This is a genomic window from Brevibacillus gelatini, from assembly GCF_050920745.1.
Taxonomy (GTDB): domain Bacteria; phylum Bacillota; class Bacilli; order Brevibacillales; family Brevibacillaceae; genus Brevibacillus; species Brevibacillus gelatini.
Genome location: NZ_CP154342.1, coordinates 495,001 through 551,743, shown reverse-complemented (window position 1 = coordinate 551,743; position 56,743 = coordinate 495,001). Strand labels below are relative to the sequence as shown.

Annotated in this window: 51 protein-coding genes, 15 tRNA genes, 1 rRNA gene and 2 riboswitches (2 of these 69 running past the window's edge); of the genes, 7 read left to right on the top strand and 60 right to left on the bottom strand. The window is 54.1% G+C overall.

The window, feature by feature from the left end:
- From purD to purC, 10 genes are all read right to left on the bottom strand, one after another.
- On the bottom strand, positions 1–414 hold the 5' end (the start) of the coding sequence (gene purD / locus AAFJ72_RS03020; protein ID WP_432775994.1) for a phosphoribosylamine--glycine ligase. Its footprint begins 864 nt before the window's first position; the window shows 414 of its 1,278 coding nt (coding positions 1–414); its start codon is at positions 412–414; its stop codon lies off the left edge, out of view.
- Positions 415–429: 15 nt separating this feature from the next.
- Positions 430–1,980, bottom strand: coding sequence for a bifunctional phosphoribosylaminoimidazolecarboxamide formyltransferase/IMP cyclohydrolase (gene purH / locus AAFJ72_RS03015; RefSeq protein ID WP_432775993.1), 1,551 nt, complete (start codon positions 1,978–1,980; stop codon positions 430–432).
- Between the two features lie 188 nt (positions 1,981–2,168).
- Positions 2,169–2,537 carry a hypothetical protein gene (locus AAFJ72_RS03010; protein WP_432775992.1) on the bottom strand — a complete coding sequence of 123 codons (369 nt, stop codon included), beginning with the start codon at positions 2,535–2,537 and terminating at the stop codon, positions 2,169–2,171.
- Between the two features lie 147 nt (positions 2,538–2,684).
- Positions 2,685–3,296: a phosphoribosylglycinamide formyltransferase gene (purN, locus tag AAFJ72_RS03005; protein ID WP_432775991.1), complete on the bottom strand. Its 612-nt coding sequence runs from the start codon at positions 3,294–3,296 to the stop codon at positions 2,685–2,687.
- Positions 3,290–4,330, bottom strand: a complete 1,041-nt coding sequence (gene purM / locus AAFJ72_RS03000) for a phosphoribosylformylglycinamidine cyclo-ligase (RefSeq protein ID WP_122904464.1) — start codon at positions 4,328–4,330, stop codon at positions 3,290–3,292. Before purM ends, purN begins: the two co-directional genes overlap by 7 nt.
- Before the next feature lie 31 nt (positions 4,331–4,361).
- Positions 4,362–5,780, bottom strand: a complete 1,419-nt coding sequence (purF, locus tag AAFJ72_RS02995) for an amidophosphoribosyltransferase (protein WP_432775990.1) — start codon at positions 5,778–5,780, stop codon at positions 4,362–4,364.
- Positions 5,765–8,008: a phosphoribosylformylglycinamidine synthase subunit PurL gene (purL, locus tag AAFJ72_RS02990; protein WP_432775989.1), complete on the bottom strand. Its 2,244-nt coding sequence runs from the start codon at positions 8,006–8,008 to the stop codon at positions 5,765–5,767. Before purL ends, purF begins: the two co-directional genes overlap by 16 nt.
- Positions 7,989–8,681, bottom strand: coding sequence for a phosphoribosylformylglycinamidine synthase subunit PurQ (gene purQ / locus AAFJ72_RS02985; RefSeq protein WP_122904467.1), 693 nt, complete (start codon positions 8,679–8,681; stop codon positions 7,989–7,991). The genes purL and purQ overlap by 20 nt, the downstream gene beginning before the upstream one ends.
- Before the next feature lie 4 nt (positions 8,682–8,685).
- The gene (gene purS / locus AAFJ72_RS02980) at positions 8,686–8,934 is read right to left on the bottom strand and encodes a phosphoribosylformylglycinamidine synthase subunit PurS (protein ID WP_122904468.1); all 249 of its coding nucleotides are present in this window, start codon (positions 8,932–8,934) and stop codon (positions 8,686–8,688) included.
- On the bottom strand, positions 8,927–9,646 hold the full coding sequence (gene purC / locus AAFJ72_RS02975) for a phosphoribosylaminoimidazolesuccinocarboxamide synthase (RefSeq protein ID WP_122904469.1): 720 nt from the start codon (positions 9,644–9,646) through the stop codon (positions 8,927–8,929). The genes purS and purC overlap by 8 nt, the downstream gene beginning before the upstream one ends.
- A 372-nt stretch (positions 9,647–10,018) precedes the next feature.
- Here purC and AAFJ72_RS02970 point away from each other — a divergent pair, with 372 nt between their 5' ends.
- The 5 genes from AAFJ72_RS02970 to AAFJ72_RS02950 all read left to right on the top strand — a co-directional run bounded on the left by AAFJ72_RS02970 (position 10,019) and on the right by AAFJ72_RS02950 (position 14,786).
- Positions 10,019–11,218, top strand: coding sequence for an iron-containing alcohol dehydrogenase (locus tag AAFJ72_RS02970; RefSeq protein ID WP_432775988.1), 1,200 nt, complete (start codon positions 10,019–10,021; stop codon positions 11,216–11,218).
- A gap of 84 nt (positions 11,219–11,302) precedes the next feature.
- Positions 11,303–12,418, top strand: a complete 1,116-nt coding sequence (locus AAFJ72_RS02965) for an aminopeptidase (RefSeq protein WP_122904471.1) — start codon at positions 11,303–11,305, stop codon at positions 12,416–12,418.
- A gap of 206 nt (positions 12,419–12,624) precedes the next feature.
- Positions 12,625–13,083 (top strand): AraC family transcriptional regulator, encoded by a 459-nt coding sequence (locus tag AAFJ72_RS02960; RefSeq protein ID WP_026558325.1) that lies wholly within the window; start codon positions 12,625–12,627, stop codon positions 13,081–13,083.
- A gap of 168 nt (positions 13,084–13,251) precedes the next feature.
- Positions 13,252–14,199, top strand: a complete 948-nt coding sequence (locus AAFJ72_RS02955; RefSeq protein WP_122904473.1) for a helix-turn-helix transcriptional regulator — start codon at positions 13,252–13,254, stop codon at positions 14,197–14,199.
- Positions 14,200–14,264: 65 nt separating this feature from the next.
- Complete coding sequence (locus tag AAFJ72_RS02950; protein ID WP_122904474.1) at positions 14,265–14,786, top strand: DinB family protein; 522 nt, start codon at positions 14,265–14,267, stop codon at positions 14,784–14,786.
- 251 nt (positions 14,787–15,037) lie between these two features.
- On the opposite strand, the gene AAFJ72_RS02945 is transcribed toward AAFJ72_RS02950, so the two are convergent.
- Positions 15,038–15,370 (bottom strand): hypothetical protein, encoded by a 333-nt coding sequence (locus AAFJ72_RS02945; protein ID WP_122904475.1) that lies wholly within the window; start codon positions 15,368–15,370, stop codon positions 15,038–15,040.
- A 291-nt stretch (positions 15,371–15,661) separates the two neighbouring features.
- Here AAFJ72_RS02945 and AAFJ72_RS02940 point away from each other — a divergent pair, with 291 nt between their 5' ends.
- Positions 15,662–16,255 (top strand): hypothetical protein, encoded by a 594-nt coding sequence (locus AAFJ72_RS02940; RefSeq protein ID WP_432775987.1) that lies wholly within the window; start codon positions 15,662–15,664, stop codon positions 16,253–16,255.
- Between the two features lie 98 nt (positions 16,256–16,353).
- On the opposite strand, the gene AAFJ72_RS02935 is transcribed toward AAFJ72_RS02940, so the two are convergent.
- The 17 genes from AAFJ72_RS02935 to AAFJ72_RS02855 form a co-directional block, all read right to left on the bottom strand.
- Entirely contained in the window at positions 16,354–17,667 is a 1,314-nt protein-coding gene (locus tag AAFJ72_RS02935) for a VWA domain-containing protein (protein WP_432775986.1), read from the bottom strand.
- A gap of 55 nt (positions 17,668–17,722) precedes the next feature.
- The gene (locus tag AAFJ72_RS02930) at positions 17,723–18,394 is read right to left on the bottom strand and encodes a pilus assembly protein TadG-related protein (RefSeq protein ID WP_432775985.1); all 672 of its coding nucleotides are present in this window, start codon (positions 18,392–18,394) and stop codon (positions 17,723–17,725) included.
- Positions 18,395–18,886 (bottom strand): TadE/TadG family type IV pilus assembly protein, encoded by a 492-nt coding sequence (locus tag AAFJ72_RS02925; RefSeq protein ID WP_432775984.1) that lies wholly within the window; start codon positions 18,884–18,886, stop codon positions 18,395–18,397.
- Entirely contained in the window at positions 18,873–19,073 is a 201-nt protein-coding gene (locus AAFJ72_RS02920) for a hypothetical protein (RefSeq protein ID WP_122904479.1), read from the bottom strand. The genes AAFJ72_RS02925 and AAFJ72_RS02920 overlap by 14 nt, the downstream gene beginning before the upstream one ends.
- A 40-nt stretch (positions 19,074–19,113) precedes the next feature.
- Positions 19,114–19,314: a hypothetical protein gene (locus AAFJ72_RS02915; RefSeq protein WP_122904480.1), complete on the bottom strand. Its 201-nt coding sequence runs from the start codon at positions 19,312–19,314 to the stop codon at positions 19,114–19,116.
- On the bottom strand, positions 19,311–20,030 hold the full coding sequence (locus AAFJ72_RS02910) for a hypothetical protein (protein ID WP_122904481.1): 720 nt from the start codon (positions 20,028–20,030) through the stop codon (positions 19,311–19,313). The genes AAFJ72_RS02915 and AAFJ72_RS02910 overlap by 4 nt, the downstream gene beginning before the upstream one ends.
- A gap of 54 nt (positions 20,031–20,084) precedes the next feature.
- Positions 20,085–21,119 carry a hypothetical protein gene (locus tag AAFJ72_RS02905; protein ID WP_432775983.1) on the bottom strand — a complete coding sequence of 345 codons (1,035 nt, stop codon included), beginning with the start codon at positions 21,117–21,119 and terminating at the stop codon, positions 20,085–20,087.
- A 50-nt stretch (positions 21,120–21,169) separates the two neighbouring features.
- Positions 21,170–22,576 (bottom strand): VWA domain-containing protein, encoded by a 1,407-nt coding sequence (locus tag AAFJ72_RS02900; RefSeq protein ID WP_432775982.1) that lies wholly within the window; start codon positions 22,574–22,576, stop codon positions 21,170–21,172.
- 121 nt (positions 22,577–22,697) lie between these two features.
- Positions 22,698–22,922, bottom strand: a complete 225-nt coding sequence (locus AAFJ72_RS02895; RefSeq protein ID WP_026558333.1) for a hypothetical protein — start codon at positions 22,920–22,922, stop codon at positions 22,698–22,700.
- A 98-nt stretch (positions 22,923–23,020) separates the two neighbouring features.
- Positions 23,021–23,956: a type II secretion system F family protein gene (locus AAFJ72_RS02890; protein WP_432775981.1), complete on the bottom strand. Its 936-nt coding sequence runs from the start codon at positions 23,954–23,956 to the stop codon at positions 23,021–23,023.
- Between the two features lie 4 nt (positions 23,957–23,960).
- Positions 23,961–24,887: a type II secretion system F family protein gene (locus tag AAFJ72_RS02885; protein WP_432775980.1), complete on the bottom strand. Its 927-nt coding sequence runs from the start codon at positions 24,885–24,887 to the stop codon at positions 23,961–23,963.
- Positions 24,865–26,253, bottom strand: a complete 1,389-nt coding sequence (locus AAFJ72_RS02880) for a CpaF family protein (protein WP_432775979.1) — start codon at positions 26,251–26,253, stop codon at positions 24,865–24,867. Before AAFJ72_RS02880 ends, AAFJ72_RS02885 begins: the two co-directional genes overlap by 23 nt.
- A 12-nt stretch (positions 26,254–26,265) precedes the next feature.
- Positions 26,266–27,423 carry an AAA family ATPase gene (locus AAFJ72_RS02875; RefSeq protein ID WP_432775978.1) on the bottom strand — a complete coding sequence of 386 codons (1,158 nt, stop codon included), beginning with the start codon at positions 27,421–27,423 and terminating at the stop codon, positions 26,266–26,268.
- A 3-nt stretch (positions 27,424–27,426) separates the two neighbouring features.
- A complete protein-coding gene (locus AAFJ72_RS02870) occupies positions 27,427–28,272 on the bottom strand; it encodes a flp pilus assembly protein CpaB (protein WP_432775977.1) in 846 nt (281 codons plus the stop codon).
- Positions 28,273–28,374: 102 nt separating this feature from the next.
- On the bottom strand, positions 28,375–28,848 hold the full coding sequence (locus AAFJ72_RS02865) for a prepilin peptidase (RefSeq protein WP_432775976.1): 474 nt from the start codon (positions 28,846–28,848) through the stop codon (positions 28,375–28,377).
- Between the two features lie 252 nt (positions 28,849–29,100).
- A complete protein-coding gene (locus tag AAFJ72_RS02860) occupies positions 29,101–30,009 on the bottom strand; it encodes a histidine kinase (RefSeq protein WP_432775975.1) in 909 nt (302 codons plus the stop codon).
- Entirely contained in the window at positions 30,006–32,222 is a 2,217-nt protein-coding gene (locus AAFJ72_RS02855) for an ATP-binding protein (protein ID WP_432775974.1), read from the bottom strand. Before AAFJ72_RS02855 ends, AAFJ72_RS02860 begins: the two co-directional genes overlap by 4 nt.
- A gap of 156 nt (positions 32,223–32,378) precedes the next feature.
- Here AAFJ72_RS02855 and AAFJ72_RS02850 point away from each other — a divergent pair, with 156 nt between their 5' ends.
- Positions 32,379–33,527 carry a response regulator gene (locus AAFJ72_RS02850; protein ID WP_432775973.1) on the top strand — a complete coding sequence of 383 codons (1,149 nt, stop codon included), beginning with the start codon at positions 32,379–32,381 and terminating at the stop codon, positions 33,525–33,527.
- Positions 33,528–33,726: 199 nt separating this feature from the next.
- Here the strand turns inward: AAFJ72_RS02850 and AAFJ72_RS02845 are convergent, their stop codons facing one another.
- The 32 genes from AAFJ72_RS02845 to AAFJ72_RS02690 form a co-directional block, all read right to left on the bottom strand.
- Positions 33,727–34,086 carry a response regulator gene (locus AAFJ72_RS02845; RefSeq protein ID WP_432775972.1) on the bottom strand — a complete coding sequence of 120 codons (360 nt, stop codon included), beginning with the start codon at positions 34,084–34,086 and terminating at the stop codon, positions 33,727–33,729.
- A 271-nt stretch (positions 34,087–34,357) separates the two neighbouring features.
- Complete coding sequence (locus AAFJ72_RS02840; protein ID WP_122904493.1) at positions 34,358–34,828, bottom strand: nucleoside deaminase; 471 nt, start codon at positions 34,826–34,828, stop codon at positions 34,358–34,360.
- An 81-nt stretch (positions 34,829–34,909) separates the two neighbouring features.
- Entirely contained in the window at positions 34,910–36,799 is a 1,890-nt protein-coding gene (locus tag AAFJ72_RS02835; RefSeq protein WP_122904494.1) for an FtsX-like permease family protein, read from the bottom strand.
- A complete protein-coding gene (locus tag AAFJ72_RS02830) occupies positions 36,774–37,544 on the bottom strand; it encodes an ABC transporter ATP-binding protein (RefSeq protein WP_122904495.1) in 771 nt (256 codons plus the stop codon). The genes AAFJ72_RS02835 and AAFJ72_RS02830 overlap by 26 nt, the downstream gene beginning before the upstream one ends.
- A gap of 69 nt (positions 37,545–37,613) precedes the next feature.
- Entirely contained in the window at positions 37,614–38,630 is a 1,017-nt protein-coding gene (locus AAFJ72_RS02825; RefSeq protein ID WP_122904496.1) for a sensor histidine kinase, read from the bottom strand.
- Positions 38,627–39,325 (bottom strand): response regulator transcription factor, encoded by a 699-nt coding sequence (locus tag AAFJ72_RS02820; RefSeq protein ID WP_122904497.1) that lies wholly within the window; start codon positions 39,323–39,325, stop codon positions 38,627–38,629. The genes AAFJ72_RS02825 and AAFJ72_RS02820 overlap by 4 nt, the downstream gene beginning before the upstream one ends.
- Positions 39,326–39,468: 143 nt before the next feature.
- On the bottom strand, positions 39,469–39,984 hold the full coding sequence (locus tag AAFJ72_RS02815; protein ID WP_432775970.1) for a sigma-70 family RNA polymerase sigma factor: 516 nt from the start codon (positions 39,982–39,984) through the stop codon (positions 39,469–39,471).
- A 234-nt stretch (positions 39,985–40,218) separates the two neighbouring features.
- Positions 40,219–41,514 (bottom strand): adenylosuccinate lyase, encoded by a 1,296-nt coding sequence (gene purB, locus AAFJ72_RS02810; protein ID WP_122904499.1) that lies wholly within the window; start codon positions 41,512–41,514, stop codon positions 40,219–40,221.
- 3 nt (positions 41,515–41,517) lie between these two features.
- Entirely contained in the window at positions 41,518–42,675 is a 1,158-nt protein-coding gene (gene purK / locus AAFJ72_RS02805; protein WP_432775969.1) for a 5-(carboxyamino)imidazole ribonucleotide synthase, read from the bottom strand.
- Positions 42,672–43,160, bottom strand: coding sequence for a 5-(carboxyamino)imidazole ribonucleotide mutase (gene purE, locus AAFJ72_RS02800; RefSeq protein WP_005834709.1), 489 nt, complete (start codon positions 43,158–43,160; stop codon positions 42,672–42,674). Before purE ends, purK begins: the two co-directional genes overlap by 4 nt.
- Before the next feature lie 182 nt (positions 43,161–43,342).
- Positions 43,343–44,881 carry a M1 family metallopeptidase gene (locus AAFJ72_RS02795; protein ID WP_432775968.1) on the bottom strand — a complete coding sequence of 513 codons (1,539 nt, stop codon included), beginning with the start codon at positions 44,879–44,881 and terminating at the stop codon, positions 43,343–43,345.
- A 236-nt stretch (positions 44,882–45,117) separates the two neighbouring features.
- Entirely contained in the window at positions 45,118–46,494 is a 1,377-nt protein-coding gene (locus AAFJ72_RS02790; protein WP_122904502.1) for an NCS2 family permease, read from the bottom strand.
- Positions 46,495–46,616: 122 nt separating this feature from the next.
- Positions 46,617–46,719, bottom strand: a riboswitch (purine riboswitch).
- An 89-nt stretch (positions 46,720–46,808) separates the two neighbouring features.
- Entirely contained in the window at positions 46,809–48,347 is a 1,539-nt protein-coding gene (gene guaA, locus AAFJ72_RS02785; protein WP_432777136.1) for a glutamine-hydrolyzing GMP synthase, read from the bottom strand.
- A gap of 227 nt (positions 48,348–48,574) precedes the next feature.
- Positions 48,575–48,677, bottom strand: a riboswitch (purine riboswitch).
- A 20-nt stretch (positions 48,678–48,697) separates the two neighbouring features.
- Positions 48,698–50,932, bottom strand: coding sequence for a transglutaminase TgpA family protein (locus tag AAFJ72_RS02780; protein ID WP_432775967.1), 2,235 nt, complete (start codon positions 50,930–50,932; stop codon positions 48,698–48,700).
- Between the two features lie 4 nt (positions 50,933–50,936).
- Positions 50,937–52,142: a DUF58 domain-containing protein gene (locus tag AAFJ72_RS02775; protein ID WP_432775966.1), complete on the bottom strand. Its 1,206-nt coding sequence runs from the start codon at positions 52,140–52,142 to the stop codon at positions 50,937–50,939.
- A gap of 14 nt (positions 52,143–52,156) precedes the next feature.
- Positions 52,157–53,110, bottom strand: coding sequence for an AAA family ATPase (locus tag AAFJ72_RS02770; RefSeq protein WP_432775965.1), 954 nt, complete (start codon positions 53,108–53,110; stop codon positions 52,157–52,159).
- A 229-nt stretch (positions 53,111–53,339) separates the two neighbouring features.
- Positions 53,340–53,416, bottom strand: a tRNA-Arg gene (locus AAFJ72_RS02765).
- Positions 53,417–53,465: 49 nt separating this feature from the next.
- A tRNA-Gly gene (locus tag AAFJ72_RS02760) sits at positions 53,466–53,541 on the bottom strand.
- A gap of 49 nt (positions 53,542–53,590) precedes the next feature.
- Positions 53,591–53,672 (bottom strand) — tRNA-Leu (locus tag AAFJ72_RS02755).
- Positions 53,673–53,735: 63 nt separating this feature from the next.
- A tRNA-Lys gene (locus tag AAFJ72_RS02750) sits at positions 53,736–53,811 on the bottom strand.
- A gap of 5 nt (positions 53,812–53,816) precedes the next feature.
- A tRNA-Gln gene (locus AAFJ72_RS02745) sits at positions 53,817–53,891 on the bottom strand.
- 4 nt (positions 53,892–53,895) lie between these two features.
- Positions 53,896–53,971 (bottom strand) — tRNA-Thr (locus AAFJ72_RS02740).
- A gap of 17 nt (positions 53,972–53,988) precedes the next feature.
- Positions 53,989–54,064 (bottom strand) — tRNA-Phe (locus AAFJ72_RS02735).
- A gap of 35 nt (positions 54,065–54,099) precedes the next feature.
- Positions 54,100–54,176 (bottom strand) — tRNA-Asp (locus AAFJ72_RS02730).
- A 46-nt stretch (positions 54,177–54,222) separates the two neighbouring features.
- A tRNA-Met gene (locus AAFJ72_RS02725) sits at positions 54,223–54,299 on the bottom strand.
- 69 nt (positions 54,300–54,368) lie between these two features.
- Positions 54,369–54,444, bottom strand: a tRNA-Val gene (locus AAFJ72_RS02720).
- 81 nt (positions 54,445–54,525) lie between these two features.
- Positions 54,526–54,599: transfer RNA gene (locus AAFJ72_RS02715), tRNA-Glu, on the bottom strand.
- Between the two features lie 14 nt (positions 54,600–54,613).
- Positions 54,614–54,698, bottom strand: a tRNA-Leu gene (locus AAFJ72_RS02710).
- Positions 54,699–54,707: 9 nt separating this feature from the next.
- Positions 54,708–54,784: transfer RNA gene (locus AAFJ72_RS02705), tRNA-Met, on the bottom strand.
- Positions 54,785–54,809: 25 nt separating this feature from the next.
- Positions 54,810–54,900: transfer RNA gene (locus AAFJ72_RS02700), tRNA-Ser, on the bottom strand.
- 7 nt (positions 54,901–54,907) lie between these two features.
- A tRNA-Asn gene (locus AAFJ72_RS02695) sits at positions 54,908–54,983 on the bottom strand.
- Positions 54,984–55,038: 55 nt separating this feature from the next.
- Positions 55,039–56,743: ribosomal RNA gene (locus AAFJ72_RS02690) — 23S ribosomal RNA — on the bottom strand (it continues 1,224 nt past the right edge of the window).

Sequence of the window (56,743 nt, the reverse complement as noted above, 5' to 3'; positions counted from 1 at the left end):
TGCCCCTTTCTCGCGCACATACGCGCTCGCCGATTCGTAGTCGATGAACGACTCGTAGGCAGAGGTCGGGATGTTGTAGCGTTTCATCAAGCTTTTCGCAAACGACTTGCTGCCTTCGATCATCGCTGCTTTGCCATTCGGTCCAAAGATCGGCAGATTGCGCTCCTGGAAAAAGTCGACGATGCCGCCGAGCAGTGGATCTTCTGGACCTACGACAGTCAAATCAATGCCTTCGTCTTTGACGAACTGGGCCAGCGCCGCAAAATCATTGACGCCAATCGGTACGTTCTGGGCAATCTCGGCTGTGCCGCCGTTTCCCGGAGCGCAGTACACCTTTTCTACCTTCGGGCTTTGCAAAAGCTTCCAGGCAATGGCGTGTTCGCGGCCGCCGCCGCCAATTACCAATACTTTCATGGAAATATCCTCCTGTTAGTGCTTGAAGTGGCGCGTTCCGGTAAACACCATGGCGATGCCCGCACGGTTGCACGCGTCGATGGAATCCTGATCGCGAATCGAGCCGCCCGGCTGAATGATCGCGGTAATTCCGGCCGCAGCAGCCGCTTCTACGGTATCTGGCATCGGGAAGAAGGCATCGGATGCGAGCACAGCGCCTTTTGCCAGCTCACCTGCCTGCTCGATGGCGATTTTCGCTGCGCCTACGCGGTTCATCTGACCAGCGCCTACCCCGATCGTCATGTTGTCTTTTGCCAGCAAAATCGCGTTGGACTTCACGTGCTTGACGACCTTCCAGGCGAATTGCAGCTGGGCCATTTCTTCAGCTGTTGGCTTGCGGTCTGTCACGACCTGGATTTCACTTTCTTCCAATTGCTTGTAGTCGTAATCCTGGATCAATGCGCCGCCTGCGACCGGAGCAATGCGGAACAGATTGTCCGCTTTTTTCGCAGGCTCATTCAAGCCACGGATGCGCAACAGACGCAGATTCTTTTTCTCCGTCAGCACAGCCAATGCTTCTTCGGTAAAATCAGGAGCAATGATGATTTCCAGGAAAATTTCTTTCATCGCGAGTGCGGTATCTTTGTCAATCGGGCGATTCGCCGCGACGATACCGCCGAAAATGGACACAGGGTCTGCTTCGTACGCTTTTTGGTACGCCTGGCGAATGTCTGCGCCGATCCCTACGCCGCAAGGGTTGGAGTGCTTGATTGCCACAACAGCCGGCTCGGTAAATTCACGCACAATCGCCAGAGCGGCGTCTGCGTCGTTGATGTTGTTGTAGGAAAGCTCCTTGCCGTGCAGTTGCTCCGCATAACCGATGCTCAACTGGCCAGACAGCGGTTCGCGGTAAAAAGCGGCGCGTTGGTGCGGATTTTCGCCGTAGCGCAGGTCTTGCGCTTTTTCGTAGGTCACGGTGTAGCTTTCTGGCAACAGCTCGCCTACCTGCTCGCTCAGGTAGCGCGAGATCAGCGCATCGTAGGCCGCTGTGTGACGGAATACTTTCGCTGCCAGACGACGGCGCGTTTCCAGCGTAGTATCGCCGTTTACCTCGATTTCTTCGGCTACCTTGTCGTAGTCGGCAGCGTCGACGACAACGGTCACGAACGCGTGGTTTTTCGCCGCGGAGCGCAGCATGGTCGGCCCGCCAATATCAATATTCTCAATCGCATCTTCATATGTCACGTCTGGCTTGGCAATCGTTTCCTTGAATGGATACAGGTTGACCACGACCAGATCAATCGTTTCGATATTCAGCTCTTTCAGTTGCTTTTGATGTGCTTCGTTGTCACGTACAGCCAAGAGGCCGCTGTGGATATTCGGATGCAGCGTTTTGACGCGTCCGTCCAAAATCTCGGGAAATCCTGTTACCTCGGAAATACCGATGACGGGAACCCCCTCTGCTTTCAAGAGAGACGCCGTACCTCCGGTGGATATGATCTGCACGCCGGCAGCTGCCAAACGACGGGCAAACGGAATCAATCCTGTCTTGTCAGAAACGCTAATCAACGCCTTTTTCACACTCACGGATAGAACCTCCTGACTTTTAGTAAAAAACATGGTAGAAAGCCGTTGCGCTAAAACACGAACATTCCTTTCATATTAAAACATAATTGTACGCTTTTATCAAGAGTTTTCCCCGTGAAAACAAACGCAGCCGCCCATGCCTGTTCGGCACTCGCGACTGCTTCCTCCCGCTCCCACTTGCCGGAAGCCTAGCGCTTTTTTTTGCTTCCTCCGGACAGCTTTTTCACGCGCTCTGCCAGAGAAAGATTCTTGCTTTTGCCAACAGCCCTGGTTGGCTTTTTCGCTTTGCTGCTTTTTGCCTTGACCTGTTTAGGAACCATGTCTCCCAATTCTTCCATGGTAATCGACTTTCCGCTTTTCATTCGTTCCTTGACGCGCTCTTTTGTCTCCTCTGGCACGTCCAGGCCCATCTCGGCCAGCTCGTTCATCAGCTCGTCGATGTTGCCCCCGCCTTTGGGAAATTTTTGCGCGAGCCTCATAATATCGTCCAGCGTCCATTCTCGCCCTGTTCTCTTGCTTAGCTTGCCCAGCAAATCGGCAACAAAATCTCCGCTCAAATCGGCCCCTCCTCTTTTCCTGCTTCCTTTTACAGTATGACGGGAGGGCGGATTTGGTTTGCCTTCGTTGGGCTGCTCTCGTCTCTTTTCAACAGAAAAAAGGAAGAAGATCGACACCACTCCCCCGTGTCGCTCTTCTTCCTGCTTTTACGATATGACCTGAACGTGCCGTCCCGTCAGCTTGACGCGGTCTTCCACCAAGAGGCCGATCACTTCGATCAGCAGCCCGTGCTCTACCTCGTGGATACGCGCAGCCAGCGTCTCGGCCGTATCGTTGTCATGCACAGCTACGGGAACCTGGGCGATGATCGGGCCCGAATCGAGACCGGCATCGACCAGATGGACCGTTACCCCCGTTATCTTTACCCCGTAAGCGAGTGCCTGACCAATTGCGTCCTTGCCTGGAAAAGCGGGCAAAAGGGACGGATGCAGATTGATGATTCTTCCTTCGTAGGCAGACAGCAGCGTCTCGCCTACCAACCGCATGTAGCCTGCCAGCACGACCAGCGAAACGTCGCGTTTTTGCAGCTCAGCCACAATCTCCGCTTCAAATGCTGCCTTGTTGGCATACTCCTTCGGTTGGAATACAAAAGCTTCGATTCCCAAACGTTCGGCGCGCTCCAGCACCTTCGCCTGCGGCTTGTCGCAGACGAGCAGGGCGACTTCCACGCCCGCAAGCCGTCCTGCCTGAACAGCCTGCACGATTGCTTCGAAGTTGGAGCCGCTGCCTGAGGCGAAAATGGCCAGCTTTCTCACCATTCCACCCCGTTGTACACGACTTTGCGCTCACCCGCCTGAATGTTTCCGATCAGGTACGGCTGCTCGCCGAGCTCTTTCAGTTTTGCCATGACGCTCGCTGCATCCGCTTCCTTCACGACGAGGATCATGCCGATGCCCATGTTGAACGTTTTGTACATGTCCGGGAAGGAAATGTTTCCGGCTTCCTGCACGAGCGAAAAGATCGGCAGGACAGGCCAGGAGCCGACGTTGATGACCGCTTGCGTGTTTTCCGGGAGCACGCGCGGAATGTTTTCCGTAAAGCCGCCGCCTGTGATGTGGGCCATCGCCTTGACTTCATGCGATTCCAGCACAGCCAGCACTTGCTTCACGTAGATGCGCGTCGGCGTCAGCAGTTCCTCGCCGAGCTTTTTGCCAAGAACGTCTACATGATCGTGCAAGGACATGCCCTTGTCGGCCAACAGCACCTTGCGCACGAGCGAGAAGCCATTGCTGTGCACGCCGCTGGAGGCAAGCCCGATCAGCACGTCGCCTGCTGCCACGTTCGCGCCCGTAATCATTTTGCTTTCGTCGACAACCCCTACGGTAAATCCGGCAATGTCGTATTCACCCTCCGCGTACATGCCCGGCATTTCCGCCGTCTCCCCGCCGATCAGCGAGCAGCCGGACTGGGCGCAGCCTTCTGCGATCCCGCTTACAATCGCTTCGATTTTTTCCGGGATCACCTTGTCTACTGCCAGGTAGTCGAGGAAAAAGAGCGGCTCTGCGCCCTGCACCACGACGTCGTTGACGCACATCGCCACGGCGTCAATCCCGATTGTGTCGTGTTTGTCCATGGCAAAAGCCAGTTTCAGCTTGGTTCCTACGCCATCGGTTCCCGAGACGAGAACCGGCTTTTCGTATTTTTTCGTGTCCAGACGGAACAGCGCTCCGAAGCCGCCCAAATCGGTCAGCACTTCGGGGCGGAATGTCCGCTTCACGTGTTTTTTCATGCGTTCGACAGCTTCGTTCCCCGCATCGATGTCGACACCCGCTTGTTTGTATGCTTCACTCATCGTTTCTCCCCCTTACAAGAGGTTGCTTGTATTAGCACTTGGACGCTGGCAGCGCCTCTTCAAATTCGATCTCGGTCGGATACTCTCCGGTAAAGCAGGCGAGACAATGCCCTTTGTTCGGAGCCGAATCCTGGCGGCCAATCGCATCGATCATGCCTTCTACAGACAGGAAGGCCAGGGAATCGGCTTCAATGATCTGGCGAATTTCCTCTACCGATTTGGTCGCGGCAATCAGTTCGTCACGCGTGGAAGTGTCGATGCCGTAAAAGCACGAGTTCATGACAGGCGGAGAGCTGATGCGCACGTGTACTTCCTTGGCGCCAGCCTCGCGCAGCATGCGGACAATGCGGTTGCTCGTCGTACCGCGCACGATGGAATCGTCAATCATGACGACGCGCTTGCCTTCGACCACCTTGCGCACCGCCGACAGTTTGAGGTATACCGCGCGTTCGCGCAGTTCCTGGCTCGGCTGGATGAAGGTGCGGCCCACGTAACGGTTTTTAATCAGGCCGATCTCGTATGGAATGCCTGTCGCTTCCGCAAAGCCGATTGCCGCCGAAATGCTGGAATCCGGCACGCCCGTTACCACATCGGCATCAATTGCCGATTCCAAAGCGAGCTGCTTGCCCAGACGCTTGCGGGCCATGTGGACGTTGATGCCGTCGATGTCGCTGTCCGGACGCGCAAAGTAAATGTATTCGAACGTACAGATCGAGCGTTGTGTCGTCTCGGTGTGCTTGGTTTCGATGATCCCGTTCTGGTCGATGACGATCATTTCCCCTGGCTGCACGTCGCGCCAATACTCGGCACCGATGATGTCAAACGCGCAGGTTTCGGAGGCAACTGTCACCGCATCGCCCAGTCGGCCAAGGGACAGCGGACGCAGACCGTTCGGATCGAGAGCGATCACGAGCTGCTTCTCGTTCATCACGAGCAGCGCATACGCCCCCTTGATGTGCTGCAGCGCGTCTTTTACCGCACCTGGCAGATCGCGGCGCTCGGAGCGTGCGATCAGATGCGCGATTACCTCGGTGTCGCTGGTCGTCTGGAAAATCGAGCCTTTTGCTTCCAGCTCTTTGCGCAGGACGGCGGCATTGACTAGGTTGCCGTTATGGGCAACAGCCATGCTGCCTTGCGCGTAGCGGAAAAACAGCGGCTGGGCGTTTTCAATCTTGCTGGAGCCGGCGGTCGTATAGCGGGTGTGACCAATGGCGATATGACCGCGGAATTTTTCCAGATCCCCTTTGCCAAACGCTTCCGAGACAAGCCCCATTCCGCGGTGCTTGTACCACTTCTCGCCGTCGGAGGCGCAGATACCTGCGCTCTCCTGACCGCGATGCTGAAGGGCGTGCAGACCGAGATAGGTCAATTGGGATGCTTCCTTATGGTTGTAGATGCCAAAGACGCCGCATTCTTCGTTCAGTTTGTCCCAGATTACCCGATCAAACATGGAATCGCATCCTTCCAGGCTGCTTTCACCTCTTGAATCGAAGCGTTGATCGCTTCAGTACCGTTCACGTTTACTACCAGACGATCGCCGCCGATTGTACCGATTTTTTCAGCCGGTACGCCATGCTCACCTGCCAATGCGAGGATCGCTTCCGCCTGCTCAGGGCTTGCGCTGAGCAAAATGCGGGATTGGGATTCGCTGAACAAGAGGACGTCGCTTCGCAGTTCGGAGCCAAGCTCGACTTTTGCGCCGATGCCTTTGCCGAAGCAAGACTCTGCCAAAGCTACGCCCAGACCGCCTTCGGACAGGTCGTGAGCGGAGTTGACCAGGCCTTTGCGAATCGCTGTGAGCACGAACTTTTGCACAGCGGCTTCCTTGTTCAGATCGATTTGCGGTGGACGGCCGGAAATGGAGCCAGTTGCGAGCTTCTGATACTCGCTACCGCCCAGCTCTGCGAATGTCTCGCCAAGCAGGATGATCGCGTCGCCTTCGTTTTTGAAGTCTTGCGTCGTAATATGGTCAACATCGGTAATCAGACCGACCATGCCGACGGTTGGAGTCGGATAGATCGCGTCACCGCTGCGTTCGTTGTAAAAAGATACGTTCCCGCCGATGACAGGCGCGTCGAGTGCCACGCACGCTTCGCTCATGCCTTCGCACGCTTTCTCGAACTGCCAGAACACTTCCGGCTTTTCCGGGCTGCCGAAGTTGAGGCAGTCGGTGATTGCCAGCGGCTCGGCACCGGAGCAGACCACGTTGCGCGCAGATTCCGCTACCGCGATAGCGCCGCCCACTTTTGGATCGAGGTACACGTAGCGTCCGTTGCAATCTGTCGTCATGGCGAGCGCCTTGCGCGTACCGCGCACCATGACTACTGCCGCGTCAGAGCCAGGCTTGACCGCTGTGTTCGCCCGGACAATGTGGTCGTACTGCTCGTACACCCACGCCTTGTTGGCAACAGTCGGCTGTGCCAGGATGCTTTTCAGCGTCTCGTTCAAGTCTTTTGGCTCCTGGATCGCAGCGAGCACGTCTACATTTGCGTTTGCCTCGTAGTAGGCAGGTACTGCGGAAGGACGGTGGTAGACAGGTGCGTCATCAGCCAGGCTGTTTACTGGCACTTCGGCCACGACCTCGCCTTTGTGCAGCAGGCGCAGCTTGCTGTCATCCGTTACTTTACCCACGACAGCAGACGCCAAACCCCATTTGTCAAAAATGGCGATTGCTTCTGCTTCCTTGCCTTTTTCCACGACGACGAGCATGCGCTCCTGGGACTCGGACAGCATCATTTCGTAAGCGGACATTCCCGCTTCACGCTGTGGCACGAGGTCGAGGTTCATCTCGATTCCGTTTCCTGCCTTGGACGCCATCTCGGAGCTGGAGCTGGTCAAGCCAGCCGCGCCCATGTCCTGAATCCCGACGACAATGCCGGTGTCGATCAGCTCCAGGCACGCTTCCAGCAAAAGTTTTTCCATGAACGGGTCGCCCACTTGCACCGCCGGACGTTTTTTCTCCGATTCCTCTGTCAACTCCTCGGATGCAAACGTTGCGCCGTGAATCCCGTCGCGGCCTGTGCTTGCGCCGACGTAGATGACTGGGTTGCCGATACCGGAGGCTACCCCTTTTTGAATTTTTTCGTGGTCGATGAGGCCCACGCACATCGCGTTGACGAGCGGGTTGCCTTCATACGTCGGGTCGAAGTTCACTTCGCCGCCCACGGTAGGAATCCCGATGCAGTTTCCGTAACCGGCGATACCGGCTACGACGTGTTCAAACAAATATTTGACGCGCGGGCTGTTCAGCTCTCCGAAGCGAAGCGAGTTGAGCAGGGCGATTGGACGCGCACCCATGGAAAACACGTCGCGGATAATGCCGCCCACGCCAGTCGCTGCACCTTGGTACGGCTCGATAGCAGACGGATGGTTGTGGCTTTCGATTTTGAAAACAACGGCCTGATTGTCGCCGATGTCCACGATCCCGGCGCCTTCGCCCGGACCTTGCAGTACGCGCGGACCTTTTGTCGGGAACTTGCGCAGGACAGGCTTGGAGTTTTTGTAGGAGCAGTGCTCAGACCACATCACGCTGTACAGACCTGTCTCTGTCCAGTTTGGCTGGCGTCCCAAAATATTGACTACACGTTGGTATTCTTCGTCAGTCAGCCCGATTTCGCGATAGAGCTTCTGATCGGCAATTTGTTCTGCGGTCGGTTCTTTATGCGTGAGTTGTGACACTGTTTTGTTCCCTCCACGTCTTCAGGATCGAGGTAAACATGCGGCGTCCGTCATCGGAGGTCATCCATTTGTGGACAGCACGCTCAGGGTGAGGCATCATGCCGAGCACATTGCCGCGCTCGTTGCAAATGCCTGCAATATCGTCAATCGAACCATTCGGGTTCTCGCCGCTGTAGCGGAAAACGATCTGATTGCCTGCTCTAAGCTTCGCAAGCGTCTCTTCATCACAGTAGTAGTTTCCTTCGCCGTGTGCGATTGGAATCTGAATCTCTTCCCCAGCCGCGTAGTCGCGGGTGAACGGGGTATTGTTGTTGTCTACGCGCAGGCCGGACAGCTTGCAGGCAAATTTGAGGGAACGGTTGCGCAAGAGTGCTCCTGGCAACAGCCCTACTTCTGTCAAAATTTGGAATCCGTTGCAAATTCCCATGACCAGCTTGCCTTCCTCCGCCGCCTTGACCACCTGCTCCATGACAGGCGAAAAACGAGCGACCGCGCCACAGCGCAAATAGTCTCCATAGGAGAATCCGCCCGGCAAAAGAATCACGTCATACCCGGACAGATCAGTCGCGGAATGCCATACGTAATCAACCGGCACTCCCATGACGTCTTCAACTGCGTTATACAAATCTACGTCGGCATTGGAGCCTGGAAAGACGATAACCGCTACTCGCATGTCCTTAGCCCTCCACGATTTCAAAGCGATAGTCTTCAACCACCGTATTCGCCAACAGCTTTTCGCACATCTCGCGTACACGCTCTTCTGCCTGCGCACGGTCCGCCGAGTTCAGTTCCAGTTCCATGTACTTTCCGATCCGCGCATTGTTTACTTCGTCAAAACCAAGGGTGTTCAGCGCCCCTTTTACAGCCTGGCCTTGCGGGTCCAAAACGCTCTCGCGCAGTGTTACATAAACAACAGCTTTAAACATGTACGTCTCCTCCCAGTCTCTTCAGCATTTCTTGATACGCTTCTTCTACATTGCCCAAATCGCGACGGAAGCGGTCTTTGTCCAGCTTCTCTTTTGTTTGCGAGTCCCAGAAACGGCATGTGTCCGGGGATATTTCATCGGCGAGGAGAATCTCCCCGTCCGGTGTTCTTCCAAATTCCAGTTTGAAATCGACCAGGGTGATGTTGCGCTCGGCCAGGTAAGGTACGAGAACCTCGTTTACAGCCAGCCCCATGCGCTCAAGCGTAGCCAGGTCACTTTCGCTCGCAATTCCCAACACTTTGATATGGGACGGGTTCACCAACGGGTCGCCCAATGCGTCGTCCTTGTAGTAAAACTCGACAACCGGCTGCGGGAGAACAGTGCCTTCTTCCATGCCAAGGCGTTTGGCAAGCGAGCCAGCCGCGATATTGCGAACAACGACCTCCAAAGGAATGATCTCCACTTTGCGGACAACCTGCTCGGTTGCGGACAGCAGGCGGACAAAATGGTTGTCGATGCCTTTCTCCTTTAGCATGGTGAAAAAGATAGCGGTAATGCGGTTGTTCAGTTCACCTTTTCCGGTGATTTGCGCCCGCTTCTCTCCGTTGAATGCTGTTGCGTCGTCTTTGTACTCTACCCAGTATTGGTCAGGCTCAGATGTTCGATAAATACGTTTCGCCTTACCTTCGTAGAGTTGTTCCTGTTTTTCCACTGTAGGAGTCACCTTCCCAGATAAAAAGGTTGAGTTGCGATTAATTCACGAACGATTCAACTACATTAAAACATAAACATACGCATTTATCAACGAAAAAAGCGTGAACAGCCTTCGACAAATGTTCGGGAATTATTACATAATTGTCTGTCAAGTTTTTGCCAACATTCGTTTGCATATTACTTCCCTGCTGCTTCTGAAGCAGCGGCGCAAGTTTCGTCTTGTCTGTTTTACTATGCTTTTTTCCCGCGAGAGGTATTACGCTTGATCGGGGTCTGAAATGCAGAAGTCTCCCCGCTCAAAAAGGCTCTTTCGCCAGCTTTGTGTTACACTGTCTTTGGTACAACCTACACGTGAAAGAAGGAATAGCAGATGTTTCCCTTTGAAGTATCTTTTCCTACCCGTATCTACTTCGGCATGGGTGAACTTGCGCGTTTGGGCCAGGCAGCGAAAACTCTCGGCAACAAGGCGCTTCTCGTTACAGGGGGCAGCGCAGCCAAGCGCACGGGGCTTCTCGACCGCGCGATTACGCTCCTGCAGGAAGCGCAAGTAGCCTTTGTTCTCTTTGACAAAATCGAACCGAATCCGCGCACGGCTACGGTCGATGCCGGGGCAGCGCTCGCCCGGAACGAACAGTGCGACTTCGTGCTGGCGCTCGGCGGCGGCTCGGTCATGGATGCGGCCAAGGCGATTGCAGCCGCAGCGCTTTCCGGCCGTCCCATCTACGACTACATGCGCGGCAACCCGAGCGGCACAGGCAAATTGCTCGTGCCTGTGCAAGAGGCGCTTCCGCTCCTGACAGTGCCTACGGTAGCCGCTACCGGGTCGGAAGCGAACAACATCAGCGTCCTGACCCATTGGGAGACGCATGAAAAATCCTCCATCAACGGCCCGGCTCTCTTTCCGAAAATCGCCATTCTCGATCCATCCGTCACCTTTACCGTTCCTGCGCGCGTCACGGCGGAAGCTTGCGCAGATATTTTTTCCCATCTGTTTGAAACCTATCTCATCAGCGCTGACAAAACAAACGTGCAGGACGGGATCACAGAGACACTCATCCGGCTTGTCGCCGAGCATTCCCTCACAGCGATTCGCCAGCCGGATCACGAGGAAGCCCGTTCCACTCTGCTCTGGGCGAGCACGCTGGGCATCAGTCCGTTCGCAAACGCCGGACGCGGCGCAGGCATGCCTCTGCATGGCATCGAACACCCGTTGAGCGGAATTTACGACATGGCGCACGGGCGCGGTTTGGCGATTTTGTCCATTCCTTACTTCGAGCAGGTCATTTTGCCGCTTCGTCCGGAACGGCTGGCGCGCATGGGCCGTCACTGCTTCGGCGTCACCGAAGCGGACGAGATGGCGGCAGCGCGCGCGACCATCGACGCTGTTTCGCGCTGGTACAAAAGCATGGGCATCACCGAGCGGCTTTCCGACTTCGGCGTGACAGAAGACGCCTTGCCGAAGATGGCCGAAGAAGCCATCACCATCGGCGGACGCGGCGCAGGCTACCTGGCCAGCGCCAAAAAGCTGAACGCGGATGACGTCATTGCCATCTATCGAGCGTGCTTGTAATCGTCGAACATACTGGCAAGACGGATCTTTTTTGTGCGATAATACGATTAATAAAAAAATTTTTACTATACGGAGGTCGTACATATGGCAGATCCACGGATCAATGAACTGGCTAGCCGTCTCGTCCGCTACTCGCTCAACCTGCAAAAAGGGGAAAAGGTCCTGATTGAAAATACTGGCCTGCAACCCGAGCTTGTCCGCGCACTCGTCCGCGAATCGTTTGCGGTCGGCGCTCTGCCGCTCGTGACGCTGAAAGACCAGGAAATTTTGCGCGCGCTCTACCAGGGCACCAGTGAAGAACACATGGCCTTAATGGCGAAGTACGAATACGAGCGCATGAAAGACATGGACGCGTACATTGCGATCCGCGCTTACGAGAACATCAATGAATTCGCTGACGTTCCGGAAGACAAGATGGGCATCTATTCCCGCATCCTGTACCAGCCTGTGCATACAAATGAACGCGTGCCAAACAAGCGCTGGGTTGTCCTGCGCTACCCGAACAAATCGATGGCGCAACTGTCCAACATGAGCCTGGAAGGCTTCGAGGACTTCTATTTCTCCGTGTGCAACCTGGACTACGCGAAAATGTCCAAAGCCATGACTCCGCTGAAAGAGCTGATGGAGCGCACCGACCGCGTCCACATCATCGGACCGAAAACAGACCTGCGCTTCTCCATCAAAGGCATCAATGCAGTGAAATGCGACGGCAAACGCAACATTCCGGACGGTGAAGTGTACACAGCGCCTGTCCGCGACTCTGTAGAGGGCACCATCTACTACAACGCGGCTACCAACTACCGCGGCATGTCCTTTACCGATGTGCAGTTCACCTTCAAGCAAGGAAAAATCGTGGAAGCGACCAGCTCCAACACCAAAGCGCTGAATGACATTCTCGACACGGATGAAGGCGCTCGCTACATTGGGGAGTTTGCAATTGGCTTCAATCCGCACATTCTCCACCCAATGCTCGACATCCTGTTCGACGAGAAGATCGCAGGCAGCTTCCACTTCACGCCTGGCAACGCCTACACAGTAGCAGACAACGGAAACCGTTCCTCTGTCCACTGGGATCTGGTACAAATCCAGCGCCCTGAATACGGCGGCGGCGAAATCTGGTTCGACGACGTGCTGATTCGAAAAGACGGCCGCTTTGTCCTGCCGGAGTTGGAAGGCTTGAACCCGGAAAATCTGGTGTAGGGCCATACCGTATAGCACGTCTGGCACGAAGAATGGATAGGCTTCAGAGAGCATCTGAAACCCTATCCATTTTTTCATGCTCATATCTATTGAAAAATCATTATTTTAAAATTTACAAAAAATCCCTAAAAATTTATGCAAAATTTTTTATAACATGCTACATTCAATACGGCAACCAAATCTACGAAGAAAGGAAGCGACTTTTTATGAAATGCAAACTCGAAACGTTCCCCCCTTATCGCATTGCGTATATGCGGCGAGTCGGTCCATACGGTCCTGCCAATGTGGAAGTAATGGAGGAGCTAAAAAAATGGGCGAGGAAGAACCAGCTTCTGGATTCGGCTATCCTGTTTGCCATTCCACAAGACAACCCACAGACAACCGCACCTGAGCGCTGCCGCTTTGATGCTTGCATCGTGCTCTCCGAAAATGCCCAGTTGGACGCTGCCGATTCAGCTATCCGCGAAGGCGAGCTTGCCGGCGGGAATTACCTCGTTTTCGAAGTGAAGCATACAGCAGAGGACATCCAGCGGGCGTATACAGAAATTTTTCCTGCTCTCCACAGCAACGGCTACACGATGGACGATAAACCCATTCTGGAAAAATATACGGGCGATCTCACGACCAATCCTTATTGCGAAATATGTGTGCCTGTTAAAGTGTGATAGACCAGTCTGGCGGCATGGCAATACTTGCGGGATAACGTTGCCGGCATGACACGACATGGCGCGGCGTGACGACCGTCCGGCAGAAAGTTCATTTCCGGCTTTTGCTCGCTTGACGCAAAAAATACAATAAGGATAAGACACGTTTTGGGGAAATGGGGGCTATCCATGAACAAATCAGACCGCCTGCTGGCCATTGTGCTGGAGCTTCAGCGCAAGCGCACCTTGCGCGCGGAAGATTTGGCCGCGACATTCGAAACGAGTGTGCGGACCATTTACCGCGATATGCAGGCGCTGAGCGAAGCTGGGGTCCCCGTCGTCGGCTCGCCCGGGCAAGGCTACTCGCTGATGGAAGGCTTTTTTCTGCCGCCCGTTCGCTTTACGGTCGAAGAAGCCGTCGCGCTGCTGATTGGCGCAGACCTGGTCGAGCAGGCGTTTGGCAAAAATTACGGTCACAGCGCCCGCGGCGTCGAGCGCAAAGTCGAAGCGATTCTGTCACCGGAATTTATCCGGGAAGTAGAGCGGATTCGCTCGACCTTTCGCCTGCTCGACATCGGAGAAGCCAACCAGCGCGAACAGGAAAAACAATACGCCGAACTGCTCCACGAAGCCATCCTGCATCGCCGCAAGGTCCGCTTTCGCTATCGCAAAACCATCCCGGAAGCGGACGGAAACCGCGAGAGCGTGCGCGACGTGGCTCCCTACGGGCTTGTGTTGGTGCGGGGCGTGTGGACTTTGCTTGCCTTTTGCGATCTGCGTCAGGACATTCGCAGGTTCCGCCTGTCCCGGATGGGCGGGCTGACCATGCTCGCAGACAGCTTTGACCTGCCGGAGCACTTTTCGTTTGACGATTACAAGCCTCCCGATGACCGCACACTCGAAGTCCGCTTGCTCATCCCGCCAGCGATAGCCGATCAGGTGCTGGAAGCAAAGTCCTTTTATATAGAAGAAATGGCCGATCATCCGGACGGCGTGCTGGTCACGCTGCGCGTCCGGCAGCTTGAGGAAATATCGTCCTGGGTACTGGGACTCGGGGCCAATGCCTTTGTTCTGGAACCGGAATCGCTGCGCCAAAAAATTCGCGAGGAAGCGGAAAAAATGCTCAAACGCTACTGACATACTGCTGTCAGTAGCGTTTTTGTATGCTAGGGCTAAGCAAATGAAGAGGAGCTGATTTTTTCATGAATCCAGTCGAAATCGTACGCAATCTGGAAAAGGTAACTGCTCATTACTTGCAAGAGCTGGAAGCATTCAGCATGGAGCAACTGCACAAAAAGCCGAGCGAGGACGAGTGGTCGTTGGGGCAAATGTACGTGCACCTGATCCAGACGGCCTTGCACATGCAAATCCCCAACATCGAAAAATGCAAAGCGGGCGGTCCGGAAGTTAACATGCCGGGTGCCGAGATGGGGGAGATCGGGAAAGGAATTTTTGCCCAAGGCTCTCTCCCGCCGATTCGCATCAAAATTCCTGCCTCGCCCGAATACACACCTGCCCAGCCCGCAAGCAAGGAAGAGCTGGTCAACGGCATGCAGGCAGTGCTTGAGCGCATGCGCGAGCTGGCCCCGACGCTGGACGAAATCCCGCCCCAACACAAAGTAGAGCACCCTGGCTTCGGCCCGCTCGCTGCCAAGGAATGGTTTGCGCTAGTCGAGATGCACTATCGCCACCATCTGCACCAATTGAACAGGCTGAAAGGCTAGCTTTTTTCCCTGAACATGCAAGCGAGCTTCTGGTAAGTCGGCGGAAACACTGCCCGATAGCGCAGGAAGGACGGGATCGGATAGCGTATGCCAATCCCTCCACCAGCTCGATTGCGTCGCGGAGAGGAAAGCTGAGCGCCATAAGGAAGCAAATTCGCCTATCGTTAAGTTGTCACAAACGAACGATAGGCGAATTTTTGCTGTTGACCAGCGCTTTTTTTGCGTTTTTCATTTTAAGAAAATACTGCTCCTTACGTTTTGAGACTGTTCTTTTTCCCCAATTGCCCAACTAAATCTTTCATAAGCGTTACAAACCACACGAGTATTTCCATAAGCGCAAGGAGAACAAACAGAGCCCATATCTCCCCTTGACCAAGACTATGCCACAGATTATCTATTTCCGTCCCGGAAGCGCGCAGCAAGGACTGTAAAAAGAAGATGATCGGTCCAAATACAGCGGATACGATGGTCAGGGTTGCGAGAAGCTTGCGCTGTTTCCGAATGAGATACACAATACTACTGACTAGTGCTATCAAAATAAATCCATAATAGAAGCCCCAGACCCAAGAAGGCAACGTCTCCATGATTTTCCCCCTTTGCCAATGAATCAATTGAAGCTTTGTCATAACCATATGGAGCAAAAACTTGTGTTTGTGTGGTTACTTTCATTCTACAGGAAAAGATGGTTTTTTACTATTTTTACCATTCAACAAAAACGCGGCGTCCCACTGTCCGTTTTCACTGACTTTCTAGACAGCGCCTTTTAAAGCAAGCTTACAACTTCGTAAGGTAATGGAAAGGAAATTCGATTTCTCCACGCCCCGTCTCCTGTTAGGATAAGAAAGGATTACGCAACAGGCACGGAGGCTTGATTGATGAAAAAACTGGCAACCCTTTTACTCGCAACGACGCTCCTGGCGTTGATTATCATAGGCTGTTCCAAGCCCGGCACACCCGAGCAGGTGCAGGGACTGGGAAAAGAAGAAGCGGCGCAAATCGCTGCAGCCGCTGTCCGTCAATACTACCATGTTTCCGTAGATACCGCCGACCGGGAGATTACGCTGGAAGACCCTGCCAAACTGATTGATGCCGCCACTGGCGAGCCGATCTACAAAGGAGTGCCCGTTCACGCCCTGCTTCGCGGCGAGCCGAAAAGCGGCGATATTTATGCCTACCACGCGATTATCGAGCCAAAGAAGAAGCAGCTTCTCTCGCTCTCCATTGACGTGATCGGCAAGGACGGCGAGAAAGCGACGAAAACAATCACCGAAGCGGAACTGGAAAAAACGGCAGCCGACTTCGTGCGTTCGCAAAACTTGCTGGCAACAACAAACTTTCAGCTCGTCCGAACATCAGAGCCGACAGCCAATGAACTCAAACGCTACTTTTACTATTCAGACGGCTACAACGCGGTCGCGATTGGAGTAAATACGGCATTGAAACAGGTCGTTACTTTCACCTATGACTGATATGACTGATATGACTGATCGGATCGACCACGCCCAGGCTATTTTTCGGCAAAAAAGTCCCGTTGCCAGACACACTCTTGCGCAACGGGACTTTTCCACTAGCCACCACTGTATTTTTCCTCGATTTCTTCTTTCATTTCCTGATACGTCTTGTTGGTCAGGTTCACCAAATAATCGGTAAGCTCCTCTTTCGATTGTGCGGCCAACGTTTCCCTGGCCTGTCTTTGCTTCGTAAAATATTCCCTGGCCTGATTGCCGATCTTGCCGTTTGCCGCCAAATACTCGATGGCCGTCCCAAGGTTCAGGCTCTCCCGCCAGCTTTTGTCGTACCAGTCCCGGTTGTAGGCGTCGATCCACTTGCGCCGATCAATCAGCACCGCGCCTGCTTCCGTCAGGGCGTCCCGTTTCCACTGCTCCCACTTCTGGGCGATTTCTTTTGCCCGCTCCAGCTCTCTTTTGAATTGCTCGCGGTTCGTTACGTTGGCATACAAGCCTTCCGATGCCTGGGCAATCGCCTTCAGCTGCTTTTGCCCTTCGGCGTTCACGTCAAAGCCGATCACGTTTAAAAGCGGCATGATTTTCGACTGGGACAGCTCTTTGGCTACGGCCACCGGATCGCCGCCACACGTCTCGATGCCGTCGCTGACCAGGTAGATGACGTTCGTGTTTTTATCTGCGGAAAACTCCGCCAAATCTTGCTGGGCAAGCTTGAGAGAATGGGCAATTGCCGTCCAGCCGGTCGGCGCAAACTGCGCAAGCGCCTCGTCCAGCCGCTTCGGCTCGTACGATTGCAGCGGATAGACCAGATCGCTGCGGGAGCACGAGAGCTGTCTGTCCCCATCGCCACTGCTCCCTTTGTGTCCATAGACGCGCAGCGAAATTTTAGCTTCCTCCGGGAGTGATTCGGCAAATTCCTTGATCGCTTCCTTGGCCAGCTGCATTTTGGTTTTGTCGCCAATTTTGCCAGCCATGCTGCCGCTCGCGTCCAATATAATTTCGACGTTAAAATTTTCCCGAAACTGAAACCGTGCATCCTCGATGTCCGGGCTTCCGAACGAAGCCATTTTCCAGCGATCCACAACCATCTGCGGGCTGAGGTAATCCTCGGAAAACAAATCGAGCAGCTGCTTCCAGTACAGTTGCAAATACGCCTCGTCCATCCCGTCCACCACGGTAGGCATTTTGTCGAGAATAGCCGAGATGGCAGCCCGATGCGGGTGTTGGGCGAGGTAAAAATGCGTCCCCGCCAACTGCCCGGGCTGCTCCGCGATCAACTCCTGCGTGCTTTGCGGCCATTTCACCTCGCCGATTCGCGGCCCTGCTCCAGATGCGCCAAGGGTGCAGCCGCACAGCAGCAGGACGATCATCAAGCTGTTTGCCAGGCCAAGCCTGCGCCTGTATTTACCATGCATACGGTCAGCACCTCCTTGTCGTATGTATGTTTGACGAGATGAACCGATTTTGCTTTTACAGCATGCCAGAGCCAAGAAAAAGGCCTCCTGCCGCATGAAGAAAGCCAATCTGCCTGCTCCACCCCGTCTGGTACACTTCTTCCTCGTGCTTTGGATCGGGCATGAAGGAAAAGTCAAACGTAGTGGAGCGAAAGCGGACAGACGTCTGCACCTGGATGCGCTCATCCGAAGTGACGACAATTTGCGAGCCGCGCACGGTGGCGTGATTGGCCTCCAATATCGTGACGACGACATCCCGAAGCTGCGGAGCCGCTTGTGCCAGACCTGCCTGCACATAGAGCAGCAGTTCCACGTTTGCCGGCAGCCAGCTTCCCAGCACCTGGTCAATCGCTTCATACCGCACCTCGCTCCTTGACCAGTCCGGATGGCTCGCACGGATGGAAGCCTCCGCCTCATCCACAAACGGCTTGATGAACGTTTCGTCCTTCAAGCGCATGGGAGATTGATCGTAGCGATCCAGCGCCTTTTCCATCTCGTCGTAAATCGGCTTGACCGCCGCCAACGCCGCTTGCTGCGCACTGTTTGCCGCCTGCTCCTTGACGACGAAGACAGTCGAGAGGTTAAACAGCGCCATGAACAGGACGAGCATGATGTGCATGAAGATGGTCAGCGTAAAAATCGTGACATTCCCTCGTTCATTTCGCAAAAACGCAAGCCTGTCTCTCATCTAGTGAACCACCCTGCTCGTAATCTCACGCTGAAACGAAATCGTCTTGTCAGCTTCATCCATGTTCCGCGTCAAAATATCCGGCAAAAAGGCGATTTCCAGGTTCGCGCCGATCATGACCTTGAAATAGCCGTCACCTTGCGATTCGATGTACGACTCCCCTCTGTTGAAGCCGATGCCGCCGCCCGCTCCGGCGAGCACTTTTTCCGCAGCAGCGAGCGCACTGGACTCGCTCCCCGTAATGGCGTATACTTTTGCCGCCTCATTGGCAGCCGATTGGGCAGCAATCACCCCGTATACCCCAATCAAAAACTGCCAGCAGACGAGCATGATGAGAAAAAGCAGCGGCAAAATCCCGAGAAACTCAATCGTGACCGAACCTTTTTCGTCAGACAGCGCACGCCCCAGCTTCCCTGCGTCCCTCGCTTCGGCGCGCCTCTGTCCTTGGCACAGCATCACCCACTGCCTGGGCGTATGGTTAAACAGACGCATGTTTCTTCCGGAGAAACGCCAGATGATTTTTTTTCATAAACGGCAGCCCGATCGCCAAAATGACCAGCTGGATCGGAAAATCTCCCCGGTAAATGGCGCCGATGATCGTCGCAGGCACAATCAGGGCGTAAAAGTAAAGCAGCATGAAATTCCAAAAGCGCTGCCAGTTTCTCTCCTGCTTGGACATGTCATTTCCCCCTCCATGCTTTTTCGCCTGGCGTCAAGCTTTACCGCTTTACATCTTTGCGGCGAGCGTACTCCATGCCAGCCTGTTCGATATAGGGCAGCGCAAACCAGAAAAGCAGCAACGGATAAGGAATCGTCTCCCCCACGATCATGAGCAGGCAGCAGAGCGGCAGGAGCACACCGTACAAAACAATCGCGATCCTGTTCCAGAGCCGCTGCCTTTTCACTGCTTTTGTCGTCAAGCCGTGTCCCTCCTCCCGGTATCCACGCTCTCTGCGTTCGCTGACTCACTCAGCCATTTGTGCGTGTACATCGTCAGCATCACCGCCATGAACGGAAAGAAAATGACATTCAAAAGCAGCTGCGTAAAAAAAACCGCGCCAAAGCTGGTCGTAATGTACGTAACCGTAAACAGCCCGATCACGCTGATGGCCCACTCGATGGCGCTAATCAACAGGATGACGCCAAGGATGGAGAAAAAGTGCTTTTTCCCCAGCGCAAACGCCTTTTTCCAGCACTGCTGCACCGGCTGCTTTTTGATGACAGTCAAGTACGGGGTCAAGTAAAACAGCACGAGGATGACCACCCCTGGCACCACAAACAGCAGCATGCCAAATGACACGGCAAGCACGTAGATAATTCCGAAGACAAACACAGCAAAGCTGTGGTCCAAAAACGTGCGCAGCGCCTGGCGAACCGGCCGCTCCTCCCCCTCAAGCTCGCTTTGCACATACTGGGCAAACGGAAGCTGAACGACGGTCAAAAACACGAGCAGCAAAAACAGGTTGAAAAAGGCTGACACCACCTGCCCGCCTGTCAGGACAGCGATAAAGTGGATGTAGTTGACGGTAAAATTGTGAATGAGCAAAAAAGGCAGAACGACGACTGCTGACAAGAGCAGCATGGACTCAATGTTGCGCGTGTAAAACAGGAAGCTTTCTTTGATCGGATGCTTCACTCTGACTCATTCCCATCTAACGTTTTGGCGACCAGTCACCACCAGCATCAGGCGCTAGGCAAACTTTTTGTACAGCTTGCGCCCCCATCGCGTCAGCTTGCTGCCTACCCACAGAACCCCGCCGATCGAGACAAGCACAAGACCGACCGTCTGTCCTCCGGGAACCATCGCGGCGATGACCCCGGCATCCATGAGCGTACTGCCGAAGCTGCCGGTTCCGTCGATAAAAGAGTCGACGCGCTCATCCTTGCTGTTGCTTGAATCAAAAGCATCCCGGAAATTCGTGAACGTGTCGATGCTGTCAAACACGAGGCCGATCCCGGCCGTTGCGACGTTCAAGCCTTTGACCAGCCCTGTCACTTGCAGGCCGCTGGCTGTGTCTTTGATGAACTTGAAATTCATCACGGCAGAAGCTGCATCAAAGCCGTCGACAGGCAGGCCGCTCAACCAGTCATAGGAAGTGTCCTTGAGATGGATGTCGATTGCCTTGACGCCCAGCTCGACGAGGAACAGGCTGCGCATGGTGGCAAAAGTGGCCGGGTCGACATTTCCTTCCGCGAGATCAGCCGCCAACCCAAGGCTGCCGCCGAACGCCTCATTGATGGACCAGTTGACATAGTCGTATGCTTTGGAATCGCCTTTGCCGGAATAGCCGCCCGGTGTGACGCTGCCGGGCTGCGTATTTCCCGGAGTCAAACTGCCGGGGTGCATATCTCCAGGATTGACATTCCCCGGTTGGGTATCACCAGGATTGACGCTTCCCGGCTGATAAACACCCGGATTCACATTGCCCGGCGTGACGTTGCCAGGCTGCACACCGCCCGGTCGCATGTTGCCTGCATCCAGACTCCCCGGCTCGATCTCACCTGGTGAAATCTCTCCTGTTTCCCACTGAAAATTACCGGGTTGTATGTTGTTTGGCGAAATGTTTCCCGGCCTGATCTCTCCCGGCTGGACTGCGCCCGGACGCACGTCCCCAGGCGCCAAAGATTCTGCGTGTACAAAAGCTGCAAAGGGGAAGAGATTCATCATCAGAATGAACAGGGCCACAATCGCAGCCCAGTTCGTGCGTCTTGTATGATGATTCACAGCATTCACCCCGATTTCATTAATCCCTGGCAAACCGCTGATCGACGGTGCTAGTTACTGCCCGCCTTGGTGCGGTACTGCTCAGAAATGGCTTCAATGGTTTCCTTGTAAGATTTTTTGGTTAGGGAATCGAGCAACTCTTCCAGTTCGTCCGCCCGCTTATCCACGTTTCGTTTATGCTCATCCTGCAGACGGCCCAACTCTTCGGCAAGCTGCTGCGGGAACCGTTTATCCCGTTTGATTTGCCGAATCATCCAGTCGATGTTTCGCTTTTCATCGTCGGCCAAAAAATTCCACTCCAGCTTGTATTGCGTATTGTTTAGGAGCTGCTTGACTTTCCGGGAGTACGCTTTACTGGACTCTTTGCTCTTCCAATTGTGCCATTCGAGAGCAATTTCTTTTGCTTTGGAAAATTCATCTTGCAGCCCTTTTTTGTCGCGAATAGACACATAGCGGCCGCGCGCTGCTTCTGCGACTGCCTTAAGCTGCTTTTGCCCCTCTCCATCCACGTCAAAACCGATGACATTCAAGATAGGTGTAATGTTGGAGTCAGCCAACTGTTTGGCTGCTGCCACCGGATCGCCACCGCACGTCTCGATTCCGTCGCTGACGAGAAAAATCAGGTTTGTGTTCTTGTCCCCAGCAAGCTGGCTCAAGTCTTTTTCTGCCTCCTGCAAGGAATAGGCTATCGGAGTCCAGCCTGTCGGCTGAAATTGGTTCAGACTTGCGGCAAGCTTTCCGGCGTCGTATTTTTGCAACTCGTACACCAACTCGCTGCTGCTGCAGGAAAGCGCCTTGTCGGACTCTTTACCGCTCCCTTTGTTCCCGTATACGCGCAGGGCGACATTGGCATCTTTGGGCAACGCCTCTGCAAACGCTTTGATCGCTTCCTTGGCCGCATCCATTTTCGTTTTGCCGTCCATTTGCCCAGCCATGCTGCCGCTCGCGTCGAGAATGATCTCCACGTTGTACTGCTCCTTGAACTGAAAGCGTGGATCGTCGATGTCGGGACTTCCAAACGAAGCCATTTTGATGTCTTCTATCAGCCGTTCCGGATCAGGATAATCCTCGGCGAACAGCCCGAGCAGTGCCAAGTAGTACATGTCGATTACTTCCTGATCGGGGTTTTCAATCGCAGGCAAATCGTTCAGAAACGCTCGAAGCTCTTGTTCATGCTCGGAAAAGTTCGTTCCGGCATAGCGCCCGATGGGAAAGCTGGCAATCTCGGCGGCCGTCTCCGGAATTTTCGTGGCCCCTTCCGGAAGCAGTGCCTTCAGGGCCGCGATCTGCTCCTCCCGCGACAGCTTCTGCCCCTGTTGGAGCGGCTTCTCAGCCTGTTCGTCGGGCGCCACCACTGGCGCATTCGTCTCCTGCGTACTCGACGGCTCCTCGCTGGAGCAGCCGTGCAAGACGACCATCAGCCCGCAGGCTGCAATCAGTACCTTGATAGCTTTCATCTGTATGTACCTCCGTCATATCAGAGCTGCTTTGGTGTTCGCCTGGCAGAAGAACGGGGAAGTTAGTGGTGAAAACCAGCTTTCACCACTAACCGTCGGCACTGGCATCAACATGTTGGCATTAGTCACCTGTGATCTTGTCACCAATGTGCCCAATGACTTCCGACAGCGTGTTGGAAACGGCGTTACCCACATTCTCGTCTTTACTGAAAAAGGTTGCGACAGCGCCAAGCACCGCCAAAACGACCGCAGCCAGTGCGATCCATTCGATGGATTGCGCGCCTTTTTGGTTGCGCAGGGAAAAGCTTGCTCTTACAAACAGTTTTTGCATCATGGTTGTCATCATCGTTTTTCCTCCAAACCGGAATATTTTTAATAGGTACAAAAATGACTCCCGGACGTCTCTACCTGCATCACCTCCCTTTCAGGCGTCCGCTTCTTCATTCATTGAAAAATGCCGGTAAACGTTTTGGCATTTTCCAGGATGTTCAGCACCATCAGCCCGCCGATCATCAGCATGGCAGTTGGCGCGACGACGAGCGTGGTAATCAGCGTCACTTTTGGCGAGGCTTTCGCTGCCTTTTCCTTGACCAGCTCTTTGCGCATTCGCCGCATGTTGTCCGCCTGCACCTTGAACGTCACCGAGATTGGCACTCCCAGGCGCATCCCCTGGATCAGTGCCTTAATCAACATCTGAAATTCCGGGTTGTCGTTTCGCTTGAGCAGCTGCTCATACGCTTTTTCCCGCGGCACGCCAAGGTCGATCTCCTGGTTGAAGCGCGAGAACTCTTCCTGAATGGGTCCGCTGAAAAAGCGAATGACTTCGCGCAGGGCCTGATCGAGACTGACCCCGGCCTGAAGCGTCACGCTGACGGTGTCGAGAAATTCAGGCAGATCGTAGCGAATTTGCTGTTGACGCTCGCTCGCCTTTTTTTTCAGCCAGAAAATCGGCAAAAAGTAGCCGGCCAGCGGCCACAGAATCAGGCCAAACTGGGCAAAGGGGAAGCCCAGGACGAACAGCAGCGCCCCGACGATGATGCCGAGCAGCGTCAGCACGATTTTTACCCCTTGAAAGCGGGCTACCGTCAGATCGAGCGGGCGGCCCGCCTTGAGCAGCCAGTCCTCCACTTCGTGCGATTCGCTGAAAAAATTGAAGCGCTGGCCCAGGACCGCATAGTCATCCCCGTAGCGCAGCAGCCGTTTGACCAGCCGTTCTGAAGCGGTTTCCGGCTTGCGCACATGGTACGTCCGATGGCCTGTCACTTCGTACATATGCTCGATCAGCGAACGTTTTTGCACAGAAAACAAATACCATTCCTTTAAAAATATGGAAAAGAACAATAAAAACAGAAACAGGCAGGTGATAATGAGTGCATCCATCGTGTCACACCTTTATATTGGTCACTTTTTTTACCAGGATGTAGGACAAAAGCGTTCCGATCAAAAACAGTCCGAGCAGCACCAGCCCCATCGGCGTAAACAGCGGATCGATAAAGCCTTTGTTAATCATGTTCATCATCAGCACCAGGGCGACGGGCATGATCGGCACGAGATACGAGACGTAGCGCTGCTCGGCGGTCATCGTCTTGATTTCCTGCGAAACGAGGCGACGCTCCTCCATCGTCTCGGCCATCTCCTGCAGCACTTCGCTCAAGTTGCCCCCGGCCCTGCGCTGGATGAGCAGCGTCGCCGCGAAAATGCGGAAATCGCGCGTCGGAATCCGCTTTTCCATCTCCAGCAGTGCCCGGTCAAAACTGACGCCTAGCGCCAGCTCCCGCGACATCCGCTTGAACTCTTCTCCGGCCGGAGCGTTCAGCTCTTTGGCCACAATCGCGATCCCCTGGGTCAGCGTCAGCCCTGCGCGCAGCGAGTTGGCGAGCAGACGGCACACCTCCGAGAGCTGATCGTTCAATCTCTCCAAATATTTGTGGCGCCGCGCAAAAAAGACGGCTTTCTGGATGACATATATCGCGGCCCCGCCCGCTATGAAGTTGTACGGAGCCGGGATCGCCACCACGCTGTGCAGGAAAAAACCGAGCCCCATCGTGCCGACGAACATGCCCGCGAAAAATTCGGATGGGGTCAGCGGAATGTTGGCTTTTTTCAGCTTTTTGCCGATCTCCTGGGCGTACGGCTTCTGGTCGAAGCGATCGCCCCATACGACGATGAAGCTTTTGCGCTGCGTTTTTACCTCGTACCAGTCTTCCGCCTTCTTTTTCCACTCGTTTTTCTTCGAGCGGTAGCCAAGGTATTCGTACATGCCCCAAATTCCGAACAGCACCGCCAGACTAAACAGAATAGCTAGGCTCACGTCTGCTCCCTCCCTTCGGCGTAAACATGGATTCGTCCAGATCAATTCCGTAAACGTTGAGCCGCTCCAGGCTGCGCGGGATGATTCCGGTCGGCGTAAAATAGCCGAGCACTTCGCCTTTGCTGCCGATTCCGGTCCGGTGAAAGCGGAAAATTTCCTGCACCTCTACCCGTTTGCCCTCCGCCTTCGCCACTTCGGAGATCGAGACGATTTTGCGCGTTCCGTCCGACAGACGCATGACCTGCACGATGATGTCCAGCGCACTGACGATGTACTCGCGGATGATGGCCGAGGGCAAATCCATCCCCGCCATGACGACCATCCCTTCCAAGCGGTTGAAGGCGTCCAGCGGCGAGTTGGCGTGGACGGTGGTGAGCGAGCCTTCATGGCCCGTGTTCATCGCTTGCAGCATGTCGAATGCCTCCGCGCCGCGCACCTCCCCGACGATAATCCTGTCGGGCCGCATCCGCAGCGAGTTGCGCACAAGCTGGCGGATTGTAATTTCGCCTTTTCCCTCCATGTTCGGCGGACGCGCCTCCAGCCCGACGCAGTTCGGATGGGTCAGCTTCAGCTCCGCCGAGTCCTCAATCGTGATAATCCGTTCGTAGTGGGGAATCGCCCGCGCGGCTGCGTTGAGCAGCGTCGTTTTCCCGCTCCCGGTTCCGCCAGAGATGAGGACGTTCATTTTCGCTTCCACGACTGCCTGGATGTAGCGTGACATCGCCTCGTCAAACGAGCCGAATTGCTGCAAATCCTCCATCAAATACGGCTCTTTGCGGAATTTGCGGATCGACACCAACGTTCCGTTCAAACTGATCGGCGGGATGACCGCATTCACCCGGCTCCCGTCCTTCAAGCGGGCGTCGACCATCGGCGAGCTTTCATCAATCCGCCTGCCGAGCGGCGCCACGATCCGGTCGACGATGTGCCGCAAATGCTCTTCGTCGCGGAATTTCAGATCGGTCAGCTCCAGCCGCCCGCGTTTTTCGATGTAGACGGTGTTGTGCCCGTTAATCGAAATTTCCGTAATCTCCGGGTCGGCAAGCAACGGCTCCAACGGCCCCAGCCCCACCGATTCGTTAATCAGGCGGGTCAGCAACAGCTCTTTTTCACTGCGCGGGATCACTACTTTTTCTTCTGACATGTACTGCGACACGAGCCGCTCAATCGCCACCCGCATTTCCTGCGAGCCAAGGCTGGTCAGTCTCTCCAGATTGGTTTCCCGCAAAAGCCGCGTCTTGTAATGCTCTGCCAGCTCGTCAATGTACGGGTTGAAGGCGGGAGCCGCAAGTGTCGCTGCCAGCGTCGCCCGTGGCGACTCGGTTTCTGCTGTCTTCTGCTCCTGCTTGCGCTTGAATAAAGCCATCTAGCTTCCCCCTCACGACAGTATGCTCTGGACCCATTTTCGGATGTCTTTTGCCGCGGGAGTCAGTTTTTTCTCGTTCGCCTCTTTTTGCAACGGCCTGCCAGAATTGACGGCTGCCTGCACTCCCGCGTGATCTCGCCTGATTTCCGCCGTAATCGGAGCGTTGAACAGTCCTTTCAGATCGGACACGGCCAGTTCGTTATCCCGGCCGACCTGGTTGACGACGACTTCCAGCCTGCCCTCGGTATCAATGCGCAGCCGTCTGAACAAGTCTTCCACGAGTCGATATATTTGCACGGACGGCGTATCCAGGTTCATCACGTAGTAAATCATGTCGGCCTCTGACAGAGCGGCATACACCAACTCGTTCATATGGCTCGGCAAGTCGATGATGACAAAGTCGTAGCTGCGGCGGCTCGCCCGAATCAGACGTGTGACAAACGCCTCGGACATGTTTTCCGCGATCTCGGCGTCACGCGGGCTGACCAGCACTTCCAGCTTGGAATGAGGCTCGCGCTGCGCTACGTTGCGGATGTGAAACTCGTTCATCTCGTTCATGACCGGAATCAGGTCCCCCAACGTGCGGTTGCTGTCAAACGACAGAAACGTCTCGACACCCCCGTACTGCAGGTTGAGGTCGATTAACAGCACGCTGGCCGTCGATTCCAGTTTCAGCGACTGGGCAAAGCCGGTGGCAAGCTGTGTGCAGCCGCTGCCTCCTTTGCCGCTGTAAAACGAATACACCTTGCCCCGCCCGCGCACAAACGCTTTGCCGGAAGCATCTGCGCCTTTTTTGCGTTGCTGAATCTGGAACAGCTCGGATATTTTTTCGAGCCGATCGGTCAGCAAGTTCAACTCGTCGGGCATGACGATGTACTCGACGGCTCCGGCGCGGACAACATCCCGCAGCAGGACAAAATCTTGCTTTTCCGTCAAAAAAATGACGATTCCCTCCGGCAACTCGCTCTGTATGTACTGCACCAGCTCGACTCCGGCCCCTTCCTCGGACTGGACGAGCAGCACGACATCGGGGCCGATCCGGTCGATTTCTTTTTTCACTCCGCTGGACGTCGTATAGCGTACCTGCTCATACCCGGCCAAAAACTCCGTCAGCATCTCCTTGACCGAATCGTGATCGGCGACTACAAGAATTTTCACTTCTTTGCTCATGACTTACCCTCCGGTTTTTGGTGCTGGATTGGCTGGCGGCTGTCCCGAAGTTGGCGGTTTCGCTTGTGGCTGCTGCGGATTGGTCGGTGCTGGCAGCGTTTGCTCGGTTGGCTGAGCGGCTGACGGTGCCGCTGGCGTAGCGGCTGTCGGCGTCTGCGGCTTCGCTTCGGCAGGCTTTGGCACAGTTTCTGTCCTGCCCGGCTCGGTTGTCGTAAACGGGTCGGGAATTCCCAGCTCTCCTTTTCCGACATTTGCTTTCAGGATGCGTATCAGCTCGGCGTAGTGCTGCTGATGGATGAATTTGGGCACATCCTCGAAAGGCAGCTCCAGCGCCACGCCCTTGAACTTGTTATCCGACTTCGCCACCATGGCGACAGGCACGTCTTTCATGAACACCTTGGTTACAGGCTTGCCCCCCTCCGTCGTCGAGATGATAATGTCGACGCGGTCGAGCGCCTCCAGCTCCTGGTCAAACATGACGTTTCCCGACGCGTACACCGTAACCAGGCGGTTGTTTTGATCGCGAACGATGTTTGCTGGCTTCAAAATATTTTTCGTAATGACATCGCCTTTCGACAAAGGTACGACCGTTACCTGATTTTTCAGGCTCAGCTTGTCGACGACATACGAGTCATCCGCGTACTTTTTCGGAATTTGTCTTGTGGTCAATTGATCAGGTTGGATCAACGCCCGAGAGGGAATATCGACATTAGCCTCGTAAATCTCCACCATCTCCCCAAGCTGCGCGTTCATGTCCTTGATTTTTTTCAAAAACAGAAACCCCGCCAGCGCTGCAAGCAAAAAGGATAACACCAGAAAAATGATTGCCCGTCGTTTTGATTCCAACATGAAAAGTTTCCCTCTCTTTTTCTGTAGCTAAGATGATGTCAAATCATGCTGAGTGCGCTCAAAATTCCATAATAAGTAAAAATACCCACTGTGATTGTCGGACTATTCCCCAAGAATCACCGCCTGGTAATAGACAACCATTACCAGCAACAGCCCGGTTCCCCCCGCAATGAATGGAGCCAGCGGGATTTCCCGCTCTAACGACACCCTCCGCGACAGCCTGTAGACAAGCCACACAGGAAGCATGATGATTCCAGCCAGCAGATAGGCAAGCCCCATTGCAACTAATCCCGCCTGCCAGCCCAGCGCGGCCCCTACCACCGCGAACAGCTTGATGTCGCCCCCCCCCAACTGCCCATTGCTTACGACTGCCATCCCGAGCGACAGGCCGCCAAGCACGATGACCCCCAGGACGTGCACCGCCCAGTCTTCCGGCCGAAGCACTGCATGCGCGATGAGAAAATAGGCGATCCCAGGCAGTGTCAGCCAGTCGTAAATCAGTCGGTAGCGTAGGTCTGTGTACACAGCCACCGCCATTACAAAAAGAATGGGAATGATGACATACCAAGTCGTCACGCTCGATCCTCCTCTCTTCCTTTCGGAGGAAAATTTCACCATCACAGACGGTCTTTTGGATAATTTTGTTGCGCAAACGGAAAAATTTTTGGTTTCCTTTGGGAACAGGTCCATTTTCCCTGTATCCGGCGCTATTTTGGCCAGATTGTCGTTGTCGAATCGTGCAGGGGCCAAAATGCCTGTACCTGCACGCAAAAAAAGAGTGGTTCAGCAGATCGGATTCCTCTGCCAAACCACTCTAGGACTGCCTTGCTACTTTGTCCCTTGCATTTTCGGGACGCGAAAAGAAACCGTCATGCCGCGATTCACGCCGCTCTCGATCTGCAACCCTTTGCCGTATCGCTGCTTCAGGCGATAATCGGTATTGAACAGCCCGACGCCTCTACGTGTTTGCCTGTCGCCCGCGAGCAGTTCCTTCACTCTCTCCTCCGCAACGCCCACGCCATCGTCTTCCACCTTGATTTCCACCTCGTCCCCGTCATGCGTCACGCTAAGAGTCAAGGTCCCGCCTTCGATCCGGTTCAGCAAGCCGTGAACGAGAGCATTTTCTACAAGCGGCTGAATGGTCAGCGGCGGCAGATAAAAATCACTGTCCTCATCGATCTTCCAGACTACGCGCAGCTTGTCCCCGAACCGCACCTGCTCAATTGCCAGGTACGAGCGAACCAGCTCCAGCTCCTGTGCAAACGGAACGATTTGCTGCGCATTTTGGAAATCAAAGCTTCTTTGCAAATACGTGCTGAATTGCAACAGCTGCTCGCGCATGCGCGGCGGGTCCAACTCGCTGAGAATCGCTATCGAATTTAGTGTATTGAAGAAAAAGTGCGGTTTGATTTGCGCCTGCAGCCACGCGGCTTCCATGCGCAGCCGTTCCTCGTCGGACTGCTTGACCTCTACCAGTGAGCGTACTCGCGCTCTCAGCTCCAGCGGATCGACTGGCTTGGTGACGTAATCATTTGCCCCCGCCAAAAAGCCCGCGGCCACGCCCTCCAGATAGCTGCGCGCCGTCAGCAGCAAAATCGGCAGCTCCAAAACGGTGTAGCGAGCGCGAATCAGCTGCGCCAGCTCGTAGCCAGACATGTTCGGCATCATCACATCAACAATGACGAGATCCCACTGCTCCCGCTCCAACTGCTCCAACGCCTCCTTGCTGCTCGTCACCCCGGTAATTTCGTATCCTTCCGTCTGCAAAATACTTTCAAAACAGTCAAATTGAACGGTTCGTCATCGACTACTAATATTTTCGGACGACCGATGACCACCCCGTCGTCAGACGAAGCATTTTCAGGAGTGTCCCCCGTCTCTTCTGCGCTCTCTGTAAACAGCGGAGGTGTCAACAGCGACGACTCTGCGGCAGATGCCGTCTCCGCTGCTGCTTCCGGGATCAAGGGCAGAGAAAACGTGAACACAGAGCCTTGCCCCGGAGTTGATGCCACTTCCAGCTCACCGCCGTGCATCTCCACAAGTTGCTTGCAAATGCCCAAGCCAAGACCGATGCCCCCATCTACTGCTGCCACTCCTGGTTGTCCTTGCACGTACGGTTGAAAAATGTGCTGCTGTGTTTCCTCGTCCATGCCAATCCCCGTATCTGCCACCCAAATGTACGCCTTGTCTTCCCGCACGCTCGCCCCGATTGTAATCGTCCCTTCTTCCGTGTATTTCATTGCATTATGGGCGAGATTGAACAAAATTTGCACGAGGCGATTTTCATCGGCCAGCACCAGCGGAAATGATTCCGGGATCGCGAGGATGAATTTCACTGGCTTGCCTTCCTCCATCAGCCGCAGCATGTCGAGTACGCCAGTTGCGACCGTCTGCACGCTGACGCTTTTTGGCACGAGCTGAACACGCCCCTCCTTTAACCGCGTCACATCGAGCAAATCGTTCAGCAATAACAACATGCGCTTCCCAGCCGTCACGATCATCTCCATCCGTTTTTTGCTCTCGTTGTCCATCCTGCCCTGTTCGCGCTCCAGCACGGTTTGCGCAATATTCAGGATGCCATGCAGCGGGTTTCGCAGTTCATGCGACGTATTTGCCAAAAACGCATCCTTGTTTTGATCCTCCCGCTGCAGCCTCGCTGCCAGTTCCTCGGTCCGGGCGGTTGCGCGGAAATAGCGAATGAACCAGTACGTGCCAAAGGCGAGAAACGCCGCGATGAAATCAAACGGATAAAACGTCAGATCGACCAGAAGCCGATTTTTGAGAGAGCCCCAGACGATGTTGGCGGCAATTCCCGACGCACCGAGCAGCAGAAAAACAGCGTCCTTGTCTCCTGTTCTGACCGTTTGCCAAATGATGAAGAGAACCATGAATCCGGCCGGCAAGGAAATGAACGACAGGATGATTTTGACCAGCCAGGCAACCGATGCAGGCGGAAAACAAATCAGCAACAATACTTCGAACAAGCACAAAACATAAAACCAGCGATTCGTTTTGCCTGCTTTTCCGAGCAACTGGGCGACAAAAGCAAACAGCATCGCATAAACAGTCGCATAGGCCATGTACGCCAACCGGACTGACAGCTCATAATTGTACGGAACTACCTGAAACAACAGCTTGTCATCATCGACCAAAATCGAGCATACCGCGGCGCTGACCAGCGCGGCAAAGGTCAGCAAAATCGGTCGCCGCACGCCGACTGCATAGACGATCATCGCATAGGCAGCGTGTACAGCCAAAACGACGCACACCATCAGCTGCATGAAATGCGAGGTCGAGACACGCTGGTCGATGGCCGCCTGTTTGCCGAACAAAACCGACTTTAAAATCCCGCCAGTCAGGTAGGCTTCATTGTTTGCGACGTGGACGACCAGTTCAAGCTGTCCGCGTTCCGGGGTGAAAAAGACAGAGTACGGCAGGTTGCGCAAAACCATCCGGCTTTCGTCCGCGTCCGGATGCCCGGATTCCCCCAGCAACTGTCCGTTCACATAGACGCGGGATGCTCCCTGAATCTTGGGAAAATGAACCCCGGCCGGAAAGCGCGCGTTCTCATCCAATTGAATCAGCAGGCGATACGTGCCGTAGCGATGTGTAGCAGCGCTCCCTCCGCTTCCGGCAGCCTCTCCCCAATCGCCCGGAACCGAAAGCAAGCCGGGGGACAGACCGGAAAATGCACTTTTTGCCTTGGCTTCCGCGCCTGGAACGATCAATTGCCCAGGGTAAAACTCCCATTGGCCGCTGAGAGCAACCATTTCCTCCTGTTCGAAGTCCCAGCCCCGAAGGTCAAGCACGCCACCGACGGCATGGTGCGGCACTGGAACCTCGTGATGCGCAATCCAAAGTAGCCGAATCATCGTGATGACCAGCAAAAATAAGCCAACAATGACAGTCAACTTCCATTTGTTTTGCAGTATTCCTTGAATTTTTATCATGAGCCTTCACAATTCCTTTTTCAGTCGATTAAAGCAACTTTTTGAAAACTTTTAAAGTCTACAAATAGTAGAAGGAGTTTTTCAAGCATTAGTCGCATTTCATTATGAAGAGAAATATTTGTGCATTCAAGGCGACGTTAAAGAAGGAGAAAGTCGATGAAAGCGATCTTAGTCGATGACGAACAACTGCCTTTGCAGCACCTGCAGATGATGCTCGAACAAAAAATAGGCGCCATAAAGGTAATCGGAACGTTTACCGACCCAAGCAAAGCGATTGAAATGACACCAAAACTTTGCCCCGATGTCGTCTTTCTGGATATCAACATGCCGCAAATAAACGGTCTGGAGATTGGGGAACGGCTGCAAAATACTGACCCTTCTCCGGAAATCGTCTTTGTGACCGGCTATGACAAATACGCAGTAGACGCTTTCGAGTTGTGCGCACTGGATTACATCATGAAGCCTGTCCAGTTGAAACGGCTGGAGAAAACCGTCAATCGCCTGCGTGAAAAAATCAAAGTCGTGCAAGCAACAGCACCGGAGACCAAGCCGCTTGTTTCGATCCAGTGCTTTAACCACCTGCAGTTTCACCTGTCCGGCCAGGGGCCGCAGGAGATCAAATGGCGCACCAACAAAGTGCGGGAGCTGTTTGCCTATTTGCTTCATCACCGCAACAAAACAGTAGACAAGGAGACTTTGCTGGAGCTGCTGTGGCCGGATTGTGATTTGTCAAAAGCGCTGCCCCAGCTCTACACGGCAGTATACTTGATCCGGCAAACCTTGAAACGCTACGGCATCAAGACGGTAAGCATCAACAAAGGCAACCTGGAAGCGGGCTACAGGCTGACAGTCGAATCCTCGCTGATTGACGTGGACGAGTGGGAGCAACACCTGGGGCAACTGGCTCCACCGTCACATGCCAACATCGCGGAATACGAGCAAGTTCTTGCAATGTACAGCGGGGATTACTTAGGCGCTTACGACTATTTGTGGGCCGAATACGAGCGGGAACGCCTGCGCCGGCTATGGTTGCAGCTCGCCAAAAAGATGAGCAGCTTTTATCAGGAAGCTGGCAAGCTTGAAGAAGCCTTCCGAGTCAACAAGCGAATCCAGCAACTGCACCCGCTGGAAGAAGATTGCTATTTTGCCCTGATGCAACTTTACGACGCCCTGGGCGATCACGCGGCTGTCGAGGAGCAATACCATCTGCTGACGTCCCGCTGGGAGCAGGAACTCGATTCTGCCGTGAATCCGGACATTACAAAGTGGTTTGCGGCGTGGAAAAAGGGTACGTCTCTTACCTGACACAAGGCCCGCAGATAGCGCAGGAAAACCCCTTCCCGAACGGAGAGTCGAGAAGGGGTTTTCCTGCGATTTCCATGCTTAGTCAAGGTGTATCGTCGCCATTGCAGCTATCCGCCGTGCTATCCTGCCGATTGGCAGACAAATGGAAAGACACCATTCTCCTTTATCCCAGCCGAACGAAAGATGGCGTCCTTTCTCTCTATCCCAGCGCATTGCGCACTGCCCACTCGACACGTTCTTTTTGCAGCGGCTTGGCGATAAAATCACACGCTCCCGCCTGAACCGCCTTGATGACGGTATCCCGGCGTACAACAGCCGAGCAAATGATGATTTTCGCCTCCATGTCCATCTCCACAATCTTGCGGGAAGCGCTGATGCCGTTCATCCCCGGCATGGAAATGTCCATGAGGACAAGCTTCGGTTTGTACAATCCGTATTTTTTGACCGCTTCTTCCCCTGAATCTGCTTCCACCGTCACTTCCAGACCCAGCGACTCCACGATCTCCCTCAACATGGCTCTTGCAAAAGCTGTATCGTCCACAATCATGATGTTGCTCATCTACATAACTTCTCCTGTCTCGACCTATGGGGTTGCCGTAGTTTCGACCACGCCAAAAACAGGCCTTTCTCCTTAGATCAATTGAGTATATCGACCCTTTTGTTCAGTTTTCCATTCTAATCGGACAATCTGAACAAAATCTGAACATGGAAAAAGAAGCGCCGCCCGTCGGCAAGTGGGGAGAAGATTAATTGTGCGAAACGTATACGAGGAATTTCCAAGCTGACAGCGAAAGGCTGCGAGGCCGCTACCATGCCGTTTCCAGGACATTTCAATATTCAATCCGCTTCTCCGCTTGCACCCATGCCATGAACGGGCTTTGACGGTTCTCCAGTTCAATTTGCCGGAAAGGAATGCTTCTCTCTTCATGCGGCAGCATGATTTGCTCGTAAATGAACTGGTCGTCGAATCCGGCGCTGGCCGCGTCTTCTTTCGTGCAGGCATAGTACACGGCCCGCGGTCTTGCCCAGTAAATCGCCCCCAGGCACATCGGGCACGGCTCGCAGCTCGTATACAGCTCGCAGTCACTCAACTGAAAAGTGCCCAGATTGCGGCACGCCTCGCGAATAGCCTGCACCTCCGCATGGGCGGTCGGATCGTTAAGCGCCGTCACTTCATTGCGGCCCCGTCCGACGACTTGCCCGTCTTTGATGATGATCGCTCCAAAAGGCCCGCCGTGGCTTTCCTTCACATTGTCCAGTGCAATGCGGACGGCTTGCCCCATCCACGTATCCTGATCCATCCTGTTCCCTCCTCGCGCACCTCTTCTTTTATCCTATGCCAGTTTGTCTGGCGGCATTAGCGAAACCAAACGACCCGCGCTTCATATCCAGTTCATCGAACGCTTCAAATGGAACAAATACCGATTGCGGATCACCCAGAAGTAGACCGCCTGCACGATCACAAAGCTGCACAGCACGATGGCTGTCGGCTTGACGACCGATGCCACGAGCATGACTTTCAGCAGGCTTTGCAGCGAGACAAACGCCACCATGCTGTGAATGATCGCAACCAGTATCGGCACAAAAAACAGCAACGCGATCTGGATCGTCACAATTCTCGTCAACTCGGCCTCCGTCAAACCGATTTTGGCAATCGCTCCAAAATGCCTTTTGTCGTTTTCCAGGTCCGTATACAAACGGAAATACAGGAAACTGGCTGCCGCGACAAAAAACAGCACGCCCACGAACAGCCCGATAAACAGCCCCGTGTTCGCCAACTGCTTCATCTGGTGAAAGACAGGGGCACGAGCCGAAAATGAATAGGTTTCCGTATCATGCTCGATTTCCTCTTCCAGCTTGAGGCTGATCTCCTGCGTTTCCTTCCAGCGCGGAACATCGTAGGCAAAGCGTTGCTCCTCTTGCAAGTCGTGAAGCTGATCGTACACGTTGTTCGGGACAACCGCCAGCCGTGCAAATTCGATGCCGTTAATCAATGGATTCATTTTCGTGTCCGTTTTGACCACAAGCTCCTGCCCGCCGATCTGCAACGTCTGTTCCTCGACCGTATCGCCTAACCACCTGAGCAAGATAAACACTTCGTTGTCGGCCATTTGCAGCTCACGTGAGTTCGCCGCCCGCGCAAAACGGTTGTAGTCGGACAGCTTGACCACCCCGACCGTCTCGTCATTTACCTGTTCCGGAAGCACCCGCATTGACACTTGGTACTTTTCGAAGGAAAAGCCCCCTTGCTGCAAGCTGTTTTCAATCAACCGCAAATGCGTGTCCTTGTCGGCATTCTCGGCCTTGGTCTGGTATTCGAACGCAAACGGATTCGTTTTCACGACCGTCTCCTGGATCGACCCGGCCAATGCCGCCAGCGTCCCGATTGCGCAAAAGGCGACCGTCGACACGATGCAAACCAAAAAAAACATTCTCGCGTTATCCTTCATCCGGTATGAAAGATCAGACAGCATCAACAGATTCGTGCGCCGCCAATAGATGAAGCGCCGCTTCTTCAAAAACTCGATCAGGATCACGCTAAGCTGTGTGAACAGTAAATACGTCCCGACAATCGTCAAAGCCGTAACAGGCAGCACAAGCGCCACCACGTAAATGCCATCCGCCGTCAGCGCCAATGCATAGCTCATCCCCAACAGCGCCACTGCCACAATCGACAGCGCAATCGATGCATTGGGCTCCCGCTTGGGGCGCCGACTGCCCTGCAACAGCTCCAGCAGGCTGCGGCTTCTAAGCAGCAGCACCGTAAACAGCGAGATCGCAGCAAACAGGATGAGAAACGCAACGACCGTCAGCCCAATCGCCTTCCACGGTAGGTAAAAGCCGAGCGCCTTTACATCCAGCAGGAAGCCCGCGAACTGGAAAAACAGCTTGGCGAGCACCATCCCAAGCCCGATGCCAAAGGCAATCGCGACGATCCCGATGAGCATGTTTTCCATGAAAATCAGCGTGTTGCGCTGCCGCGACGTCATGCCGTGCATGAACAAGATCCCGAATTCTTTCTCCCGCTTTTTCAAAAAAGCGCCGACGCAATAGAAGAGAAAAAAGAAAGAGAACAAGAAGATCACATATTCCGCCACGATCATCCCGGTCGCAACCGATTCATGAATTTCCTCCCCGACAATTCCCGGATGAAAAATGAACATCGCATACACGAAAAAGATCATCACGGAAAACACGCTGCTCATAAAAAAGGCAGCATAGGTGCGTTTGTTGCGCAAAACATTATTACACGCGAATTGTCGAAAGGTCATACGTGTTCCCTCCCAGGAACGACAGCGCGTCAATAATCTTTTGGAAAAACGCCTGGCGGTTCTCGCCCCGGTACATTTCGTTGTGCAACTGTCCGTCCTTGATAAAAATAACCCGGTGACAGTAGCTTGCTGCCAGCGGATCATGCGTGACCATCATCATCGTCGTATTGTCTGTTTTATTGATCGCTTCCAGCGTCTCCATGACCGTCCGCGAAGACTTGGAATCGAGATTGCCGGTCGGTTCATCGGCAAGCAGCAGCGAAGGGGAGTGGATGATCGCACGGGCGATTGCCGTCTTTTGCCGCTGGCCACCTGACACCTCGTATGTACGCTTGTCCAAAATATCCTGGATTCCCAGCTTCGCAGCCACGCTTTGCAGCTTTTCCTCCATCGTTTGCAGCTTCACATTTTCCAGCGTAAGCGGCAGCACGATGTTTTCCCCAATCGTCAATGTATCGAGCAAGTTGAAATCCTGAAAAACAAAGCCCAGTTCGCGGCGACGGAACAGCGCCAGCTTGTCTTTTTTCAACAAGTGCGGATTCGTTCCATTCAAAAGAACAGTCCCGGATGTCGGAGAGTCAATGGTCGAAATCATGTTGAGTAGCGTTGTTTTCCCGCTGCCCGATGGGCCCATGATACCGACAAATTCCCCTTTGCGAATAGAAAAATCGATATCCGTCAACGCGCGGTATGTGATTTTGCCTCCGTATATTTTGCTCAGACTGTTCACCGCAAGCATTTCCATACGTCTATCCCCTTTCCTCTGACATCCCGTTATCCACTATACGAGGACGCGCGTTTTCCAGCTATCGAATTAACTTTCATCATTCTTACGTTCTTGTAAGGTTGGCACTACGGCGGACAGGACGATGCGCACAGTCGTGCCTTCTCCCACTCGCGACTCCATTTCCACACTGTGGTGCAGCCGCCCGCAAATTTCCTTGACCAAATAAAGCCCCATCCCGGTCGACTCCGGATACTTGCGGCCGTTTTCCCCTGTGAAGTACGGCTTGAACACCCGCTGGATGTCTTCCGGCGGAATCCCGATGCCGTAATCCTGCACCTCCAGGACGAGATGCGGCCCGCGTTCGTAGGCGCGGATCGTGACCTTGTTGCTTTTGCCCGCAGAATAGCGGACGGCGTTGGTCAATAGCTGGTTGAGTACAAACGACAGCCATTTTTCGTCGGACTCCACCCGCCAGTCCTGCTCGATTTTCAGCTCCGGGTACACCTGGTTGCGGATGAACAAACGCTTGTTTTCCGCCAGCACGTTTTGCGCAAGCGTGCGAAGCGACACCGGCTCGATCAAAAAGTCCTGCTCAAAACGGTCCAACCGCGCGATGTACAGCACCGTTTCCAATCCGCGCTTGATCCGGTCGACTTCTTCGCGGATGCTCTCGGCCTTCGGATCGTCCTCGTTTTGCAGCAACAGGTGGATGACCGAGATCGGCGTCTTCATCTGATGCACCCATTGCTGGATAAACGTCGTATAGTCGCGCTGCTTGTTTTCGTAGGCGTGAATCTGCTCCTTGTAGAGCCGATACTGCTCCAGGCTTTTCTCATCCATCGCCTGGCACAGTGCAGCGTTGCCATACGTCTGCGTCAGCTCTTCCAGCGACTCTACAGGCTTGCTCAAGCGCTGGTAAATCAGACGGTGCGTCAAATAGCGAACGACCAGAAACGCCCCGGCAAAAAAGACGGAGAGAAACATGACGTAGATCATCAGCGATTCGTTCCAGTACCCGTCCATGGCAAAAATCAGAATCATCAAGATCAGCTGAACGAGAAAAAAGGCGGCAAATGCCCATTGATCCCGAAGGAACAGCTTCATTGTCCGTCCTCCCATGTCGCTTTCAGACGGTAGCCGGAGCCACGCACAGTCTCAACCGCGCCTTCCAGCCCGATGTCCTTCAGCTTTCCGCGCACACGCGTGATGTACACATTCAACGTGTTTTCATCGACGAACTGCTCGTCCCACAGCTTTTCCAGCAGCCGCTCGCGGCTGACGACGCGCGGGTACTGGTTCATCAGCGCTTCCAGCAGCAGCGCTTCTTTTTTGCTCAGCTCGATTTTCGTATCGTTTATCGACAGCTCCATCCGCTCCAAAAACAGCTTCAGCCCCGCGACCTCCACAGTGCGCTCCCCTTCCTGCGCCGCGTATTGGCCGTAGGCGCGGCGAAGCTGACTGCGAATTTTCGCGAGGACGACATCGTAATCGAACGGCTTGGTAATGTAGTCGTCCGCTCCGTTTTCCAGCGCCATCACCTGGTCCATCTTGCTTTCCCGCGCGGAGATGAACAAAATCGGGCAGTTGGACTCCTGCCGCATCTGTCTGCACCAGTAAAAGCCGTCGAATTTGGGCAAGTTCACGTCCAATAGCACTAAATCTGGCCGCTTGCTTACGAACACTTCCATGACACGATCAAAATGTTCCACGTTGACCGTTTGAAATCCGTATTTTTCCAGTTGTTCTTGCAAAAGCTGGTTGATTTTCGGGTCGTCTTCCACAATCATGATCGTAGACATCCGCTCATACTCCTCTCGATACTCCTGCTACTCCTTTCCTTACTATACCATTAGAAAACTGGGCTGCGCCAATTTGCATCAGCCTTTTGCCCGTGCCTGCCTTCGCTTTTCCCAATGGAAAAAGGGTGGAACACTCCCCACCCTCAAGCTTTTGCTTCCATCATTTTCTGCAGTTTTTTGATGCCGCGAAAATGCAGGATTTTGACAGAGGCTTCTGTCTTGCCCAAAATCTCGGCAATTTCGTTCATGCGCAAATCCGCCAGATAACGCAAAGAAATGACGTTGCGCTGGTCAGTCGTCAGCGCGTGTACCTTTTGCCACAGCCCCTCGGTCGTCTCCTGCGTCAGCACGCATTCCTCCGGCAGCTTGTCAGTAGCGGCCAGCGTGCTGAACGTCTCCTGGTCAACCGGGCACTCCTTTTTTTTGCGCATGTGGTCGATCAGCGCATTGTGCGCAATGCGGAAAATCCAGGCGCCAAAAGGATGGCGGCCGTCGTATTGATCGAGCTTCGAGTACACCTTGACGAATACAGTCGTTGTCAGGTCTTCCACGTCCCAGACGTTTTTCACGCGGTAGCGGAAGTAGCGGTATATTTTAGCAGAATATTCTTCGTAAATTTGACGTTGATTCGGTTTTGGATAAATGATTGCAGTAGTCATGTTCGATCTCCCATTTCGTGATCCGTATGAGTTGCTCTCATTGTAAGACGGATCAGAAGCAGGAACCATCGAGTTATATTTCAAGAAGCTTACACTTTTGTAAGGTACTTATGGGCTGCTTGTAAGCTGCTGCATCTGTAGGTACGACAGCGTCATTCATTCGGTTACAGACTGGGCTGATTTTTTCGATAAAAAACGCCCCCGCATGCAGCGAGAGCGTTCCTGTTATCTTTGTTACAGCAAACCAAGGCGCTTGAAAATCGTATCCACATGTTTCAAGTGATAACGGTAATCGAAGCACTCGTCCAGCTCTTCCTTGGTCAACGTAGCGCTGACAGTTGCGTCTTCCTCCACGATAGCGCGGAAGGAGCGCTGCTCTGCCCAGGCTTGCATCGCGCGCGGCTGGACAGTGTCGTATGCCTGCTCGCGGCTCATGCCTTTTTCGATCAGCTTGAGCATGACATGCTGGGAGTAGATCAGACCGAAAGTGCGGTCCATGTTGCGCTTCATGTTTTCCGGGAACACGGTCAAGTTTTTCACGATGTTCATGAAGCGGCGCAGCATGTAGTTCAGCGCCTGGGTCGCGTCTGGCAGGATCACGCGCTCTGCGGAGGAATGGGAAATATCCCGCTCGTGCCAGAGGGACACATTTTCATAGGAAGTCAGCATATGTCCGCGGATGACGCGCGCCAGACCGCAAATGTTCTCACTGCCGATCGGGTTGCGTTTGTGCGGCATGGCGGAAGAACCTTTTTGACCTTTGGCAAACGCTTCTTCCACTTCGCGCATTTCGCTCTTTTGCAGGCCGCGGATTTCCGTTGCGAATTTCTCCAGCGAGGTCGCAATCAGCGCCAAAGTCGCCATGTATTCGGCGTGACGGTCACGCTGCAGCGTTTGTGTGGAGATCGGAGCCGGGGACAGGCCCAGCTTTTCGCAAACGTACGCTTCCACGAACGGGTCGATGTTCGCATACGTGCCGACTGCGCCGGAAATTTTGCCGTATGCCACTTCTTTTTTTGCTGCGCGGAAACGAGCCAGGTTGCGCTTCATTTCCTCGTGCCACAGCGCGAGCTTCAAGCCGAAAGTGGTCGGCTCGGCGTGTACGCCATGCGTTCTGCCCATGCAGACAGTGTCTTTGTGTTCGCGCGCTTTCTCCGCCAAAATTTCAATGAAGTCCTCGATGTCTTTTTCCAAAATCTCGTTCGCCTGGCGCAGCAGGTAAGACAGCGCCGTGTCCACCACGTCTGTAGAGGTCAGGCCGTAGTGTACCCATTTCTTTTCTTCGCCCAATGTTTCGGAAACGGCACGGGTAAACGCCACTACGTCGTGACGAGTCTCTTCCTCGATCTCGTAGATGCGGTTAATGTCAAAGCTGGCCTTTTCCCACAGCTTTTTCACGTCCTCTTCCGGGATGACACCCAGCTTGGACCATGCTTCACACGCGAGAATTTCTACTTTCAGCCATGCATTGAATTTGCTTTCTTCCGTCCAAATGGCGCGCATTTCCGGGCGGGAATAACGTTCGATCATGATTTATACCTCCGATGGATTCGTCCAGATTTTCAGTGCATCAATGTGGTTGAGTGCTTCTTCCACAGTAGGGGCGAGCACGTTGATATGCCCCATCTTGCGCTTCGCCTTGCTCTCGGCCTTTCCGTACAAATGCAGCTTGGCCGTGCGCGGCAGCTTGTCGATTTGCTCCAGCACAGGCTGCAGATGCTCTCCCAAAATATTAACCATCACGACAGGAGAGAGCAACTCTGTCGAGCCCAAAGGCAAGTTGCAAACGGCCCGGACGTGCTGCTCAAACTGCGAGGTCACGCAAGCGTCCATCGTGTAATGGCCGGAGTTGTGCGGACGTGGCGCCAGCTCGTTGACGTACAGTTGTCCGTCCGCGGTCAAAAACATTTCTACCGCGATCAGTCCCACGACGTCGAGCTTTTCGACAATCGTGCGGGCGATTTCTTCTGCACGTGCCTTTACTTCTGACGGAACGCGGGCTGGCACGATGCTCAGGTGCAGGATGTTTTCGCGGTGAATGTTTTCCGCCGCCGGAAACACAGCCAGCTCCCCGTCCGGATTGCGCGCGGCGATTACGGACAGCTCCATCTGGAAAGGCACGAACTGTTCCACGATCAGCTCTGTTCCTGCCTTGGCCAGCGTCTCGTACGCCTCCGCTAGCTCGTCCTCGCTGCGCAAAACCCACTGCCCTTTGCCGTCGTAGCCCCCTGTCGCCGTTTTCATTACAGCCGGCAGCCCCAGCTCAGCGACAGCCGCCTGCAAGTCCTGCAAGCTGTTCACTACGCGAAAAGCTGCAACCGGAATCCCGATTTCCCGAATCGCTGTCTTTTCGGAGATCCGGTTCTGCGTAATCCGCAGCAGGCGGCTGCCCTGCGGCACGTAGGCGTGGGTTTCCAGCACTTCCGCAACCTGCGCGTCTACATTTTCAAATTCGTAGGAGATGACATCACTCACAGAGGCGAGCTGCATCGCTGCTTCCACGTCGTCGTAGCTGGCGACAATTTGCTTGTCCGCCGTTTGGCCGCACGGAGCATCTGCTGTCGGGTCCATCGTTACAAAGCGGTAGCCCATCGCCCGTCCAGCGAGAGCGATCATGCGGCCCAGCTGTCCGCCGCCGAGTATTCCGAGAGTCGATCCTGGTTTGATTTGCTTGCTCTGTTTGGTCGTCATTCCAGTTCGCCAGCCTCCAGCACTTTTTTGCGTACCTCATCGCGTCTTGCCACAAAGCGCGCTTGCACATCCGGGTATTTGATCCCCAAAATTTGCGCAGCGAGCAGCCCCGCATTGATCGCGCCCGCCTTGCCGATGGCGACAGTAGCGACAGGCACCCCGCCTGGCATTTGCACGATGGACAAAAGCGAATCCAATCCGTTCAGGTTGGACGACTTCACAGGCACGCCAATCACAGGCAGCTCCGTTTTCGCCGCCACCATGCCTGGCAAATGGGCTGCGCCCCCCGCTCCGGCAATGATGACTTCCAGACCGCGGCTTTTTGCGCTTTCGGCATACGAAAACATCAAGTCAGGCGTTCTGTGCGCCGAAACGACCTTCTTTTCGTACGGCACCTTGAGTTCATCGAGAATTGCGCATGCTTCCTTCATCGTTTCCCAGTCTGACGTGCTGCCCATAATGACGCCCACCAAAGGCTGTAGCATGAACCATTCGCCCCCTACGTTTTGTATCATTCAGAAGAAAACCCAACCGACTAACGGCGTTCGCGGCCGTACTCATCGCCTGGGCTATTCGTACTCGTTTGCTATCAACATACACAGTGTAGCAGGGAAAAAGTTTGCCTGTCAACCTCGATTCCGAACATTTAAAAATGTGGTTATTATCATCATTCGTGTTTCCCTTTTTCCAGCCACTCTTTTGCTGCCGCTGCCAAGTCCAGCCGCACGTTCAGCCAATAGTCGAAAAACGGCGTTGCATCTGCTCCGGCTGCCGACGAGACCAGCTCCTTGATCTGGCCGCCGCTCGCCAGCTTGTACTGGTGCTCGCTCACGTACTGCCGCAAAATCCGATTCACTCGCTCGGCCCCCCACGCTTCCCGCAGCGTCCACCACATGACGCCGGAGCGCCCGTACACAAGTTCGTCGTAGCTTTTCCAGTCCGGGAAGGCCGCCACATTCATCGCGGCGGAAATCCCTCGTCTGGCATACGCTTCGGCAGCGCGGGACTGGCCCTGTCTCAGCCGAATGTACGCCTGCGCCCGCTGCGGGTCCTTTTCCTGCAAAAACGCCATCGTCGCGTAGTCAGTCAAGCTCTCATCGAGCCACGCCTCGCGTACCTCATCGTTGCCGACGATGCCGTAGAACCATTGATGGGCCGTTTCATGCGCAACGACAGCGACTCCCATGTTGTGCTGCGTATTGAAAAATTCCTCCTCGATGAAGACAAGACTCGGGTACTCCATGCCCCCGAAAAAGCCGCCTGTTTTGACGACATCGTACTCCTTGTACGGATAGGGGCCAAACTGCTTCCCGTAATAGTCAAGCGCCTTCATGGCCGTCTCGTGCAAACTTTTCACCGCAACCGGATCGTCTCCCTGCTGTGACCACGTCCGAACGATCGTCTCCCCGACCTTGCCGGACACCGACTGGTACGTGCCGTCCATGACGACCATGGCAAAATCACGAACGTTCCATGCATCCAGCTCATATATGCTTTGCTGCTGCGGCCTTGTCTGCGTGACGACGGCTGCACTCTCCAGCCCCGTCGTAGCGAGCTGATACCCTTCCGGCAAATGCACGCGCAAATGATAGTTGGCTACTTCACTGTAAAAAGGATCGCCAATCGCCGTGTACGGATCGAGCCACCAGCCGCCGCTATCCTTGACTGCGAGGATCGGCAGCCAGTTCCCCAGCCACAGCGCGTGGTCATGGTAGGAAAGCCGTCCGTTGTTGTAAGGAACCTGCAGCCGGAAGCCAAGCTCCACGACAGTTCCGGCGGACGGCTTTTTCTCAGGGAGCGGCACGCGCAGCAGTGTGTTCGTCTGTCCTTCGTAGTGAACACCCGTCGCCCGTCCATCCACCTTGACGGCTGTGATGGTGATGCCGCCCGGCTCTCGCTGCTTGCCGAGCACATGCTCCCAGTTTGCAGAGCCAAGGTCCGCCTGTTTGGCAAAAGCATTCGGATACAGATGAAAAAAAGCTTTGTCATCCTGCGGGACAAAACGGGCCGCAAGCACGCCCGTCACGACCCGCTCGTTCATATCCAGCCACACCTCTGCGCTGTACGTGACCGCTGCTGGCGTCTGCTCCGGACTTGCAATCGCCGCTACATCTGCCCCGGCTTGTCCCGCCCACGGGCTGCTCCACAATATGCCTGCAAGAGCCATCCCCACTACCATGCTGACCACCCAACCCTTGCGCCACATGACAATCCCCTGCCTTCGCCTGCTTTCGCTGTTTGTCACGCTGGCGTTCCAGCGAGATCCCTTGCAATCGGTCGTTCCCGAGTCCACTGCCAGCCTGTTACTATCTTACGTGCCATGTACAGGTTCCTTGCCTGAAAGTTCCTCCCATAGCATTCCTTCCTGTTGTTCGGCAAATACGTCCGAATACAGCAAAAAGCTCCCCGTCCAATAAACGGGAAGCCTTTTTCCAAAAAACCCTATTCGCGCAGCCAGATGAAGTAGGCCAGGAAGACAAAGAACAGAACGTACATCGCCGGATGCACTTCACGCGCTTTCCCTTTCACAACCTTCATCACCGGATAGACGATGAAGCCAGCGGCAATTCCTGTTGCGATACTGTAAGTCAGCGGCATCAAGAGGATGGTCAGGAATGCCGGGAACGCTTCGTCCAGGTCGTTCCAGGCCACCTGTGCAATGTGCGAAGCCATCAGTACGCCGACAATGATGAGCGCAGGCGCGGTAACTGCCGGAGTCACGATCGAAAGCAACGGCGAGAAGAACAAGGCCAACAGGAACATGATCCCGGTCACAACCGCGGTAAAACCGGATCGGCCGCCTGCTGCTACCCCCGCTGTCGACTCCACATAAGCGGTCGTCGTAGAAGTACCGAGCACCGCACCAGCCATACCGGCAATCGCATCGGAAGCGAGCGCTTTTCCCGGGCGCGGCAGGTTGCCGTCTTCTCGCAGGAGTCCCGCTTGGCTGGCTACACCAAGCAGTGTGCCTGTCGCATCGAAAAAGTCCACGAACAAAAACGTCAGTACCACAATCAGCATGTTCACAGTGAACAAGGCAGACGGATCACCGAGATATTGGAACGCCGCACCGAATGTCGGCGCCAGGCTCGGCGGTGTAGACACGATTTGCTCCGGCAGGCTGACCAGACCGAAGATCATGCCGACTACTGCTGTGACAATCATCCCGATGAAAATACCGGAATTGACTTTGCGAGACAAAAGAACAACGGTGACAATCAGACCGAAAATCGCCAGCAGCGCATTTTTCGCCGCCAATACTTCTTCCGGCTTCATGTTTTCATTGTAAAAAGCCAAATGGCCCAACGCCACAAACGTCGCGTCGTTTGCCACTACAATCCCTGCGTTTTTCAGACCGATGAACGCGATGAACAGCCCAATCCCCGCAGATACGGCATATTTCAGCCCTTTCGGAATCGCCTTGATGATGGCTTCCCGAACCCCGGTCAAAGACAGAATCAAAAAGATCGTACAAGAGACAAACACCCCAGCCAAAGCTTGCTGCCAAGGAATGTTCATGGTCAATACAACGGTGTAGGTGAAAAATGCATTCAGCCCCATCCCCGGTGCCTGTCCAATCGGCAAGCGTCCGAGAATCCCCATGAGCAGCGTACCGATCGCCGCCGCCAGAGCTGTTGCGGTAAACACAGCGCCAAACTCAGGGTAGTTTGCTTTCAAATCCGCTGGCAAATCCGCTCCGCTGAGCATGAATGGATTGACTGCCAAAATATACGCCATGGCCAAAAAGGTAGTGATGCCCGCGATGATTTCGCGGCGATAGTTGGTGCCCAGTTTGTCAAACTCGAAATACTTTCGCACCGAAAAGTCCCCCTATGCTTATGGATAAGGTAATGAAAAAAAGGCCCGGACGCTACTAGTATGCGCCTGGCCTCTTCACAAAACACTCCGGGAACAATTTCAAAAATGATAACAAATTCGTATCCCGTCGACATTTTGTTCGTAGCCAGGTCGTTTCATGGCGACCTCGTAGAAACTCTTGAGCCATATTCTCAAGAATATACGAACCTTCCTATCTTACCTGTCACATTGAGAAGTGTATCAGGTGACATATGGAATGTCAACGCAAAATACGAACGTTCATTTTTTATTTTAGACGAACATCCGGATTTATCTTATTCCCACTCAATTGTTGCTGGTGGTTTGGAGGTAATATCGTACACAACGCGGTTTACGTTGTCGACTTCGTTCACGATGCGCGTGGAGATTTTTTCGAGAACATCCCACGGAATGCGTGCCCAGTCGGCTGTCATGCCGTCGATGGAGGTTACGGCGCGAATCCCGACTGTGTAGGAGTAGGTGCGCACATCGCCCATTACGCCTACTGTCGTCATGTTCGGCAGAGCTGTGAAGTATTGCCAAATCTCCCGATCAAGACCTGCCTTGGCAATCTCTTCGCGCAAAATTGCATCGGATTCCCGAACGATCTCCAGTTTCTCTTCTGTAACCTCACCCAAAACGCGAATACCCAGACCAGGACCTGGGAACGGTTGGCGCCAAACGATTTCGTCAGGCAGACCAAGCTCGGTACCCAATTTGCGAACCTCGTCCTTGAACAGCGTTTTCAATGGCTCGATCAGCTTGAACTTCATGTCTTCCGGCAAGCCGCCTACGTTGTGGTGCGACTTGATCGTGTGCGCGGTAGCCGTTCCGCTCTCCACGATGTCCGTGTACAGCGTACCTTGGGCGAGGAAGTCCATGTCTGTCAGTTTGCCTGCTTCTTCATCGAAAACGTAGATGAACTCGTTCCCGATGATTTTGCGTTTTTGCTCAGGGTCAGTGACGCCTTTCAGCTTGTTCAGGAAACGCTCGCGCGCGTCGATCTTGATTACTTTCATCGAGAATTTCTCAGCGAAAGTCTCCATGACGCTTTCCGCTTCGCCTTTGCGCAGAAGACCGTGGTCTACGAACATGCAAGTCAGCTGGTCGCCAATTGCTCTGTGAATCAGTGCCGCAACGACAGAGGAATCAACGCCGCCGCTCAGCGCACACAGCACTTTCTTGTCGCCGACTGTTTCGCGAATGCGCACCAGTTCGTCCTCGATGAACGTCGTCATGCTCCACGTAGGCTTGCAGCCGCACACGTTGAACAGGAAGTTGCCGATGAACTCGTTTCCTTTGACGGTATGGCGTACTTCCGGGTGGAACTGCACGCCGTACAGCTTGCGCTCAGGATGGCTGATCGCCGCTACCGGGCAGCTGTCGCTTACCGCATCCACCTGGAATCCGGTCGGCAGCTCCACTACTTTATCAGAGTGGCTCATCCAGACGATTTCGTTCGCATCCCATTTTTCATACAGGCTGTGCGCATTTTGCAGGCGCAGTTCGGCTTTTCCATACTCGCGTTTGCCCGCACGCTCTACTTTTCCTTCCAGCATGTGGCTCATCAGCTGCATACCGTAGCAAATGCCCAGGATTGGCAGACCGAGCTCAAAAATGGCCGGATCGACCTTTGGCGCTCCCTCTTCGTACACGCTCGCAGGTCCACCGGAGAAAATAATCCCTTTTGGCTGCATTTCCTTGATTTTTTCTACAGGCGTATTGAACGGCACGAGCTCGCTGTAGACACCCAGATCGCGAACGCGACGTGCGATCAACTGATTGTACTGGCCTCCGAAATCAAGTACGACGACCATTTCCAATGACTTGTCCATCATATCCCCCTTCTCCTGTACCAACAGGACTTGCAAGTGCCGGCCCCATTTTGCCGACATCCTCGCTCGATGCATGATAAAGCAGTTTCCGCTTCCCTCGGTTCTTGCATACAGGCATATCCGCGAAAATTGTCGCATCTTTGCAAAAAAACCGGGACGGTGACTCCGATCTTTCATACGGAGGCAGCGTCCCAGCTTGTGTACACATGTGCGGTTGCATGTACAAAAATCCGAAGTGCTCTCCTCGTAGTCGCCAAATTTACGGTTTAGCGGTAGAAACTCTCAGGCCATATTCCTGATAATTATACGAGACTCATTGATCGTCATTCTAGCAGATGGGACGGCTTTGTTCAAGGCTTCAGTTGACGGAGCAATCTCTCGATCAGCTGCTCTGCCACTGACCGTGCCTTCTGCTCCAGTTCCTTGTAGCCGTAAACGGTCCGCTCGTACATTTCCGTCAGGTAGCGCAGGTCTTGCCGCTTGTCTGCCGGAATCGTAATTCTGCTCGCGTACTCCCGCAGAGTCTCGCCGGACTGCCGTCTTGTGTACACCCGCTCCATCACGCGGAGCAGCAAGTTGAAGCGATCCGTATACTTGTTGCTTTTGTCCAGATCAATCTGTCTTCGGAGCCACCATATTTGAATCTCTTTTCTGCGCCGCCAAGCCAGGAAGCCTGCGCCCGCGGCCACTATAAAGAGCGCCACATTTACCTGCCAAGGGATCGAAAAGCGTTTCTGGGGAATCGCGTCCCCCTCTTCCAGCCTGTCAAACCGTCCGTCTCCCCGATCTGGCGAAGTCTGATTCTCCAGATCCGGCACCGGAATCGGAAGCTGCGGCTGCGATGTTCGCAAATCGTAGTTGAAGCGTACAGGCGAGACAAAGGTGCTGGTTGCTTCAAACGGAATCCAGCCGTACCCCGGAAAATACACCTCTACCCACGAGTGGGCGTCTTTGTTGCGAACTTCCATGATGTCGCGGTTTTGCTCGTCGCTGCCCACTCTCTGGCCTGGAGCGAAGCCTTTTACCCAACGCGTCGGGATGTCGAGGGAGCGGAGCATGACCGCCATCGAGGTAGAAAAATGATCGCAGTATCCCCGCATGCTTTCAAACAAAAAGTGATCGACAAAATCTTGCCCTTCTGCTGCGACAGGCACATCTTTTGTTTCATACTTATATTTTCCACCCGTTCGCAAGTAATTCTCAATCGCTCTTACTTTTTCATAAGGAGTCTTGGCATTTTTGGTCACGCTTTGCGCCAGTTCCTTCACACGCGGCGGCAAATTCGCGGGAAGCTGCAAATAGCGCTCCCTGATCTCGTCCGGATAATCGGTTCCGGCCGTGATGACAGCTTTTTCGCTGACAATCGGCACCTCTGCGTCCAGCTTGTACTGATTCAGCTTGAGCAGCAGCGTATTCGGTCCGTACTCTTTCCGTCCATTTTCGCCCGTCGCCCTGATTAAATTGATTTTTCCTGCGCGGACCTCAAGCTGCTGGTTCTGCTTGTCGTAGACGACCGTAGCATTTGGCGGAGCGTAATTGCTTATTTTGTTCAGCTGGCCGGGGTAAAAGACAGTAGCAAACTGCTGCGGGCCATTGAACTGCAAAGTGGCTTCAACCTTTTTCGTTTCCAGGCCACGGAACAGCTCGTTTTTCCACTCGTAATTTTGCGGGTCCAGAATCGCCTCGTACTCGCGCTCTCCCTTTTCCCAGCCTACACCTGTGTAGACGTCTTTGGAGTCCCCGCGCCAATAGCTGCGTTCATTGGTTGTCGCCGTAAACACGAGTGTATTGTCCTGCTGGAAAGGGCCGCCCAAGCGCTCGTCATTGTTGTCGTAGCCGACTTTTTTCATGACAGCAGGCGAGCCTTCCATGCCGCTTCCCAGCAAAAAGGCAATCGGATCAGGCCAGCTTGCGTCTTTTTTGGGTGCTGCATACCCGATGCCGACACTAATCATAATGACCAGCAAAGAGGCCAGCAGAGAACCGAACAGAATGCGGCTTCTTTTTTCTGTCACCGTTGCCATGCTGGTCATTCTCATCAGATGGCTGACAGAAAGCAGCAAAAAGCCAAAGATCAGCGTCCGCACAATTCCAGCGCTGGCGTCGTAAGGCAGGAACGTATCGAGCACCGCCAGGTACAGCTCGGTCAAAAATACAAACCACAGCCCTTGTCTTTGCTCCAGCACGAGATAGGTGAGCATGGTAATCAAGACAAGCAGCATGGTGTCAAACAAAGCGTTGCGCGACAAAATGGACATGGCCCCCCAATCCTGCCGGAACGCCAGCGGAAGGTCATGCACAATGTGCCGATACAGCTCGGCCAGCCAATCCGTGGCAAACAGCGGTGCATCGAATAGCGTAGCATGCAGTAGCCAGAGCAGACCCAGCACCTTGAGCGGCAACGTAGCCCACCTGTGCGGAATCGCTACGTCGATCACGAGCACACCCGCCACAATGACCAGGAACGGCCACAACACACCGGTATCCGTCAACTCCTGTAACGGGAGCAGCCACTCTCTTAACATGAAAAACAGCAAAAGGGCCGAGATCCATTGCCATATCGTCGATCGCTTCCACACGCTCATGCCTCTACGCACCTCCCATCTGCTTCCGCTCATGTTCGTCGATATGGACAGACGTACACACGACTTTGCTTCCGCTCAGCAATTGCAAGGCACGTCTGCGCTCTTGCGAAATGACGGCTTCAGCATGTACATGGAACAACTGCACTCTTCTGCCTTTTTGCGTCAAAGCAATCAAACGGTGAACAAGCTCTTTTTCCACGCGAGGCGTCACGACAATCAGCGTCACGCCCTGCTGCTGCTCCAGCGCCTCACGTCCCACAACCCGCGAAAACGGCTCGCTGCCCGTAGGCATAACCCGAGCCAATTGATCGAAGACGTGAAGAAAATGGGGATGAGACAGTGCGGGAGCAATCGAAATGCGTTCATTTTGCTTGTACACCAGCCCGTATTGATACTGGTTGCGATTGGCATAGGCAATCAGGCTCGCCGTCAGCTTTACCGCCGTCTCAAACAACTGCGTCGGCTGCCCTTGATAACTCTCCTTTTCCACATCGAGGAAAAAAACGGCCTGGTTCATCGCCTGATGCTCAAATTCCTTCGTCTTCAAGCCTGTTCCCCTTGCAGATGCGCGCCAATGAATCTGACTCAGGCGATCACCGCGCTGATAATCGCGCACACCTCTCACGGCAGCAATATCATCGGAGCGTCGGTGCGACACGTGTACGTTGCCGCTAAAGCTGCCGTCTCCCAAAGCCCAGTGCGTCACTTCCTTATACCGCGGGTAAACGAGAATTTCCTGGGGAAACGAAAAGACTTTGCGCCGCTCGCTGAACCCAAAAAAATCTCCGCCGCTCACTACGCACTGATCCAGCCGGTAAAAACCTCGCGGAAGACTCGGTATGACATAACGAAACTCCATTTCTTTTTTAAACCAGGGAAAAATCAGTTGCCTATGCGGCTCATATACCCCTGCCAGCCGCTCTGGCAAAGGCTCCACGATCATGTGCCAGCCCAGCGGAAAACGAATTTTCCGACGCAGGCGCACAGTTACCACGACATCCTCGCCGTCCTGCAGCCGATTGCGGTCGATCACCCGCTCTACCTCCAGCGTCGAGAACATCAGAAAATAGGCCGAAACCTCATAAACGAGGAACACCAGACTGCTGTAAAAGAGAAACCAACTGGAAAAGCCGCCCTGAAACTTGGCAAACACGTAGGTGATTGCCACAAGCAGGAGCGCTTTGAGCTTACCCCATCTTTGTTGTTTCATCCGCAGTCACCGCCTCAGCTCACCGGAACGCGGGTTTCGGCCAAAATGACAGTCAATACCCGATCAACGGTTGCTCCTTCCAGACGTGCTTCCGGCTTCACGATCATCCGATGGGCGAATACGACTGGCACCAGTTCCTTGACATCGTCCGGGATGACGTAATCCCTTCCCCGCACAAAAGCCAGTGCCTGAACGGCTTTGTAGAGGGCGAGAGAACCCCTTGGACTGACCCCAAGGTAAATATGATGGTGGTCACGTGTGCGGTGGCACAGTCGTACAATATACTCTTTTACTCCCTCGGAAACCTTGACGGATGCTACCTCTTTTTGCAGCTGCACCAAGTCAGTTGCCGTCATCACCGGCTCAAGCTGAGCGAGCGGGTTCACCTCGGAAAATCTGGAGAGCATGCGCATCTCTTCTTCCACGGTCGGATAGCCCAGGCGCAATTGCATCAGGAAGCGGTCCAACTGCGCCTCTGGCAGTGGAAATGTCCCTTCGTATTCCAACGGGTTTTGGGTAGCCATCACAAAAAACGGATCGGCCAGCCGATAAGTCGCGCCATCTACGGTAACAGACCGTTCTTCCATTGCTTCCAGCAAGGCAGACTGGGTCTTCGGAGAAGTCCGGTTGATTTCATCCGCCAAAATAACGTTTGCAAAAAGCGGTCCTTGCCGAAACTCAAACTGCATCGTCTGCTGGTTGAAGATCGCTACCCCTGTCACGTCTGTCGGCAGCAAATCAGGAGTGAACTGGATGCGCTTGAATTCGCCCCCAATCGACTTGGCCAAAGCACGTACCAGCATCGTCTTCCCCACACCCGGAACATCCTCCAGCAAAACATGTCCGTTTGCCAAAACAGCCGCGACCATCATCTCAATCACGGAGCGTTTCCCTATCAGAACTTTCTCTATATTATCGATCAACTTGGCAATTGCAGGGTGCATTTGTTCCAATTTAATTGGGTTCATTTTCATACATCTCCTGTTCCATCTTAATCTTCCATCAAGCTTGTAACAAAAACGTCTATATTGCCCGATTTCCCTTGTACCGTCTATCTGGAATACAGCAGTGTAACTTTAAAGTAATAGATGGAAATAGGAGATACAAGGAAAACTTGCTTGGAAATTGCAAGAATGAGCCTTGATTATGCAAAAAAGAGTAGGAATTGATCCTACTCTTCGATTTCATATGAAGTAATGGCGTGCCCTGAGAGATTCGAACTCCCGACCTTTTGATTCGTAGTCAAACGCTCTATCCGGCTGAGCTAAGGGCACATTTTTTTGCGGGTCAACCTGAAACGGTTGAAAGCTGGCAGAACAACTATGGAGCGGACGACGGGTCTCGAACCCGCGACCTTCGCCTTGGCAAGGCGACGCTCTACCAATTGAGCTACGTCCGCATGTGACATGGTAAAAGGCTTGCTCTGGCTACAATGCCTTCTGCTTATGTGGTGCGGGTGAAGGGACTTGAACCCCCACGGTCTCCCGCCAGAACCTAAATCTGGTGCGTCTGCCATTCCGCCACACCCGCATGTAAAACAGAAAAGGGCCTCGATATTTCTATCGTGCTGTTTATTTTTTCAGTTGTAAAAACTGGTGAGCCATGAAGGACTCGAACCTTCGACCCTCTGATTAAAAGTCAGATGCTCTACCAACTGAGCTAATGGCTCGCAAGTGGCTGGGGTACTAGGATTCGAACCTAGGAATGACGGAGTCAAAGTCCGTTGCCTTACCGCTTGGCTATACCCCAATGGTGGTGCCGGCAATAGGACTTGAACCCACAACCCCCTGATTACAAGTCAGGTGCTCTACCAATTGAGCTATACCGGCAAGTTATCATCTGTAAATGGTGGCTCGGGACGGAATCGAACCGCCGACACGAGGATTTTCAGTCCTCTGCTCTACCGACTGAGCTACCGAGCCTTAAAATTTTCCCAGCCATTTCTCTATCTGAAAAATGGCGGAGCTGACGGGACTCGAACCCGCGACCTCCGGTGTGACAGACCGGCGTGAACTCCAACTTCACCACAGCTCCATATGTTCGCTTCTACTTCACTATGGAGCAGTGCGAGTAGAAAATTTGGTTGCGGGAGCAGGATTTGAACCTGCGACCTTCGGGTTATGAGCCCGACGAGCTACCGAGCTGCTCCATCCCGCGACGATTCGGACGATCAATGTCAGCACTCTCTTAAAAAGTAATGTTTCCGCTGACCATCCATATAATAAGTGGTGGAGGCTGACGGGATCGAACCGCCGACCCTCTGCTTGTAAGGCAGATGCTCTCCCAGCTGAGCTAAGCCTCCATAGTCCCCGCAAAGTGAAGTTGCGTTGTAGCAACACCGAGTACTTTGCGGGTATCCCAACAACGAGTTGGGTGTTATAGGTGACCCGTAGGGGATTCGAACCCCTGTATGACAGCGTGAAAGGCTGCTGTGTTAAACCGCTTCACCAACGGGCCAAAGTATTCAGATATGGTGCGGTCGGCGAGACTCGAACTCGCACGGGTCGCCCCGCCACCCCCTCAAGATGGTGTGTCTGCCAATTCCACCACGACCGCAGTTTAGTATGGTAGCGGCGGAGGGAATCGAACCCCCGACCTTTCGGGTATGAACCGAACGCTCTAACCAGCTGAGCTACACCGCCATGAAACTATTTGTTGGAAAAGATATGGCGGAGAGTGAGGGATTCGAACCCTCGCTACGCTTGCGCATACTAACGGTTTAGCAAACCGTCCCCTTCGGCCTCTTGGGTAACTCTCCGCATATATGGCTCCTCGGGACGGACTCGAACCGCCGACCGATCGGTTAACAGCCGATTGCTCTACCAACTGAGCTACCGAGGAACGTTGAAGGATTTTTGTTCCTTCAAAACTGGATCTGCATGTTTGCCAAGTATGTGTGGATAAGTCCTCGACCGATTAGTATTCGTCAGCTCCACGCGTTGCCGCGCTTCCACACCGAACCTATCAACCTCATCGTCTATGAGGGGTCTTACCAGCTTAACGCTGTGGGAAGTCTCATCTTGGAGGGGGCTTCACGCTTAGATGCTTTCAGCGCTTATCCCGTCCGCACATAGCTACCCAGCTGTGCCACTGGCGTGACAACTGGTGCACCAGCGGTGCGTCCATCCCGGTCCTCTCGTACTAAGGACAGCTCTCCTCAAACTTCCTACGCCCGCGACAGATAGGGACCGAACTGTCTCACGACGTTCTGAACCCAGCTCGCGTACCGCTTTAATGGGCGAACAGCCCAACCCTTGGGACCTACTTCAGCCCCAGGATGCGATGAGCCGACATCGAGGTGCCAAACCTCCCCGTCGATGTGGACTCTTGGGGGAGATAAGCCTGTTATCCCCAGGGTAGCTTTTATCCGTTGAGCGATGGCCCTTCCATGCGGAACCACCGGATCACTAAGCCCGACTTTCGTCCCTGCTCGACTTGTAGGTCTCGCAGTCAAGCTCCCTTCTGCCTTTACACTCTGCGAATGATTTCCGACCATTCTGAGGGAACCTTTGGGCGCCTCCGTTACCTTTTAGGAGGCGACCGCCCCAGTCAAACTGCCCACCTGGCATGGTCCTCTCGCCCGATGAGGGCGACGAGTTAGAAACTCCGTACATCAAGGGTGGTATCCCACCGACAGCTCCACAGAGGCTGGCGCCCCTGCTTCTCAGCTTCCCACCTATCCTGTACATGATGCACAAAGTTCCAATACCAGGCTACAGTAAAGCTCCATGGGGTCTTTCCGTCTTGTCGCGGGTAACCTGCATCTTCACAGGTATTATGATTTCACCGGGTCTCTTGCCGAGACAGCGCCCAAGTCGTTACGCCTTTCGTGCGGGTCGGAACTTACCCGACAAGGAATTTCGCTACCTTAGGACCGTTATAGTTACGGCCGCCGTTTACTGGGGCTTCGGTTCAAAGCTTCGCTTGCGCTAACTCATCCCCTTAACCTTCCAGCACCGGGCAGGCGTCAGCCCCTATACTTCGCCTTGCGGCTTCGCAGAGACCTGTGTTTTTGCTAAACAGTCGCTTGGGCCTTTTCACTGCGGCCCCCTCGGGCTATGAACCCTACCGGGGCGCCCCTTCTCCCGAAGTTACGGGGCCATTTTGCCGAGTTCCTTAGCAAGAGTTATCCCGCGCACCTTAGGATTCTCTCCTCGCCTACCTGTGTCGGTTTGCGGTACGGGCACCTTGTTCCTCGCTAGACGCTTTTCTTGGCAGTGTGAAATCAGGGACTTCGGTACTGTAATTTCCCTCGCCATCACAGCTTGCCCTTGGCGGTGTGCGGATTTGCCTACACACCAGGCTTACTGCTTGGACGGCCATCCAGTAGGCCGCTCACCCTATCCTCCTGCGTCACGCCATCGCTCAAGCGGAACAGAGGTGGTACAGGAATATCAACCTGTTGTCCATCGCCTACGCCTTTCGGCCTCAGCTTAGGTCCCGACTAACCCTGGGAGGACGAGCCTTCCCCAGGAACCCTTAGGCTTTCGGTGGACAAGATTCTCACTTGTCTTTTCGCTACTTACACCGGCATTCTCACTTCCAAGCGCTCCACCGCTCTTTCCAGTACGGCTTCACCGCTGCTTGGAACGCTCCCCTAC

What these genes read in the sequence shown, in the direction of transcription:
- purN (WP_432775991.1), bottom strand. Translation starts at nt 3,296, where the DNA reads ATGGTGAGAAAGCTGGCCATTTTCGCCTCAGGCAGCGGCTCCAACTTC.
- purM (WP_122904464.1), bottom strand. Translation starts at nt 4,330, where the DNA reads ATGAGTGAAGCATACAAACAAGCGGGTGTCGACATCGATGCGGGGAAC.
- purF (WP_432775990.1), bottom strand. Translation starts at nt 5,780, where the DNA reads ATGTTTGATCGGGTAATCTGGGACAAACTGAACGAAGAATGCGGCGTC.
- purQ (WP_122904467.1), bottom strand. Translation starts at nt 8,681, where the DNA reads ATGCGAGTAGCGGTTATCGTCTTTCCAGGCTCCAATGCCGACGTAGAT.
- purS (WP_122904468.1), bottom strand. Translation starts at nt 8,934, where the DNA reads ATGTTTAAAGCTGTTGTTTATGTAACACTGCGCGAGAGCGTTTTGGAC.
- AAFJ72_RS02970 (WP_432775988.1), top strand. Translation starts at nt 10,019, where the DNA reads ATGTTTCCCTTTGAAGTATCTTTTCCTACCCGTATCTACTTCGGCATG.
- AAFJ72_RS02965 (WP_122904471.1), top strand. Translation starts at nt 11,303, where the DNA reads ATGGCAGATCCACGGATCAATGAACTGGCTAGCCGTCTCGTCCGCTAC.
- AAFJ72_RS02960 (WP_026558325.1), top strand. Translation starts at nt 12,625, where the DNA reads ATGAAATGCAAACTCGAAACGTTCCCCCCTTATCGCATTGCGTATATG.
- AAFJ72_RS02955 (WP_122904473.1), top strand. Translation starts at nt 13,252, where the DNA reads ATGAACAAATCAGACCGCCTGCTGGCCATTGTGCTGGAGCTTCAGCGC.
- AAFJ72_RS02950 (WP_122904474.1), top strand. Translation starts at nt 14,265, where the DNA reads ATGAATCCAGTCGAAATCGTACGCAATCTGGAAAAGGTAACTGCTCAT.
- AAFJ72_RS02945 (WP_122904475.1), bottom strand. Translation starts at nt 15,370, where the DNA reads ATGGAGACGTTGCCTTCTTGGGTCTGGGGCTTCTATTATGGATTTATT.
- AAFJ72_RS02940 (WP_432775987.1), top strand. Translation starts at nt 15,662, where the DNA reads ATGAAAAAACTGGCAACCCTTTTACTCGCAACGACGCTCCTGGCGTTG.
- AAFJ72_RS02935 (WP_432775986.1), bottom strand. Translation starts at nt 17,667, where the DNA reads ATGCATGGTAAATACAGGCGCAGGCTTGGCCTGGCAAACAGCTTGATG.
- AAFJ72_RS02930 (WP_432775985.1), bottom strand. Translation starts at nt 18,394, where the DNA reads ATGAGAGACAGGCTTGCGTTTTTGCGAAATGAACGAGGGAATGTCACG.
- AAFJ72_RS02925 (WP_432775984.1), bottom strand. Translation starts at nt 18,886, where the DNA reads ATGCGTCTGTTTAACCATACGCCCAGGCAGTGGGTGATGCTGTGCCAA.
- AAFJ72_RS02920 (WP_122904479.1), bottom strand. Translation starts at nt 19,073, where the DNA reads ATGTCCAAGCAGGAGAGAAACTGGCAGCGCTTTTGGAATTTCATGCTG.
- AAFJ72_RS02900 (WP_432775982.1), bottom strand. Translation starts at nt 22,576, where the DNA reads ATGAAAGCTATCAAGGTACTGATTGCAGCCTGCGGGCTGATGGTCGTC.
- AAFJ72_RS02895 (WP_026558333.1), bottom strand. Translation starts at nt 22,922, where the DNA reads ATGATGACAACCATGATGCAAAAACTGTTTGTAAGAGCAAGCTTTTCC.
- AAFJ72_RS02890 (WP_432775981.1), bottom strand. Translation starts at nt 23,956, where the DNA reads ATGGATGCACTCATTATCACCTGCCTGTTTCTGTTTTTATTGTTCTTT.
- AAFJ72_RS02880 (WP_432775979.1), bottom strand. Translation starts at nt 26,253, where the DNA reads ATGGCTTTATTCAAGCGCAAGCAGGAGCAGAAGACAGCAGAAACCGAG.
- AAFJ72_RS02875 (WP_432775978.1), bottom strand. Translation starts at nt 27,423, where the DNA reads ATGAGCAAAGAAGTGAAAATTCTTGTAGTCGCCGATCACGATTCGGTC.
- AAFJ72_RS02870 (WP_432775977.1), bottom strand. Translation starts at nt 28,272, where the DNA reads ATGTTGGAATCAAAACGACGGGCAATCATTTTTCTGGTGTTATCCTTT.
- AAFJ72_RS02855 (WP_432775974.1), bottom strand. Translation starts at nt 32,222, where the DNA reads ATGATAAAAATTCAAGGAATACTGCAAAACAAATGGAAGTTGACTGTC.
- AAFJ72_RS02850 (WP_432775973.1), top strand. Translation starts at nt 32,379, where the DNA reads ATGAAAGCGATCTTAGTCGATGACGAACAACTGCCTTTGCAGCACCTG.
- AAFJ72_RS02845 (WP_432775972.1), bottom strand. Translation starts at nt 34,086, where the DNA reads ATGAGCAACATCATGATTGTGGACGATACAGCTTTTGCAAGAGCCATG.
- AAFJ72_RS02840 (WP_122904493.1), bottom strand. Translation starts at nt 34,828, where the DNA reads ATGGATCAGGATACGTGGATGGGGCAAGCCGTCCGCATTGCACTGGAC.
- AAFJ72_RS02835 (WP_122904494.1), bottom strand. Translation starts at nt 36,799, where the DNA reads ATGACCTTTCGACAATTCGCGTGTAATAATGTTTTGCGCAACAAACGC.
- AAFJ72_RS02830 (WP_122904495.1), bottom strand. Translation starts at nt 37,544, where the DNA reads ATGGAAATGCTTGCGGTGAACAGTCTGAGCAAAATATACGGAGGCAAA.
- AAFJ72_RS02825 (WP_122904496.1), bottom strand. Translation starts at nt 38,630, where the DNA reads ATGAAGCTGTTCCTTCGGGATCAATGGGCATTTGCCGCCTTTTTTCTC.
- AAFJ72_RS02820 (WP_122904497.1), bottom strand. Translation starts at nt 39,325, where the DNA reads ATGTCTACGATCATGATTGTGGAAGACGACCCGAAAATCAACCAGCTT.
- AAFJ72_RS02815 (WP_432775970.1), bottom strand. Translation starts at nt 39,984, where the DNA reads ATGACTACTGCAATCATTTATCCAAAACCGAATCAACGTCAAATTTAC.
- purB (WP_122904499.1), bottom strand. Translation starts at nt 41,514, where the DNA reads ATGATCGAACGTTATTCCCGCCCGGAAATGCGCGCCATTTGGACGGAA.
- purK (WP_432775969.1), bottom strand. Translation starts at nt 42,675, where the DNA reads ATGACGACCAAACAGAGCAAGCAAATCAAACCAGGATCGACTCTCGGA.
- purE (WP_005834709.1), bottom strand. Translation starts at nt 43,160, where the DNA reads ATGCTACAGCCTTTGGTGGGCGTCATTATGGGCAGCACGTCAGACTGG.
- AAFJ72_RS02795 (WP_432775968.1), bottom strand. Translation starts at nt 44,881, where the DNA reads ATGTGGCGCAAGGGTTGGGTGGTCAGCATGGTAGTGGGGATGGCTCTT.
- guaA (WP_432777136.1), bottom strand. Translation starts at nt 48,347, where the DNA reads ATGGACAAGTCATTGGAAATGGTCGTCGTACTTGATTTCGGAGGCCAG.
- AAFJ72_RS02780 (WP_432775967.1), bottom strand. Translation starts at nt 50,932, where the DNA reads ATGAGCGTGTGGAAGCGATCGACGATATGGCAATGGATCTCGGCCCTT.
- AAFJ72_RS02775 (WP_432775966.1), bottom strand. Translation starts at nt 52,142, where the DNA reads ATGAAACAACAAAGATGGGGTAAGCTCAAAGCGCTCCTGCTTGTGGCA.
- AAFJ72_RS02770 (WP_432775965.1), bottom strand. Translation starts at nt 53,110, where the DNA reads ATGAACCCAATTAAATTGGAACAAATGCACCCTGCAATTGCCAAGTTG.